Here is a 56,299-nt window from a genome sequence, read left to right on the forward strand (position 1 = left end):
TGATCGTGGCGGGGGCGGTGTCGGCGTACGGGATCGTCAAGATGAACAGGTCGGTGCGCGGCGACACCTCGGCCAGGGGCGCGATGTACGGCTACGCCTGGCTTGCGGGCATGGTGCTGGCCTCGCTCATCGCGGTCAGGCTCGGCCCGATGCTGCCCGACGCCGAGCGCGGCCTGCTGTGGGCGGGCGGACCGCTGCTCGTCGTCGCGCTGCTCTACATGCTGGGCGGCGCCATCTGGCTCAACTGGCCGATGTTCTTCATCGGCGCCTGGACCGCCGGTGTGAACGCGCTGGGCGTGCTGCTCGGCCCCGGCCCGCACGCCCTGCTGACGGCGGTCCTGCTGGGCGGCGGGTTCATCGCGGCCGGGCTGTGGCTGTGGCGGAGGCAGCGCGGGTGAGCGAGGAGAGCAAGCCGGGCGGCGCGCTGCCCGAGCTGGACCCGGTGATCCACGCCCAGGCGAGGCTGCGCGTGGTGGCCGCGCTCAACGTGCTGGCCGACGGCGACGAGATGGCGTTCGGCTCGCTGAAGGAGCTGCTCGGCATGACGGCGGGGAACCTGTCGGTCCACCTCACCAAGCTGGAGGACGCCGGATACGTCCGCATCACCAAAACGCACAGAGGCCGCACGCCCGTCACGTACGTGGCGCTGACCAAGCGCGGGCGGCTGGCCTTCGAGGAGTACACCGCGGCGATCCGCGCCCTGCTGGACAACGCTGGAGGAGTCCGATGACGGTTCTGGCCCGCGCCTTGGACGTCACCCGCCGCTACGGCGACGTGGTGGCGCTCGACCGCGTCTCGCTCGACATCCGGGCGGGCGAGCTGGTCGGCCTGCTGGGCCCCAACGGGGCCGGAAAGTCCACGCTGCTCAGCCTCTTCGCCGGGCTGCGCAGGCCGACGTCGGGGACGATCGAGCTGCTCGGCGGCTCGCCGCTCGACCCGGTGACGCGGCGCGGCATCGGCGTGACCCCGCAGGAGACGGGGCTGCCGGAGTCGCTGCGGGTCGGCGAGGTGGCCGACTTCGTCTCCTCCCACTACCCCGACCCGGTCGGCAGAGACGAGCTGCTGGGCAGGTTCGGGCTCGGCGATCTGGCCGGGCGGCAGGTGGGCGGCCTGTCGGGCGGCCAGCGGCGGCGCCTGGCGGTGGCGCTCGCGTTCGCCGGGAACCCGCGGCTGGTCTTCCTCGACGAGCCGACCACCGGTCTCGACGTCGAGGCCAGGCACGCCCTGTGGGCGGGCGTCAAGGCCTTCCACGACAGCGGCGGCACGGTGGTGCTGACCAGCCACTACCTGGAGGAGATCGAGGCGCTGGCCGAACGGGTCGTGGTGCTGGGCCACGGCCGGGTGCTGGCCGACGACACGGTGAACGCGATCCGCGGCCTGGTGGGCGTGCGGCGTGTCTCGCTGCTGGCCGAGCGCCTGCCCGAGCTGCCCGGCGTGCTCGGCAGCGAGCGGGAGGGCGACCGGATCAGCCTGGTCACCACCGACCCCGACCGGCTGGTGGTCGAGCTGGTACGCAGCGGCGCACCGTTCTCCGGCCTGGAGATCAGGCCCACCACCCTGGAAGAGGCGTTCCTCACGATCACCGGCAAGGAGGCGGCCCATGTCTAGCCTGGTCACCGCGCACACCCGCGTCCTGCTGCTCGAACAGCTCAGGGTGCCCATCGGCCTCGCGGCGGGCGCGCTGTTCCCCGCGGTCGCGCTGCTGGCGTTCGTGGTGCCGTTCGCGGGCGACGATCCGCGGGCGGCCACGATGGCGACGGCGTCGCTGATGCTGTTCGGCGCCATGTCGCAGGCGATCATCGGGCTGGCCGTCACGGTGTCGCAGGATCGCGAGCAGCCCTGGAGCCCCTACGTCCGCACGCTGCCCGCCGGGCCGTTCCCCCGCTTGGCCGGGCGGATACTCGCCGCGATCGTGCAGATCCTGCTCGGGGTGGTGCCGGTGCTGCTGGTCGCGGCGCTGTTCACCGAGGCCGCCACCACGCCGGTGCGGCTGCTCGCGGCGCTGGCAACGCTGGTCGCGGGCTCGGTGCCGTTCATGCTGATGGGGCTGTTCCTCGGGTTCCTGCTGAGCGCGAAGGCGGCGATCGCGGTCTCGCAGCTGCTGTTCTTCCCGCTGGGCGTGCTGGGCGGGCTGCTGCTGCCGCCGCAGATCCTGCCGGGGGTCGTGGAGGCGGTCTCGCCGTTCACGCCTGCGCGCGGCGTGGCCGAGCTGCTGTGGGCGGTGACGGCGGGCACGACGCCCGACGGGGTGTCGCTGGCCGCGCTGGCCGGCTGGACGGTGCTGGCCGCCGCGGGGGCCGTGTGGGCGTACCGCCGCGACGAGGGCCGGCGCTTCACCTGAGGTTTGTTCGGGGGGGGTGTGCCGCCGAGTCCGCAGCGATCTCGACGACACACCCGTCCATGAGGGGGTCCCGTGTGTTACGCGTTCTCCGCGAGGATGACGTTCACCTCGTGGCTCTCGCCATCCCTCATATATGTGATCTTGACCTCTTGGCCCGGTTTGAAACCTCTGACCTGCCCAACAACGGTATCGCCTCCGTCAACCATCTTGTCGTCGATCTTTGTGATGAGGTCGCCTTGCTGCAGTCCGGCCTTGTCCGCCGGGCTTCCGGGGGTGACCTCTCTGATCAACGCGCCCGCCACGTCTCCGGTGGCGTCGGTGACGCTCACGCCGAGCCAGGCGTGCGTGACCTTGCCGCTGGAGATGAGCTGCTCGGAGACCTGCTTGGCGGTGTTGACCGGGATGGCGAAGCCGACGCCGCCGCCCGCGGCCTCGGAGGCGATCGCGGTGTTGATGCCGACGAGCTCGCCGGCCGCGTTCACGAGGGCGCCGCCGGAGTTGCCGGGGTTGATCGAGGCGTCGGTCTGGATGGCGCCGCCGATCGTGGTGGGCATGCTCTCGGTGTCCTGCGGCCAGCCGGGCGGGAGCTGCCTGCGCTCGCTGCCGAGGTTCAGCGTACGGTCGAGCGCGCTGACGATGCCCGCCGTGACGGACCCGTCGAGGCCGAGCGGGCTGCCGATGGCCAGCACCGGGTCGCCGACCCTGAGCTTGTCGCTGTCGCCGAGCGTGGCCTTGGCCAGGCCCGACACGCCCTCGGCCTTGATGACGGCGAGGTCCGTGGCCGGGTCGGTGCCGACGATGCTCGCCCGCGCGGTCTTGCCGTCGCTGAACTTGACCGTCATCTGGCCGCCCTGGCCCGCCCCCACGACCACGTGGTTGTTGGTGAGGATCATGCCGTCCTCCGACAGCACCACGCCGGAGCCCTCACCGCTCCGCCCCTTGATCATCACGACCGTGGGCTGCACCTTGGCCGCCACCTCGGCCACCGTGAGCTGGTCGGAGGCCGACTTGAACACCGGGCCCGGCGTCACGGGCGCGCTGCTCGCGACCGGCTCGGGCTGGAACGAGGTGGCGACAGCGGCCCCCACGACACCACCCGCGACGGCCATGGCCGCCATGGCGAGACCCGCGATGACCTTCTGGCCGACGGTGAAGCGCGCCTGCTTGGGCTGCGCCGGCGGTGGCGGAGGCACCTCCATCACGATCGTCTCCCGTCGGGGAAAGCCCCCGGCTATCGGCGGGGTGGCGCCGAACTGGCTCCATCCACCGGAGTCCCGCCGCTCGGGACCCTGCTCGCGAGGCTCGTTCGCGTTCATCCTGTCATCTCCCTCGAATCCCTCTGCTTCAAGGGTGTCAAGACTCTCGTAAGAGCGGGCTAAGAGCGGAATTCCGCCGGCGCCGCACGCCCCGGCACGGCGCTCGTCGGACGAGGTCGCGGCGGGCGTGCGGAGTGCGGAGCCTCCGTTCGATCTTTCTTAACGTCCGGCGGGCCAGTACTCGTCCCTCAGCAGCCGCTTGTAAAGCTTGCCGGTCGGGTGGCGGGGCAGCTCGGCGCGGAAGTCCACCGACTTGGGGCACTTGTAGTGGGCCAGGTGCTCACGGCAGTACGCGATCAGCTCCGCCTCCAGCTCCGGCCCCGCCTCGTCCATGGTCACCGGCTCGACCACGGCCTTGACCTGCTCGCCCATCTCCTCGTCCGGCACGCCGAACACCGCGACGTCGGCCACCTTCGGATGCACCGACAGCACGTTCTCGGCCTCCTGCGGGTAGATGTTCACCCCACCCGAGATGATCATGTACGAGCGGCGGTCGGTCAGGTAGAGGAAGCCCTCCTCGTCGAGGTAGCCGATGTCGCCCAGCGTCGTCCAGCCCCTGCCCTTCGGGTCCTGGACCGAGCGGGTCTTGTCGGGGTCGCCGTGGTACTCGAAGCGGCCGCCGTTCTCGAAGTAGATCGTGCCGTGCTCGCCCGGCGGCAGGTCGTCGCCGTTCTCGTCGCAGACGTGCACGATGCCGAGCAGGGAGCGGCCGACCGTGCCCTTGTGCGCCAGCCAGTCCTGAGGGCCGGCGTAAAGGAAGCCGTTGCCCTCGGTGCCAGCGTAGTACTCGTGGATGATCGGGCCCCACCACTCCATCATCTGCTCCTTGACCGGGATGGGGCAGGGCGCGGCGGCGTGGATGGCGTACCTGAGCGAGGAGACGTCGTACTTGTCGCGGACCTCCTGCGGCAGCTTCAGCATCTTGATGAACATCGTCGGCACGAGCTGCGTGTGCGTCACCGCGTACCGCTCGACCGCCGCCAGGTACTGCTCGGGGTCGAAGCGCTCCATCACCACCACCGTGGCGCCGAGGCGCTGGAACGACATGCAGTAGCGCAGCGGCGCGGCGTGGTAGAGCGGGGCGGGCGAGAGGTAGACGCTGTCGGCCGACGGCGCGAACAGCGCCTGGATGAGCTTGAGCAGCATGCCGGGCTCCTCCAGCGGGCCGTGCGACGCGGGCACCTTGACGCCCTTGGGCCGGCCGGTGGTGCCGGAGGAGTAGAGCATGTCGGCGCCGGTGCACTCGTCCGCGATGGGCGTGGCCGGGTGCGCGGCGACGGCCCGCTCGTACGAGGTGAAGCCCTCGGCCTCGCCGTCGAGCATGAGCCGCAGCTCGACCTTCGGGGTGGCGGCGGTGATGGAGGCCGCGACGGCGGCCAGGCCGGCGCTGGAGATGAAGACCCGGGCGCCGCAGTTTCCGACGATGTAGGCCAGCTCGTCGGTCTGCAGCCGGGAGCTGATGGGCGTGTAGTACAGGCCGGCGCGGTGCGCGGCCCAGGCGACGGCCAGGAAGAGCGGGTGGTTGGGCAGCATGAAGGCGACGTGGTCGCCGGGGCGCAGGCCCGCCGAGCGGAACAGGTGGGCCAGCCGGTTCGACTCCTCGTCCAGCTCGCGGTAGGTGATGACGCGTCCGGAGCCCGCCATGATCACAGCGGGCTTGTCGGGGGTGACTGCTGCGATGGCTCCCGGATACATGAACAGAACAGTATTCGGTTACCTGGCCCCCCGCCAGAACCGCGACGGCCTCCGCGCGAGCCGGAACTCACGCGGAGGCCGCGGCGAACACCGGGCCGGACGCCCGGGCCCACTCCCCCTCTCCGGTCGGAATCCCTCCGGGCGGAAAGCCCCGCCCGGACCCATGGCGCCGGGCCGGGGCCTGGGCCCGCGCTTCAGAGCGGGCGGGCCGCCGGGCACATCGCGCCGGAGCCCGTGCGGGTGCTCTGGCGCGGGCGGAGGCTCACACCGGCACCGGTGGGGACGACCCGGGTCACTGGGCCGGGATGACCGAGCCCTGGTACTTCTGCTGGATGAAGTCCTTGACCTTCTGGTCCTGCAGCAGCTTGCCGAGGGTGACGATGTTGGCGTCCTTCTCGTGGCCGCTCGGCACGACCAGGCCGTTGACGTACGGGTTGCCCTCGGTCTTCTCCAGCACCAGCGCCTCCGACGCGGGCTTGAGCCCGGCCTCGATGGCGTAGTTGCCGTTGATGACCGCGGCGTCCACGTCCTCGAGCGAGCGCGGGAGCTGCGCCGCCTCCAGCGGCTTGAACTGCAGGTTCTTCGGGTTCTGCGCCACGTCGCGCTCGGTGGCGGCGGTGCCGACGCCGTCCTTGAGCGTGATCAGGCCGTTGTCGGCGAGCAGCTTGAGCGCGCGGCCCAGGTTGGTGGCGTCGTTGGGCAGCGCCACGGTGGCCCCGCCGGGCAGCGCCGACACGTCGGTGACCTTCTTGGAGTACAGGCCGAGCGGCTCCAGGTGGACGCCCGCGACGAAGGTCAGGTGCGTGCCCTTGCTCTTGTTGAAGTCGTCGAGGTACGGCCGGTGCTGGAAGTAGTTGGCCGTCAGCTTGCCCTCTTCGAGCTGCACGTTGGGCTGCACGTAGTCGGTGAACTCGACGACTTCGAGCTTGAGCCCGGCGGCCGGGGCGAGGTTGTCCTTGACGAAGTTGAGGATCTCCGCGTGCGGCACCGGGTTGACGCCCACCTTGATCACGTCGTCGGCGGACTCGGCCTGAGTGGAGCCGGTCGCGGACTGCGACGCGCCGCATGCGGCGAGCGACAGAGCCAGCGCGACAGCACCCACAATGCGGTGGATTTTCATGATTTTCCTTACTTGTGTGAAAGGCGCCGAGCGACCCAGTCGCCCAGGCTCTGCAGGACTTGCACGATGACGAGCAGCAGTACGACCGTCACGATCATCAGGAGCGTCTCGAACCGCTGGTAGCCGTACCGGACGGCCAGGTCGCCGAGCCCGCCGCCGCCGAGCGTGCCGGCCATGGCGGAGTAACCGATGAGCGCCACCACGGTCACGGTCAGGCCCGCGACCAGGCCGGGCAGCGCCTCGGGCAGCAGGACCTTGCGCACGATCGCGGTCCTGCTCGCGCCCATCGCCTGGGCCGCCTGGACGACGTCCCTGCCGACCTCGCGCAGCGCGGTCTCGACCAGCCGGGCGTAGAACGGCACCGCGCCGACGGTCAGCGGCACCACGAACGCGGCCGTCCCGATGGTGGTCCCGACGACCAGCCGGGTGAACGGGATGATCGCGATCATCAGCACGATGAACGGCAGCGAGCGCCCCACGTTCACGATGAACCCGAGCGCGGACTTCAGCGCGGGCAGCGGGCGCAGTCCGTCGCGGTCGAACACCACCAGCGCGACGCCGAGCGGCAGCCCGAGCAGCAGCGTGAACAGCGTGGACCAGCCGACCATCGCGGCCGTCTCCAGCGTCGCCGGGCCCAGCAGCGGCAGCATCTCTTCCCAGGTCACGCGGCCTCCCCCGCTTCCTCCACGATCAGCCCGCAGTCACGCAGGTACGCAAGCGCCGCCTGCCGGTCGGAGCCGTCGAGCACGACGCGCAGCCGGCCGACCGAGCCGCCCGCCAGGTCCTCGATGGAGCCGCCGAGGATGCTGAGGTCCACGTCGAACTTGCGCACCACCTCCGACACCACGGGCTGGCGCGGGTCGCCGGTGAACGTCAGCGTCACCGACCCGGCCGGCGCGGGCTCGGGCAGCGGGAAGATCTCCCTGGTCAGCCGGGATCCCGGGGTCCTGATGAGGTCGGCGATGGAGCCGGACTCCTCGATGCGGCCGCGCGACATGATGGCGACCGAGTCGCAGACGCTCTTGACCACGTTCATCTCGTGGGTGATGAGCAGGATCGTCAGGCCCAGCTCGGCGTTGAGCCGCTTGAGCAGGGCGAGGATCGACTGCGTGGTGCCCGGGTCGAGCGCCGAGGTGGCCTCGTCCGACAGCAGCACCGACGGGTTGCCCGCCAGGGCCCTGGCGATGCCGACGCGCTGCTTCTGGCCTCCGGAGAGCTGGTGCGGGCGGTCCTTGCCGCGCCCCTCCAGGCCGACCAGCTCCAGCAGCTCGGCCACCCTGCGTTCCCGCTCCGCCCTGGGCACGCCCATGATCTCCAGCGGAAAGGCCACGTTCCCCGCGACCGTGCGCGAGGAGAGCAGCGCGAAGTGCTGGTGGATCATGCCGATGCGCTGCCTGGCGCGGTTGAGCTCGCGGTCGCCGAGCGCGGTGAGGTCCTGTCCCGCGACGGTGACGGTGCCCGCGGTGGGGCGTTCGAGCAGGTTGACGCAGCGCAGCAACGTGCTCTTGCCGGCGCCGCTCTGGCCGAGCACGCCGTAGATCTCGCCTTCGCGCACATGCAGGTCGACGCCGTCGAGCGCGACGGTGTCGCCGTACTGCTTGCGCAGGCCGGAAGCCTGGATCACAGAGAATCCCCACGACTGAGGGCGGCCACGTGGCGGGCCGCGGGAACGGACATCACCGGAAGGGCGGGCGCGCGCCTAGAGGCGCGCGGAAGTCAGTGCATGCCGGGGTGGAAGGGCAGGTGACTCAGCCTGCGCAGCACGTGACCTGGTCTGATCATGACGGCCTTCGACGTCGAGGAACGGGCGGGTGGGTCTGCTTCTCAGCGGGCCGGCATTCGCCCCATACGCAGGCGGCGACACGCGGCGCCCAGGGGGACGCAGCGATCGGTCGCGTGTGCCTCGTTCACGCCCGGGTCAACGACGGTGATCTTTCCCGCTATTCCCGGTCTCTTCAGTGATATACGTCACGTCCATCGCGGTGGACCGCCCCACCGCGACCGACCGGCCGGCCGGGTGAGCGCGCACAGCCTCCTTTTCGGAAGGCGCCTCAGCCGCCCAGCAGCCCGGAAGCGGCAGAGCAAGCACCCCGACGAGACGCCCGTCCAGCCCCGTGCCCAGCAGCCCAGAGGCGGCGGACCAGCGGGAAGGGCCGCGCGCGGCGCCCCTCCGAAGCGACGCCCGCCCACCCGCCGGCCAGCGAGCAGCGCGGACGCCGCAGGGCGCGAAGGCCGGGGACCGGCCCGGAAGCGGGCGGAGGCGGAAGCACGGAGGACGCCGGTCCGCGGCGGCTCGGGGGCGCGGAGGCGCCGGCTCCCGCGGGAGGGTGGGGCGCCGGTGCGGGGGCACGAGCGAGTGAGGCACAGGCGTGCGCGGATCGAGCAGGCAGGGCACGGGCGAGCCGGCGACGAGAGCGGGGCCCAAAAACGGGCCACGAGCGTGCGGGGGCGCGGGTCCTCCGTCACCGGCGGCACGCGTGACCGCCCCGCCGTACCCCAGGAGGCCGGGCGCGGCGGGGCGGTGGCTCGTGGCGCGGCACGGACCGGGCGGCGGTCAGGCCGCGACGGTGGGGGCGGCGACCTCGGCCGGGCTGAGCGCGATGTCGAGGACCTCGCGCACGTCGCTCACCGTGTGGATGGTGAGCTCCTTGCGGACCTCCTCGGGCACGTCGTCGAGGTCGGGCTCGTTGCGCGCCGGGATGAGGACGGTCGTGATGCCGGCCCGGTGTGCGGCGAGCAGCTTCTGCTTGACGCCGCCGATCGGCAGCACGCGCCCGGTCAGCGAGATCTCGCCGGTCATGGCGACATCGCTGCGGACCAGCCGCCCGGACAGCAGCGAGGCCAGCGCCGTCGTCAGCGTCACGCCCGCGGACGGCCCGTCCTTCGGCACCGCGCCCGCGGGGAAGTGGATGTGGACCGAGCGGTCCTTCAGCGCGGTGACCGGCAGCTCCAGCTCGGCGCCGTGGGAGCGCAGGTAGGACAGCGCGATGCGGGCCGACTCCTTCATCACGTCGCCGAGCTGGCCGGTCAGCGTGAGGCCGGTCTCGCCGGTCTCGGGGTCGGCCAGCGACGCCTCGACGTACAGGACGTCTCCGCCGGCCCCCGTGACGGCCAGGCCGGTGGCGACGCCGGGAACGGAGGTGCGCTGCTTGTTCTCCGGCAGCGACGACTCGGGCACGAACCGCGGCCGTCCGAGGTAGCCGACCAGGTCCTCCTCGCGTACGGTGACGGGCAGCTCGTCCTTGGCCGCGATCTTGCGCAGGATGCGCGCCACGGAGCGTTCGAGCGAGCGGACGCCCGCCTCGCGGGTGTACTCGGCGGCCAGCTTGCGCAGCGCGGGCTCCTCGACCGTGACCTCCTCGGCCGCGAGCCCGGCCAGCTCGAGCTGCCTCGGGACCAGGTGGTCGCGGGCGATGGCGACCTTCTCGTCCTCGGTGTAGCCGTCGAGCGTGACGACCTCCATGCGGTCGAGCAGCGGCCCGGGGATGGCCTCCAGCACGTTGGCGGTGGCCAGGAACAGCACGTCGGACAGGTCGAGCTCGACCTCGAGGTAGTGGTCGCGGAACGTGTGGTTCTGTGCCGGGTCGAGCACCTCGAGCAGGGCGGCCGTGGGGTCGCCGCGGTAGTCGGCGCCGACCTTGTCGACCTCGTCGAGCAGCACCACCGGGTTCATCGAGCCGGCCTCGCGGATGGCGCGGACGATGCGGCCGGGCAGCGCGCCGACGTAGGTGCGGCGGTGACCGCGGATCTCGGCCTCGTCGCGTACGCCGCCGAGCGCGACGCGGACGAACTTGCGGCCCATCGCGCGCGCAACGGACTCGCCGAGCGAGGTCTTGCCGACTCCGGGAGGGCCGGCGAGCGCCAGCACGGCGCCGCTGCGGCGGCCGCCCACCACACCGAGCCCCTTCTCCTGGCGGCGCTTGCGCACGGCCAGGTGCTCGATGATGCGGTCCTTGACGTCGGCGAGGCCGGTGTGGTCGGCGTCGAGGACGGCCCGCGCGTTGGCGAGGTCGTAGTTGTCCTCGGTGCGGACGTTCCACGGCATGTCGAGGACGGTGTCGAGCCAGGTGCGGATCCAGCCGGTCTCGGGCGACTGGTCGGAGGTCCGCTCCAGCTTGTCGACCTCCTTGAGCGCGGCCTCGCGCACCTTGTCGGGCAGGTCGGCGGCCTCGACGCGGGCGCGGTAGTCCTCCTCCTCGCTCTCGGCGGAGTCGCCGTTGAGCTCCTTCAGCTCCTTGCGGATGGCGTTGAGCTGCTGGCGCAGCAGGAACTCGCGCTGCTGCTTCTCCATGCCCTCCTGGACGTCCTTGCGGATCGTCTCGGCGACGTCGAGCTCGGCCAGGTGCTCGCGGGACCACTCGATGAGCTTGGCCAGCCGTTCCGCCGGGTCGGGCTGCTCGAGCAGCTCGACCTTCTGCGCGGTGCTGAGCCACGGGGTGTAGCCGGAGCTGTCGGCGAGCACCGAGGGGTCGTCGATCTGGTTGACCTGGTCGACCACCTGCCAGGCGCCGCGCTTCTGCAAGATCGTGGTGGCCAGGGCCTTGTACTCCTTGGCCAGTTCGTGGGCGCGGTCGCCGACGGGGACGGGGTCGATGGTGTCGGCCTCCACCCACAGCGCGGCGCCGGGGCCGGTCGTGCCGGTGCCCACGCGTACGCGGTCGACGCCGCGCACGACGGCGGCGGGCTCGCCGCCCGGCAGCCTCCCGACCTGCTCCACCACGGCACGGACGCCGATGGCGCCGTAGCGGCCGTCTATGCGGGGAACGAGGAGGACCCGTGGCTTGTTGCCACCGGATGCACGGGCCGCCTCGATCGCAGCGCGCACCTCGGAGTCGGACAGGTCCAGCGGGACCACCATGCCCGGCAGGACGACGGCGTCGTCAAGCGGCAGGACCGGCAGGGTCAAGCTCTCACTCATACGAACTCCAAAGGGTTGAGTTATACCGACTCAATTCATTGGAGCCTCGCATTGTTCCCTTCCTTGCCGGTGTTCGCTCACGGCGATCGTAATGATGTAAGCCATCCATCCCTAGGGTTAAGGCAGGATCAAACCTCGGTGTGACGACTCCCGCGAAGGTCGCGTTTTATTGTTGAACAGGCGTTTTCTCTGCTCCTCCCCGCTCGCCGGAGGAGCCGGACGACCGAACGGGGGTGTCGTGAAGAAGGGGGCGGTGCGGCGTACGACGAGTGCCGTGGTGCAGCCGTTCCTGCTCGCCCTCTACCGAGGCGAGGCCGACCCGATGCCGCAGGGGCGCCGGCTGACGTTCCGGGTGCCGCGGCCGGTGCGGCGGGTGCTGCCGCTGCGGACCATCAACCTCGTCCAGGTCGCGGACGGCCTGCTGACGCTCATCCTCTACAACATCACGCTCGGCTGGCTGGAGCAGGTGCGAGCCGAGGCCTCGATGATGGCGCGCGACGGGCTCCCGTTGCCACTCTCCGAGGGCTATCCCATGTTGGCCGCGATCGGCGTGGCGCTCCCCGTGGCCCTGCGCCATCGCTGGCCGCTGGCCGCCTGGCGGGTGGCCTTCGCCGCGGTTCCTCTCAGCGTCTGGATCGAGCTCACCCGTGCCCCCGACCTCGCCCCTTATCCGGATTCGATGGTCATCGGCTACCCGCTGGTGCTCTACTCCGTCGCCGTGCGCTGCGAGCGGCGCATCACCGTGGGCGTGTGGGTGCTCACGTTCCTGGCCGCGTGGATCATCCATCCCAACTCCATGCCGCTGGTCGTCGTGTTCACGACGATCGCGCTGCTGTTCGGCTACAACGTGCGGGTGCGGCGCAGCGCCACCGCCAAGCTCGTCGAGGAGGAGCGGCGCACCAGGCAGGCCGAGAGCGCGCAGGCCGTGCTGGAAGAGCGCGCCCGCATCGCGCGCGAGCTGCACGACGTGGTCGCACACCACATGTCGGTGATCGCCATCCAGGCCGAGGCGGTGCCGCTCAAGGCGGCGGGCGACCCCGCGCAGTTAGAGGCGGGCCTCGCCGAGATCAGAACGCTGTCCCTCGAGGCCATCGCGCAGCTTCGCCAGGTGCTCGGCGTGCTGCGCGACCCCACCGGGCAGGCCGACACCGCGCCGCAGCCTGGGCTCGACCGCATCGACGAGCTGGCCGCCAACGCGCGCGCCGCCGGGCTTGCGGTGCTGGTCAAGCGGAGCGGGGAGCTGAGCGGGCTGCCGTCGGCGGTGGAGCTGTCGGCGTACCGGATCGTGCAGGAGTCGCTGTCGAACGTGATGCGGCACGCGCCCGGCGCGGCCGTCGCCGTCGACATCGCCCGCGTGGGCGGCGAACTCCATCTCACCATCGTCAACGGCCCCAGCCCCGCCCTGCCGCAGGGCTCTGATCGTGACCCTTCGGGCACCGCCCTGACATCCGGCCGCCCGACCGGCGAGCTCGGGTCCGGGTACGGCGGCCAGGGGGCCATCGGCCGGCCTGGGAAGGCCGGCGAGCCTGGGCCGGACGTCCAGCCCGCGCAAGACCGCGGTCGCCGGCGCGGCGGAGCCCCCGGGGACGATGCGCTGGAGGGCAGAGCCTCGTGGGACGGCGCCACGGACGACAGCGGCACGCAGGACGGTGCGCGAAGCAGTGCGGCTGCGCGGGACAGCGCGGAGAGCGGCGGCGCTACGCGGAAGGGCGCCACGGGCGGCGGGGCTGCGCCGGACGGTGCCACGGGCAGCGGGGCTGTACGGGACAGCACGGCGAGCGGCGGCGCTACGCGGAAGGGCGCCACGGGCGGCGGGACTGCGCGGGACGGTGCCAGGGGCAGCGGGCACGGGCTCATCGGGATGCGGGAGCGGGTGGCGCTGCTCGACGGCACGCTACAGGCAGGTCCCGTGCCCGGTGGCGGGTTCGAGGTGCGGGCCACGTTACCGATCGCGGGAAGGGAGAGCACGTGATCAGGGTGCTGATCGCGGACGACCAGGGCATGGTGCGCACCGGGTTCACGGTGTTCCTGAGCGGCCAGCCGGACATCGAGGTGGTGGGCGAGGCGGCCGACGGGCGCGAGGCCGTCGAGCGGGCCGCCGAGCTCAAGCCCGACGTGGTGCTGATGGACGTGCGGATGCCGGTCATGAACGGCCTCGAGGCCACCCGGCAGCTCATGGCCCGCGACATCGGGGCGAAAGTGCTCATCCTGACGACGTTCGACCTCGACGACTACGTCTACGAGGCGCTGCGGGCGGGGGCGAGCGGGTTCCTGCTGAAGGACGCCTCGGCGGCGCAGCTCGTGGAGGCCGTACGCGTGGTCGCCGCCGGGGAGGCGCTCCTCGCGCCGGCCATCACCAAGCGGCTGATCACCGAGTTCGCCCGGCTCGGCTCGCCCCGCCCGGTGCCGGGGCGGCGGCTCGACGAGCTGACCGAGCGGGAGACCGAGGTGCTCCTCCTGGTCGCCCAGGCGCTGTCCAACCAGGAGATCGCCGAGAAGCTGTTCGTGGCCGAGCAGACGGTGAAGACGCACGTGGGGCGGGTGCTGATGAAGTTGGGCCTGCGCGACCGCGCTCAGGCGATCGTCTACGCCTACGAGTCCGGCCTCGTCCGCCCCGGCGAATGACCGTCCGCCCGCCATGCGGCCCGGCGCCGGTCCCGCGGCCGGCCCGTGGCACAGGGCCAGGGACACGACGGTCCCGGGCACCCGGGCGCGGATCGCACTCCGCCCTCGTCACCGCGCAACTCCCACCACCACACGGCCAGCGCAAACCGAGCCGGTGACACAACCGACCCAGGTGCCGAGTGCCCCTCACCCCTGCCCTCGCGACCACACGACCCCCACCACCACACGACCCCCACCACCACACGACCAGCGCAAACCGAGCCGGTGACACAACCGACCCAGGAGGTGCCGAGTACCCATCACTCCCGCCCTCGTGCAAGAGGGATTCCCGCCACTGCGCGGCCGCGGCGGGCTTGAAGCCGGGGCGGGTGACGCGGCCCGGCCCCAGGCACGGGGCCGATGCACCTGAGGCCGGGCATCCCGCAGGGCCGAGGACCGTGCACGCAGGGCCGAGGACCGAGCGCACAGAGCCGGGAACCGAGCACGCAGAGGCGGGATTCGCGTGCGAGGCCGAGGACCGTGCGCGTGAGGCCGAGGGTCCCCGCGGCCGGAGGTGGGCGGCGCAGCCCCGAGGAGCGTGCGCGACACCAGAGACCGTGCGTGCGATGCCGGGAACCATCAACACGACCACCAGAGACCACGCGCGTGACACCGGACAACCATCAACACGACCACCAGAGACCACGCGCGTGACACCGGGAACCGTCAACGCGATGCCGGGGACAGTGCGTGTGGGGCGGGGATTGTGGTTGGCGTGAGCACGGGTCCGGTTGGGGCCTGGTCTCGTGCGTGTTGGGGCCGGGCTTGGTGTCACGGTCGGGAGCGTCGGAGCGAGCCGCATCCCCTCGTGCACGTGGGGACGGCTGGCCCATGTGGCGGCGGCTGACGTGCGGCATCGCTCATGCGCGTGGAGCCGCGCTGGCTGCGTAAGGCGGCGGTGTGCTGGTGTCGCCTGGGATGTCCTCGTGGGCAGTGGCCTGGAGAGGAGGTGCCGGTCCGGTGGCCGGGGTGGTTTTCCTGGGGGCGGTGGGGTCGTACAGTCGGCGGGTGGATCCCGTTGAGCTCTTTCACGAGGTGGCGGCCACCGTGCCGGCTTACGGCAGGTTCCTGGCCGAGCATCGGGTGGATCCGGCCAAGGTGCGGACGCTCGCGGACTTCGCGGCGCTGCCGATGACGACCAAGCAGAACTACACCCGCCGCCACCCCCTGCCCGACCTGTGCAGGAACGGCGTGATCGGGGACATGATCGCCGTGTCGTCGGGATCGACGGGCGAGCCGTCGTTCTGGCCGCGTTCGGTGTCGGACGAGCGGGTGATCACGGACCGGTTCGCGGAGGTGTTCGGCGACGCGTTCGGGGCCCGCGGGCGGCGCACGCTGGCGGTGGTGTGCTTCGCGCTCGGCACGTGGGTGGGCGGGCTGTTCACGGTGAGCTGCTGCCGTCACCTGGCCGGGCGCGGGTTTCCGATCACGGTGGTGGCGCCGGGCACCGACCGGCGGGAGATCCGGCGGGTGCTGCCCGAGCTGGCCCCGTACTTCGACCAGGTGGTGCTGCTGGGCTACCCGCCGTTTCTGAAGAACGTGATCGACACCGAGGACCTGCCGTGGCACGAGTGGGACCTCAAGCTGGTGACGGCGGGCGAGGTGTTCAGCGAGGAGTGGCGGGCGCTGGTGGCCGAGCGGGCGGGCATCGCCGATCCGCTGCGCGGCATCGCCTCCCTGTACGGCACGGCCGACGCGGGCGTGCTGGGCAACGAGACGCCGCTGTCGGCGGAGATCCGGCGTTTCCTGTCGGGCAGGCCGGACCTGGCGAGGGAGATCTTCGGCGAGTCGCGGCTGCCGACGCTCGTCCAGTACGACCCGCAGGTCCGCTACTTCGAGGAGCACGCGGGCACGCTGCTGTTCTCCGGCGGCAACGGTGTCCCGCTGATCCGCTACCACATCGCCGACGAGGGCGGCGTGCTGCCGTACGACCGGCTGCTGTCCTTCGTCGCCGCGCACGGTTTCAAGCCGTCGGCGAGCGGTCCTGAGCGGCCGTTCGTGTACGTGTTCGGCCGCGGCCACTTCACGGTCTCCTTCTACGGCGCGAACGTCTACCCGGAGAACATCGCGGTCGGCCTGGAGCAGCCGGAGGTGAGCGGGGCGGTGACCGGCAAGTTCGTGCTGGAGGTGGCCGAGGACGAGCGGCGCGACCGGACCCTGACGGTCACGGTGGAGCTGATGCCGGGCGTGCGGCCGTCGGATGAGGTGGCGGCCGCCGCCGGCGAGGCGATCCTGGGCCAGTTGCTCCGGCTGAACAGCGAGTTCGCCGCCTACGTGCCGCCCGAGCGGCGGCGGCCGGTGATCCGGCTCCGCGAGGCCGGCGACCCGGAGTACTTCCCACCGGGTGCCAAACACCGCTACACCCGCTAGCCGGCCGACCGGCCCGGTCCGGTGGAGCCGATGCCGGGCGTGCGGCCGTCGGCTCGGCCCCCTTCGTGCTCCGGCGGCTGCTCCGATGGCGGCCTCTTTGCGCCTGCCGACGCCGCTGCTCGTGATGAGGCGCCGCACCGGGTGTGCCGGGGCTGGGGCCGGGCAGCCCGCCAAGGCCCCGCCGATCGTGGCAGGGCGCCGCCTGGGCGGCCGTGCCGGGCCGGACCCCCGGCGACCGTCCCGGGCTGGCGGCTCAGCGGCCCGTGCCGGGTCTTGGTCAGGTTTTCAGGGCCGCGGCGATTCTGCTTTCCGCCCACGGCACCATGAGGAAGCCGCGCTTGACGGTCAGCACCTGCACGCCGGCCGTCCACGACTGGATGCCGGGGATGGAGGCCAGCGTGCGCGAGGTGAAGTGGTGCAGGTCGGCGGTGGTGGGGACGATGACCTCGCAGATGAGCGAGGCCTGCCCGAGCACCGACGCGATCATGCGGACGCCGCGCTCGCCGGAGAGCCGCTCGGCGACGCTGTCCTGCATGCTCGGCTCGATCGACAGCCAGAAGAGGATCTCGGCCTCGTAGCCGAGCGCGGCGGCGGGGATGAACGTGGTGACGCTGGCGCAGCCGCGTTCGAGCATGGCTTCGAGCCGCCGCCTGGCGGTGCTCTCGCTGATGCCGACGCGGCGGCCGACGGACTGGAAGCTGGCCCGGCCGTCGTCGCGGAGCGCGGCGAGCACTTCGCGGTCGACGTCGTCGAGGTGGCCGGGTTCGCAGGTGTGACCGGGCATGGGCGTGGCGAAGGCGCCCTTGCCCGGCCCGAGCAGCGGCGCGCTCCAGTCGTAGCTCACCTTGTACGTGTGGAGCACGAGGTCGGCGTTGCTCTGCTGCGCCCCGGGGATGGACTGGACGAAGTCGACCAGCATCGAGTACAGGTCGCGGTGTTTGGGGGCGACCAGCTCGAACACGATGTCGTAGCCGCCGGTGACGATGGTGACGTACCGGATGTCGGGGTTGGCGGCCAGCAGGCCCGCCACCCTGAGCTGGCTGCCGGGCGCGCAGGTGAGCCGGACGAGGAACACGTGGACGGGTCCTTCGTGCTCCAGGTGCGGCAGCACCGCGACCCGGGCCAGCCCGGCGCCGAACAGGTGCTGGGCCCGCCGCGCCACCGTCGTGGTGGAGGTGCCGATGAGCTGGGCGATGTCGGTCCAGCTCGCCCGGCCGTTCACGTGGAGCGCGGCGAGGATCTTGCGGTCGAGGTCGTCGAGATCTTCCATCGGGGGCATCATCGCGCGATCAGGGCCGTTCTCGCACCTGCCCCGCGCCGCCCGGCTCCTCGCCAGAGGAGCCGGAAGCCCCGGAGCCTGCGGCCTCGGAACCGGACGGGCCGGAGCCGGTAGCGCCGGAGAGTGCTCTGGCGAGGAAGTCGCGGACGGTGGCCTCCCACAGCTCGGCCTCCTCGATCTGCGGCGAGTGCCCGGACTTCTCGAAGATCCGCAGCTCGGCCCTCGGGATGAGGCGGGCGATGGTCTCGCTGCACTCGGGCGGCGTGATCCAGTCGTGGCGGCCGACGGTGACGAGGGTCGGCGCGGTGATGCCGGGCAGCAGGTGCTTGATGTCGTAGCCGGGCTGGTTGTGGGCGAAGGCGTAATTGTGCGTCTCGTAGTGGTACGGGGTGGCGGCCACGCGCTGCTCGACCTTGGCGGGGTCGTAGTCGTGGTCGTACAGGGGGAGGATCTCGCGCCAGCAGTCGCGCAGGTCGTCGTCGTCGCGGACGGTGCCCGACATGATGCGGTCGAGCTTGTCGCGGTCGATGCTCACCCGGGAGGAGGCGGCGGCGTTGCGGATGGCGAGGTCCTGGTTGGCGTTGTCGGCGGAGGTGTCGCGCAGCACGAGGGCGCTGACGCGGTCGGGGTGGCGGGCGGCGTACTCCATGGCGATGAAGCCGCCGTACGAGCCGCCGGCCATGATGATCTGCTCGGCGCCGATCCACCGGCGCAGGGCCTCGACGTCGGCCACCCACTGCTCGTGGGTGAAGGGCCCGTTGAGCCCGCTGGCCCCGGAGCCCCGGGCGTCGAAGACGAGCACCCGGTAGGTGTCGGCGAGGCGGCCGAAGCCGGCCTTGGGCTCGGCGAGCGAGCCGAGTCCCGGCGCGCCGTGGTGGGCGATGACGACGTGCTCGCCGTCGCCGAGTATCTCGACGTTGAGGGGGTTGCCGTTGATGTCGACGTACACAGGTGTCCTCTCAGATGACGACGTCGGTGAGCTCGCGGGGGTAGGCGGTGAGCCGGCGCGGACCCGACTCGGTGACGAGCACGGTGTCGGAGATGCGGTAGCCGGCGTGGCCGGGCACGTAGACGCCGGGCTCGCTGGACAGGATCATGCCGGGGGCGAGTTCGGTGGCGTCGCCGTCGGACAGCCACGGCGGCTCGTGGAAGCCGAGCCCGATGCCGTGCCCCTGGCGGTGGCGCAGGTATGCGCCGTAGCCGGCCTCCTTGATGACGGCCAGGCAGCGGCGGTTGGCCTCCTCGCAGGTGATGCCGGGGACGAGGGCCTCGGTGCCGATCTCCTGCGCCTCGCGTACGGCCTCGTAGTAGCGGGCCTGCTGGGGCGTGGGCTCGCCGATGACGAACGTGCGCTCGCTCTCGACGAACCGGCCGCCGACGGCGCAGCCGAGCGAGAGCATGAACGTCTCCCCCGCCTTGAGCCGGTCGCCGCCGGGCAGGCGGTGCGGCTGGGCGGAGTTGGGCCCGCCGTAGACGAGGCCGCCGGTCAGCATGGGGACGACCACGACGTCCTCGTGGGAGGCGTACATGAGGCGGGAGCCGTAGGAGATGACGTGGCCGGCCAGCTCGGTCTCGGTGGGCAGCTCGCCGCCCGCTTCGAGGGCCTGCCTGACCAGCTCGACACCGGCCTCGATCATCCGGTCGGCGATGCGGGCGGCCTCCTCGTGCAGCGCGATCTCCTCGGGCTGTTTGCGCAGCCGCACCTGGCCGACGGCGTCGGAGACGCACCAGCGGGTGCCGGGGAAGGCCTCGGCCAGCGCCGCCGTACGCCCGATCGAGGTGGACGGCGCGTAGCCGGCCGTGGCGGGGGCGGGGACGTGCGCGGCGAGCACCGCGAACGGCGAGCGCTCGCCGGGGAACTCGGGGTAGGCGAGGATCTCGGCCCTGGCGCCCTGGTCCTCGGCGTATTCGCGTTCGAGGTCGGGTACGAGCAGCACGGGGTCGCCGTCGAGCGGCAGCCAGCAGGCGACCGGGCGCTCGTTCGGGAAGTGGTGGAACCCGGTGAGGTAGGCGACGTCCAGCGGGTCGTCGAGCAGCAGCGCCGCCAGCCCGTCGGCGGACATGCGGGCGCGCACCCGGTCGAGGGCGCCCGCGTAGAAGGTGCCGGGCAGCCGCTGGGAGAAGGTCATGTGTCGCTCCTGTGGTTGCGGGCGTCGTTGTAGGCGACGGACAGCAGCGTCGTGGAGAGCACGAGCAGCAGGATCGCCAGCGACGGGAACAGCGTGGTCCACCAGGCGGAGGCGAGGGCCCCCGACTGCTGCGCCTTGTGCAGGATGGTCCCCCAGGACCAGGATTCGGGGTCGCCCAGGCCGAGGAAGGACAGGCCGGCCTCCGACAGCACGGCGCGCGAGGTGGTGAGCACGACGGACACGCCGACGACGGGGACGACGCCGGGCAGCAGGTGCTTGCGGACGATCCACCACGACGAGCCGCCGACGACCTTGGCCGCCGACACGAACGGCATGGGCACGATGGCCAGCGCCTGCGAGCGCACCACGCGGGCCACCTCGGGCCAGCTGAACAGCGCGATCACCACGGCGAGCGTGCGCACGCTGGGCCCGGCCAGCGCCGCCACGAGGATCATCAGCGGCAGCACGGGCAGCGACAGCGACAGGTCCACCAGCACGCCGAGCGGGGCGTCCAGGCGGCGGAAGTACGCGGCGCTGACGCCGATGAGCAGGCCGATGCCGATGGCCAGCACGGAGGCGCTGGCGCCGACCGCCATGCTGACCCTGGTGCCCCAGATGACCTGGGCGAAGACGTCCTGGCCGATGTCGTCGGTGCCGAACCAGTGCTCGGCCGACGGCGGCTGCGAGGTGTCGGGCCCGTACCCCTCGGGGAAGGGCGCGATGAGCGGCGCGAAGAGCGCGACGAGCAGCATGAGCAGCAGCACGGCCGCGCTGGCCATGCCGAGCGGGTTGCGGCGGAAGGAGCTCCAGGTCCGCCTGCGCGGGGTGAGCTCCGCTGCGATGGCGGTCATGAGGTGCGCACTCTCGGGTCGAGGATGCCGTAGGCCACGTCCGTGATCAGGTTGGCCACCACCACGGCGGCGGCGAGCAGCACGAACGCGCCCTGCAGGACGGGGAAGTCGAGCTGGCCGACCGCCTCGTAGATGGCGCGGCCGATGCCCGGGTAGGCGTAGATGGTCTCGGTGAGCACGGCGCCGCCGACCAGGGTGCCGAGCTGCAGGCCGGCGATGGTGGTGGTGGGCAGCAGCGCGTTGCGCAGCGCGTGCTTCCACACGACCGCGCCGGGCCGTACGCCCTTGGCCTTGGCCAGGGAGACGTAGTCCTCGCCGAGCGCCTCGATGAGCGTGGTCCGCATGGTCAGCACGTAGCCGCCGAGCTGGATGAGCACCAGCGACAGGCAGGGCAGCACCAGGTGGTGCACCATGCTGGCGGTGGCGGCGAGGCCGGTGGCGTCGAGGTCCACCGCGCCGCCGATGGGGAACCAGCCGAGCCAGACGCCCATCACGTACATGAGGAAGATGCCGACGCTGGGCACGAACAGCGACTGCGCGGTGACGCCGGTGAGCTGGATGACCCGGTCGAGCCAGCCCTTGGCCCTGGTGGCGGCGAGCACGCCGAGCGGGATGCCCAGCACGATCGTCACCGCCATGGCCGAGCCGGTGAGGATCAGCGTCCACGGCAGCCGTTCCATCAGCACGGTCGTGACGGGGACCGACTGGCGGAACGACATGCCGAGGTTGCCGTGGAGGAGCTGACCGAGGTAGTCGACGTACTGTGCGGCCAGGGGCTTGTCCAGGCCGAAGTCCGCGAGCAGTTTCCGGCGCAGCTCCTCGGTCATGTTCGGGTCGGCCACGGCCAGCACCGGGTCGCCCGGCAGCAGGCGGACCAGGAAGAACGTCACCGTGACCGCGAACCACAGGGTGAGCAGGCCGCGGGCCAGCCGTAGGCCGATGAACCGCATATCAGCCCGCCGGCTTCGCCGAGGCGAGGGAGAGCGGGTTCAGGATGGACAGCAGCTCGCTCGGCATCGGCTTGAAGCCGGTCCACTTCGCGGAGTACGCGATGTTGAACGTCTCCACGTACAGGACGTTGTCGTAGACCTGGTCGTGGATGATGCGAGCGGCCTCCTGGATCGGGCCCCTGGCCTCGTCGACGGTGAGCGCGCGCTGCGCCTTGTCGATGAGGGCGTCCAGCTTGGGGTCCTCGACCTGGGCGTAGTTGATGAACCCGCCGGTCTTGAACGCCAGCCCCAGGTTCGCGGGCGGGTTGTCCATGATCGCCCACGATCCTGCGTAGATGTCGAAGTCGCGCTTGGCCGTCTTGTCCAGGTACGTGTTGCGCTCCAGGCCCTGCAGCTCGATCGTGATCCCGGCCTTCTTCGCCGAGTCGCGCACCATGGGCGCCCAGCGGGCGATGTTCGGGTCGGCCTGGTCGTAGATCATGCCGAGCTTCAGGCCGGTCTGCCCGGCCTCGGCGAGCAGCTTCTTGGACTGCTCGGGGTCGAAGGCGTACTCCTTCGAGGTGGGGTCGGTCCAGTCGGGCAGGGTGGGGGTGAGCACGCTGGAGTTGGAGGACTTGGCGAAGCCCTTCAGCGCGATGTTCCTGATGGCCTCGTAGTCGACGGCGTGGGCGAGGGCCTGGCGCACGCGCACGTCGTCCAGCGGCTTGCGCTTGGTGTTGTACTGCAGGTGGGCCCAGCCGAGCGAGGGGATCTGCTGGAGCTTGACCTTGGGGTCGTTCTGCAGCTCGGCGGCGGTGGCGGGCGGCAGCACGTTGCCGATGAGGTCGATCTCCCCGTTGCGCAGCGCCAGCACCTCGGTGTTGACGTCGGGGAAGACGCGGAAGACGACCTCCTTGACGGTGGGCGTGCCGGGCCCGAAGTCGTCGACGCGCTCCATGATGTAGCGCTGGCCGCGCTCGACCTTGGTCAGCTTGAACGGCCCCGCGCTCACCCAGTCCTTGTCGTTGGCGAACTTCTGCACGCTCGGGGCCTTCTCGAAGACGTGCTTGGGCACGATCGGCAGCCAGAAGCCCACGTTGTCGAGGAACGTGCCGTCGGGGCGGCTCAGCTTGAAGCGCACCTCGGTCGGCGAGACCGCCTCGGCCTTGTCGAGCGCGGTGATGAGCCCGGCCACGACGCCGAACTGCTCCTTCTGCACCGCCGTGATCGCGAACACCACGTCGTCGGCGGTGACCGGCTTGCCGTCGGACCAGGTCATGTCGTCGCGCAGCTTGACGGTGGCGCTCTTGCCGTCCTCCGCGTACGACCACTCGGTGGCGAGGTACGGGGTGCGCTTGCCGGCCTCGTCCATCTGCATGAGGTGGGGGTACATGAGGCTGGTGACCCACGAGTCGGTACGGCTGTTGCCGACCAGCGGGTTGTAGTTGACCACGTCGGCGGTGGTGCCGATGGTCAGCCGGTCGGCCGAGGCCGGGGCGGCCTGCTGTGCGGACGGCGAGCCCGACTGGCCGGGCACGCCGGGGGCGCAGGCTGCGACAGCGGTAAGTGCGGCGGCCAGCGCCGCGGCGAGCGTGACACGTTTCATCAGATCCAGACCTCTTCCAGCACCCGCATGACGTTGCCCCCGACGACCTTGGTGATCTCGTCGTCCGAGTAGTCGTGGGCGACGAGCCAGGAGATGATGTTCCAGAAGCATTCGGCCGGGTTCTCCAGGCCGTCCACGTACTCGACCTTCTCGTAGTCGATCCCGGCGTGCGCCTCCCTGATCGACAGGTGGTCGGCGAACGTGTCGTGCAGCCCGACGTGGTCGCCGAAGAGCGTGTCGGGGCCGAAGGCCACGTGGTCGATGCCGACCAGGTCCACACAGTACGTGAAATGGTCCATGACCGACTCCAGGCTGTGCCTGGGGTGGTTCGGCGACAGCGTGGTGTGCGGGGCCGCCTCCAGGCCGATGACGCCGCCGCGTTCGGCCGCCGCCTTGATGACCTCGTCAGGCTTCATGCGGTTGGTGGGCCAGACCGCGCGGGCGCCGGCGTGGGTGATGAGGATCGGCTTGGTGGAGTGCCTGATCGTGTCGAGCGAGGTCTGGTCGCCGGAGTGCGAGACGTCGATGGCGATGCCGAGCTTGTTCATGCGGCGCACGGCCTTCTCGCCGAACAGGGTCAGGCCGCCGTCGCGGCGCTCCTTCAGGCCGCTGCCGAGCGTGTTGGCCTCGCTGTAGGCGATGCCCATCTGCCGTACGCCGAAGCCGTACAGCATGTCGATCCTGTCGACCTCGTTCTCGATCATCGTGGCCGCCTCCAGGGCGAGCACGAGGCCCATGCGGCCGCTGTTGTGCGCCTCGTACACGTCGGCGAGGCGTTCGACCTTGATGAGGTAGTCCTGGTGGGCGATGTCCGACAGACGCATGCCGATGTCGGCGATCACATCGGTCCACTTCCAGCCGGCCTGGCTGGTGACGCAGCAGGTGCCGTCCATGAGGTTGTCGAAGACGACGGTCATGCCGGAGCGGGCCAGGCCCTCGTAGCCGGTGCGGTGGCGGGCGGTGCGGTTGTAGTCGACGGTCTGGCTGATGTCGTCGGGAAAGACCGACGGGTGGTCGTGCAGGGAGACGACGAGGCTCTCGGTGAGGAGACGGCGTACGCGCTCGGTCTGCTCGGTGGTGAGCTCGGGCCCCTGGTAGGCGGGGACGCGGCCGATCTCGGGGGCCAGATCGAAGTGCCGGTAGTCGACACCCTCTTCGAGGTATTCGTACGAACGGTAACCCTTGTAGCTCTTTGCGGCTTCCAGCATCTGGTATCCCCTCTTGTCCGATTGCCGGAAGTTTGCCAGGATCAGGCGCGAAAGACAATATCCAAGTTGTTTTCCGGCAGCAGACCACCTATCAGCGCCAGCATTCGTCACAATCGAGGAGGGGGTGCGGTGAGCGAACCACCGGCCCTGGAGATCCGCGGCCTGCACGTCACCTTCACCGCCCAGGGACGCGAGATCCCGGCGGTCCGCGGCGTGGACCTGACCATCGAGCGCGGCCAGACACTGGCGCTGCTCGGCGAGTCGGGCTCGGGCAAATCCGTCACCGCGAAGGCCGTCATGGGGCTGCTCGACCAGCCGAACGCCCGCGTACGCTTCGAGACGGCCAGGCTCGGCGGGCGCGACCTGCTCGCCATGGACGCCGAGCAGCTGCGGGCCCTGCGCGGCAGCGAGATGACGCTCGTCTTCCAGGACGCGCTGTCGGCGCTCAACCCCGTGCTCAGCGTCGGCGACCAGATCGGCGAGCTGTTCCGCGTGCACCGCGGCCTGTCGCGCAAGGAGGCGCGGGCCCGCTCGATCGAGATGCTCGACCTCGTCGGCATCCCCGCCGCCGCCAAGCGCATCGACGACTACCCGCACCAGTTCTCCGGCGGCATGCGGCAGCGCATCCTCGTCGCCATGGCGGTGGCGCTGGAGCCCGACCTGATCATCGCCGACGAGCCGACGACCGCGCTCGACGTGACCGTCCAGGCGCAGATCCTGGAGCTCATCGACCGGCTGCGGCGCGACCTCGGCACCGCGGTGCTGCTCATCACGCACGATCTCGGCGTCGCGGCCGAGGTCAGCGACCGCATCGCGGTCATGTACGCCGGGCGCATCGTCGAGGGCGGCGAGGTCGGCGAGCTGTACGAGCGGCCCGCGCACCCGTACACGGAGGCGCTGCTCGCCGCCATCCCCGACCTGGACAGCCCGGCCTCGGAGCTGCGCGCCATCCCCGGCGCGCCGCCCAGCCCCGCCGAGGTGCCGCCCGGGTGCTCGTTCGCGCCCCGCTGCGCGCGGGCGAGCGAGATATGCGGCCGCAGCCGGCCGCCGCTCACGGCCCTGCGTGCCGGATCCGGCCGTTACGTCGCCTGCCACCACGCGGAGGAGATGCTCGATGGCGCTCTCACCTGAGCACCGGGAGGAGCCCGTGCTGCGGGCCACCGGCCTGCACAAGACCTACCGGGGCGGCCTGCTGTCCAGGGGCGGCGCCGTACGCGCCGTCTCCGGCGTGGACCTCGACCTCTACCCCGGCGAGACGCTCGGCATCGTCGGCGAGTCCGGCTGCGGCAAGTCCACCCTGGCCCGCATGCTCGTCGGCCTCGAACGCCCCGACGAGGGCGAGGTCACCTTCCGCGGCCGGCCCTTCTTCACCAGGGGCGGCGTGCCGCGCGACATCCGGCGGCGGGTCCAGATGGTCTTCCAGGACCCGCTCACCTCGCTCAACCCGCGCATGACCGTGCACGACATCGTGGCCGAGCCGCTGCGCGTGCACCGCCTCGCGCCGAACGCCCGCGCCCTGCGCGAGCGCGTCGCCGAGCTGCTGACCCTGGTCGGCCTGTCGCCCGACCGGATAAGCCGCTTCCCGCACGAGTTCTCCGGCGGGCAGCGGCAGCGGATCGGCATCGCCCGTGCGCTGGCCACCGAGCCCGACGTGATCGTCTGCGACGAGCCGGTGTCGGCGCTCGACATGTCGGTGCAGGCGCAGGTGGTCAACCTCTTCGCCGAGCTGCAGCGCACGCTCGGGGTGGCGCTGGTGTTCATCGCGCACGACCTGGCCGTCGTCCGGCACGTCTCCCATCGGGTGGGCGTGATGTACCTCGGGCGGATGGCGGAGCTGGGCACGGCGGCCCAGGTGTACTCGGCGCCGGCGCATCCGTACACGATGGCGCTGCTGTCGGCCGCGCCCGTGCCGAAGCCCGCCCTGCGCGGCCGCACGCGCATCATGCTGGCCGGCGACCCGCCGAGCCCGGTGGCGCCGCCGCCCGGCTGCCGCTTCCACACCCGCTGCTGGAAGGCCACCGACCGGTGCGGGCAGGTCGAGCCGGCGTTCGAGGAGGTGGACGGCCACTTCGCGGCCTGCCATTACCCCGAGCGCCCGTCCTGACCTCGCCTTTCCCGAGCATCGGGAGACTTTGCTGACAGACTGTCGTCATCTTCTTGACGCGGCCTGCCGCCGTTTGTGACACTTCGTCATGAAACGTCAGCACGAGCAGAGGTGCGCCGTGACCTTCTCCGAAACCCTGCGGAACGCCACGTGGTCCGACCACGAGTCCGCCGAGTCCGACGGATACCTCGCCGCGCTGATGGCCGGCCGCCTGACCGAGCAGGAATACGGCGAGATGGTGGCCCAGCACTACTTCGCCTACGCCGCGCTCGACGGCGTCTCCCGCGACCTGGCCGAGCATCCGGTCGCGGGCCGCTTCGTCTTCCCCGAGCTGTACCGGGAGGCGGCGCTGGAACGCGACCTCGCCACCGTCTACGGCCCCGGCTGGCGCGACCGGATCGCGCCGTCGGAGCCCACCCGCGCCCTCGTGGCCCGCATCCGCGAGGTCGCCGGCTGGCCCGGCGGTTACGTCGCCCACCACTACACCCGCTACCTCGGCGACCTGTCCGGCGGCCAGTTCATCCGGATGGAGCTGCAGAAGATCTACGGCTACGGCAAGGGCGGGGGCGTCGACTTCTACGTCTTCGACGAGCTGGGCAGCCTGCCCCGCTTCAAGACCGAGTACCGCGCCCGCCTCGACGCCCTGGGCGAGGAGCTGGACGAGGCCGAGCGGCAGCGGATGATCGCCGAGGTGCGCCTGGCGTACCGCCTCAACACCGACGTCCTCACCGACCTGCACCGCGTCATCCGAAAGGCCGCCTGACGCCGGTCGGGTGATCTGGTCGCGCCCCAGGACGAGAGTCTGGAGGGCGCGTGACATGCGGCCGTTCCCGTCCCGCCACGGGTGAATGTTGACCAGGTCGCGGTGCGCCATCGCGGCCCGCACGTGGCTCGGCGCCTCCTGGTCGCCCTCGTTCGGCCAGGCGACCAGCTCGTCGAGAAGCGCGGGCACGAGCTCGGCGTCCGGCCCTTCGTACACGACCTGGCCCGACGCCGTAGAGCATGGCGCCGTGAAAGCGTGAACGAATCATTCGGTCAAAGGAGTGAATGATTCATCCATTCATGCGGTGCCTGCGCGTCACGGGCGCCCGCATCAGACGGAAACGGGATGGCGGGGCGGCCTACGATGGTGGGTATGCCCCGTATCTCGGCCGCCACCATCGGTGAGCATCGTGCGCAGACGCGCGACCGCATCCTGCAGGCCGTCTCCCGGCTGTCGCGGGTGCAGGGCATCGATGAGATCTCGATGACGGACGTGGCCAACGAGGCCGGGATCACGCGGACCGTTCTCTACAACTATTTTCCCGACAAGGCGGCGCTGCTGCTGGCGTTCACCGAGCGGGTGACGCAGTACTTCATCGAGAGTTACGAGCGTGAGCTGCCCGAGGAGGCGTCGCCGGCCGAGCGGCTGCGGGCGTTCGTCAGGCTGCAGCTCGCCGGGCTGCTCGCCCACCCCCATCCCGGGGCCGCCGATCTGAGCGCCGCGCTGGGGCCCGACGCGTACCAGCGGCTGGCCGAGCACGTCGCGCCGATGCAGCAGGTCCTGGTGGACATCCTGGAGAGCGGCATCGAGACGGGCGACTTCCGGGTGCTGGACGTGGCGGCCACCGCGCGCATGGTGCTCGCGGTCATCGGGGCCGAGCGGGTGCCGCTCATCAGCGGTGACGTCACGGTGGAGACGGCCGGGGAGCTGGTGTCGGAGTTCGTGCTGCGGGCGATCGAGCGTCGCTGAGCCCGAGCCGCGCACCCCCGCGTACCGGTGGATCGGGGCGGGGCTGGATGATGTCCGCATGAGCACACCGTCTCCGCAGGTCGATGGGCATGTCGCGGTCACGTCGGCGCGCGGCCGGTGGATCCTGGCGGCGACGGTGCTCGGGTCCGGGCTCGCGCTGCTCGACGGCACCGTGGTGAACGTGGCGCTGCCGTTCCTCGGCCGCGACCTCGACGCCCGCATGGACGGCCTGCAGTGGACGATCAACGCGTACACGCTCACCCTGGCCGGGCTCATCCTGCTGGGCGGCTCGCTCGGCGACCGCTACGGCCGCCGCCGGATCTTCCTCATCGGGGTGGCCTGGTTCGCGGTCGCGTCGGCGCTGTGCGGGCTGTCGCGCGGCATCGAGATGCTCATCGCGGCGCGCGCCCTGCAGGGCGTCGGCGGGGCGCTGCTCACGCCGGGCTCCCTGGCGATCATCCAGGCGAGCTTCCTGCGGCACGACCGGCCGCGCGCGGTGGGCGTGTGGTCCGGGCTCGGCGGCGTGGCCAGCGCGGTCGGGCCGCTGCTCGGCGGCTGGGTGGTGCAGTCGGCCGGCTGGCGGTGGGCGTTCCTGATCAACCTGCCGTTCGCGGCGCTCATCATCGCCATCACGCTGCGGCACGTACCGGAGAGCCGGGACGAGCAGGCGGCGGGGCGCTTCGACGTGCTCGGCTCGGTGCTCGCGGCGCTGGCGCTGGCCGGGCTCACGTACGGGCTGATCGCGCGGGGCGCGGTGGCGCCGCTGGCGGCCGGGGTGGCGCTGGGCGCGGCGTTCGTGGTCGTGCAGGTGCGCAGGTCGCCGGACGCGCTGGTGCCGGTGGGCATCTTCCGCGACCGGGTGTTCACGGCCGTCAACATCGTCACGCTCATCATGTACGCGGCCATGGGCGTGGTGTTCTTCTTGCTGGTGGTGCAGCTCCAGGTGGTGTCCGGGTTCTCGCCCATCGCGGCGGGCATGGCGATGCTGCCCGCGACGATCCTGATGTTGCTGCTGTCGGCCAGGGCCGGCGAGCTCGCCAAGCGGTACGGGCCGCGCACGCTCATGACGCTCGGGATGCTGGCGGCGGGCGGCGGGTTCCTGGCGATGAGCACGATCGGGTTCGGGGCCTCCTACCCGTTCCAGGTGCTGCCCGCGGTGTTCCTGTTCGGGCTGGGGCTGTCGGCGACGGTCGCGCCGCTGACCGCGACCGTTCTCGCCTCGGCCGACGAGCGGCACGCGGGCATGGCCAGCGGCGTCAACAACGCGGTCGCGCGCACCGGCGGGCTGCTGGCGGTGGCCGCGGTGCCGCCGCTGGTCGGGCTGGTGGGCGACGCCTTTCAGAACCCGCCGGTGTTCGACGCCGGGTTCAGGACGGCGATGCTGATCTCGGCGGCGATGATGGCCGTCGCGGCGGCGATCACGTGGGTGACGATCAGGTCGAACGTGCTCGCCGCCGGCGACTGACCGCCGCCCCGCCCGCGAGCGCCCCAGTGCTGTCGCCTAGAACGTGAAGCGCTGGCTGCGGACGCTGTTGTCGAAGTTCGACAGCAGCAGCTCAGGCTCCCCCACCGTGCGGATGCCGGGCAGCCGGGTGAACAGCTCGCGGAACATCGTCCGCAGCTCCTGCCGCGCCAGGTTGGCGCCCAGGCAGAAGTGGGGGCCGGGCCCGCCGAAGCCGACGTGGGGCTTGGTGTCGCGGGTGATGTCGAACTTGTCGGGGTCGGGGAAGACCGACTCGTCGCGGTTGGCCGAGCCGTAGAACAGCACGACCTTGTCGCCCTTCTTCAGCTCCAGCCCGCGCAGCGAGTAGTCCTGGGTGACCGTGCGCCGGAACTGCATGATGGGCGAGACGTACCGGACGATCTCCTCGATCGTGTTGTTGATGTGGGCGTCGAAGTCGCTCAGCAGCAGCTCGCGCTGGGCGGGGTTCTCGGTGAGCAGCCGGATGCCGTGAGCCATCGCGTTGCGGGTCGTCTCGTTGCCGGCGACCAGCAGCAGCGAGAAGAACGAGCCGAGCTCCTTGTCGGTGAGCTTCTCGCCGTCGACGTTGGCGGTGACCAGCAGGGAGACCAGGTCGCCCTTGGGGTTCGCGGCGCGCTCGTGGCCGAGCTTGATGACCATGCGCTGCAGGGCGAGCAGGGCCATCATGTTCTGGCCGGCCATCTGGACGCTGCGCGCCAGGCTGGGGCGCACGCCGGTGTAGGCGGTGGAGATGTCGACGTGCTTGTGCACGCGTTCGCGCAGCTCCTGCGGGATGTCCAGCATGTCGCATATGACGTGGATGGGGAGCCGGGCGGCGACCTGGGAGACGAAGTCGCGCGGCCCCTCCTCGATGACGTCGTCGACGATGCGCTTGCAGGCGGCCTCGATGTCGCTCTGCAGGCCGGCCAGCATCTTCGGGCTGAACGAGCGGGTCACGATGCGGCGCAGGCGGGCGTGGCGCGGGTCGTCCATGTTGACCATCGACTCACCGAATACCTGCTTGATCCACCCGGGCGGCTCGGGGTTGGTGACGGCCGGTTCGCTGGAGAAGATCTTCGGATTGCGGCTGGCCTCCACGACGTCGGCATGGCGTACGAGGGCGTAGAAACCCTTGCCCGAGCGGAGGAACGGCACCTTCTTCTCGGGGAAGAACACCGGGTGCTCCAGTTGCCGGAGCCGGGCGAAAGCCTCGTTCCGCTCCTTCAGCGGCTTGCGCCAGAAATCCAGATCAGCGAGGTCGATGTCCACCCGCCTATCCTGGCACGTTCCCATGCCGGTCCCGCCACCGAGCCGGGCGGAAACCCCGGCGAATACGGGCCTGCGGGACCCGGCACGGATGCGCATCCTGCCCTTCTGCCCCGTTCTCGTAGCGTTCGGCCCTTATGCGCGCGCCCTGGTCTGGCTGGCGGGTCTCGCCGCTCTTCCGGCACCCCCCGCGCCGAGAGCACCGGCCTGTACGGCTGCACCTTCGGCTGACGCCCCGGGACGGCGGCGCACCTTGGCCGGCCCCGGTTGTTGTTCGGCCGAAGCACGAAGTGGCGCACCGTCGATCCGACTCCCGTGCAGGCGGGCTTCTCCTCCCGCCCCGCCCCACCTCCCGCCGCGAAGACAGAACCCGCCGTTCGGGTTCTCCCCCGCAGGAGGGGGAGAAAGCGGACAGCGGCGGGTCAGGGGTCGGGGGTGGGGTGCGGAGGGGTGGAGGGCGGGGAGACGGGGTCGGCCGCGGGTTGTCCGGGGGCCGTCGGGAGGATGACGCGGAACAGGGCGCCCTGGCCGGGTTCCGATTCTGCCATGATGACGCCGCCGTGCGCCTCGACCAGGGTGGCCGCGATCGACAGCCCCAGCCCGGAGCCGCCGGTGCTGCGGGCCGGGTCGGCGCGGTAGAAGCGTTCGAAGACGCGCTCGGCCACCTCGGGCGCGAAGCCGGGCCCCTCGTCGGCGACCTCGACCACGGCGCGGTCGCCGTCGACGCCCACGCGGACCTGGAAGGGGGTGCCGGGCGGGGTGTGGGTGAGCGCGTTGGTGACGAGGTTGTTGAGCACCTGCCCGAGCCGGGCCTCGTCGCCGGTGACGATGACCTCGCCCTCGCCGTCGAAGAGCCGTACCAGCTCGATCCGCCGGTCGGGGGCGAGCGTCTGGGCGTCGATGACGGCGGTGGCGCACAGGCTCAGCAGGTCCACGGGCCGCATCGCGAGCTCGCGCCGCTGGTCGAGCCGGGCGAGCAGCAGCATGTCCTCGACCAGCAGCCCCATTCTGGCGGCCTGGCCCTCGATGCGGCCGAGCAGCCGTACGGCCTCGTCCAGGTCCTTGTTCTCCCCCAGCCGGTACAGCTCGGCGAACCCCCTGATGGAGGTGAGCGGCGTGCGCAGCTCGTGCGAGGCGTCGGCCATGAAGCGGCGCATCAGCTCCTCGGAGCGGCGGGCGGCGGTGGCGGATTCGCGGGCCGCCTCGGCGGCCTCCTCGCGTTCGCGGACCGCGTTCTCGATGCGGGCGAGCATGGTGTTGAGTGAGCGGCCGAGCCTGCCGACCTCGGTGGTGCCGGCCCAGAGCGGCACGCGGCGCGACAGGTCGCCGCCGGCGATGTCGTTCGCGGTGCGGGCGATCTCGCCCAGCGGGCGCAGGCTCCTGCGTACCAGCCAATAACACAGGAAGCCGAGGACGGCGAGCGTGCCGCCGCCGGCCACCGCCACGATGAGGGCGAGCTGGGAGACGGTGGCGTCCACCTCGCCGAGGCTGATGGCCAGCATCCTGCTGTGGCCGTCGCGGGCGGGCACGGCGACGACCCGCCAGGTCGGCCCGCCGGCGGGGGAGGATTCGACGGTGAACGGGCGTCCCGCGCGGGCCCGCACCTCGGAGGCGGTCATGCGGGGCAGGGCGGGCCGGTACTCCTCGGTGGACTCGCTGATGGTCCGGACGACGTCGCCCTCCGGGCTCAGCACGACGCCATGGAACAGGCCGAAGAAGCGCTGCGGAGGACGCCCGTCGGAGCGGGGCTCGACGACCGGCGGGGCCTCGCGCGGCACGGTGGCCACGTGGAGCTGGCGATCGACGCGTTCGACGAGGTAGCTGCGCAGCAGCCGTACGGCGAACAGGCCGGTCAGCGTGATCGCGAGGGTGACCAGCAGCAGGGTGGCCGAGACGAGCCGCAGCCAGAGCGGTGTCCTGGACAGGTGCTTCCTGATCTTCTTCATAGGCGGGGCGGGCGCAGGATGTAGCCGACGCCGCGCAGGGTGTGCAGGTACTTCTCCTCGCCGGTGTCGATTTTGCGGCGCAGGTAGGAGACGTACGACTCGACGAGCCCGACGTCGGTGCGCCAGTCGCCGTTCCAGACGTGGTCGAGGATCTGCTTCTTCGACAGCACGCGGCCGGCGTTCAGCATGAAGTAGCGCAGCAGCCGGAACTCGGTGGGCGACAGCTTCACGGGGACGCCGTCGCGCCAGACCTCGTGGCTCTCCTCGTCCAGCTCCACGTCGGCGACCCGCAGCCGGTTGGGCGGCGGGGTGCCGCGGCGGGTCCTGCGCAGGATGGCCCTGATGCGGGCGATGACCTCCTCGAGGCTGAACGGCTTGGTCACGTAGTCCTCGCCGAGCCCCAGCCCGGCGATGCGGTCCTCCGGCGTGTCCTTGGCGGTGACGAAGAGGACGGGCACCCGGCGGCCGCGGGACCGCAGCCTACCCGCGACCGCCAGGCCGTCCAGATCGGGCAGCATCACGTCGAGCATCACCAGGTCAGGCGAGCTCTCCTCGGCCACCCGCAGGGCCTGCCTGCCGTCGGCCGCCGTCAGCACCTCGAACCCGGCCATGCGCAGGCTCGCCGAGAACAGCTCCCTGATGTTGGGTTCGTCGTCGACCACCAGCAGCCTGGCCTCGGGTTCGCTCATCGCGGGCCCCCTCCTCTCATCGCGGGAGCGCCCTGGGTGATGGAGGTCGCGGTCACCGCGCCGCCGGCGCCGGGCGTGCCGCGTACCACGATCGTGTCGCCCGCCTTGAGGTCGGCGACCTTGCCCGGCTTGGCGATCTGCACGGTGGTCTCGCCGGTGGTGGCGACGGTGACGGTCTCGCCGGTCGCGGTCTTCAGGTGGATCGTGCCGTTCTCGACCTTCTCGATCGTGCCGGCCGTACCGCCGCCCATGCCTCTGGCCTGGCCGCCGAAGCCGTCCATGCCGCGCGGCAGCCGGGCGCGAAGGCCGGCGCCGTCCTGCTCGGCGGCCGCCTGCCGCGCGGCGCCCGCCGGAGGGCCCGCCTGGGGCGCCGAGCCGAACGCGCTGTGCGCCTGGATGCCGATGAGGATCCCGGCCACCAGCACGACCCCGGCGCCGAGGGCGAGCGTGACCTTCGAAACGCCTCTCTCCGGCCGGACGGCGAGCTCCTCACGCAGGTCGCCGGGGAACGGCGAGGAGTCCAGCTTGTCCATCTCCATCTCCTTACTCGTGGCGCAGGGCCTCGATCGGCCTGAGCTTGGCCGCCCTGTTGGCGGGGTAGCCGCCGAAGAACAGCCCGATCCCCACCGAGACGCCCAGCGCCAGCACGACCGACGACGGCACGAGGACCGGTTGGATGCCGGCGATGCTGAACCGGGTCCCCACGAACGCCACCAGCACCCCCGACAGCCCGCCGACCAGGCTCAGCAGCGTGGCCTCCATGAGGAACTGGCCCAGGATGGCGCTCCTGGGGGCGCCCAGCGCCTTGCGGATGCCGATCTCGCGGGTGCGCTCGGTCACCGTCACCAGCATGATGTTGGTGATGCCGATGCCGCCCACGAGCAGCGAGATCGCGGCGACCGCGGCGAGCAGCACGGTGAAGGTGCCGGTGGCCTCGCTGACGGTCTCCTGCAACGCCGCCTGGTTCAGGAGGCGATAGTCGGGGTTGTTGGGGTTCGTGATGCCGTGTCGTTGGTTGAGGATAGCGGTGACCTCGGCCTGGGCCGTCGAGGTGGTCTCCGCTCCGGTCGCCTGCACCACGATCTGGTTCAGCGAGCCGAACCCGCTCAGGCTCTGCTGTACGGCGGGCAGCGGCGCGACGGCCACGTCGTCGGCGTCCTGCGCGCCGCTCGACCCGGCCGCCTTGAGCACCCCGACCACCGTGAACGGCACCCCCGACACGCTGACCTGCTTGCCGATCGGGTCGGCGGTGCCGAACAGCTCGTCCGCCACCGTCTGGCCGATGACCATGACCTTCCTGGCGGCGATCACGTCGTCGTTGTAGAAGTAGGCGCCTTTCGCGACCGGCTTGTTGACGGCCTCGAAGTAGCTCGGGTAGGTGCCGACGAGCTGCGCGATCGGGTGGCTCGCGGGGCCGTACGCCGCCGGGGCGGCCGAGACCGTCACCACCGGCGAGACGCTCTTCACCGACGGGGCGAGCGTCTTGTCGGTCAGCGCCCTGGCGTCGGCGAGGCTGAGCTGCCTGGCCTGCGTGCGCGGGCCGGCGTTGCCGCGGGAGGGGCCGCGCTGGGCCCCGCCTCCCCCGGAGAACGAGGGTGAGATCGTCAGTGTGTTCGCGCCCAGCCGCTGGATGTTCTGCTGGATGCTGCGCGACGAGCCCTCGCCCACGGCCACCAGCATGATCACGGCGGCCACGCCGATGAGGATGCCGAGCGTGGTCAGCGCGCTGCGCAGCTTGTTCGCCAGCAGGCCGCGCAGGGCGAAGCGGAGGATCTCGATCTGGTTCACCGGGCGGCCTCCACCAGGCGGGGCGGCGGGCCGTCCACCGGCGCCTGGCGGCGGTCGTCCACGATCTCGCCGTCCACCAGCCGGATCACCCGCTTGGCGTGCGCGGCCACGTCGTCCTCGTGCGTGATCAGCACGATCGTGCGGCCGGACGCGCTGAGCCCGTCCAGGATCTCCAGGATGTCGGCCGTCGACGCGGTGTCCAGGTTGCCCGTCGGCTCGTCCGCGAGCAGCAGCGCGGGGGCGGTCACCAGGGCCCTGGCCACGGCCACCCGCTGCTGCTGGCCGCCGGAGAGCTGGTTCGGCTCGTGGTGCACCCGGTCGGACAGGCCGACGCGTTCCAGCGCGGCCAGCGCGCGGGCGCGCCGCTCGGACGGGGCGACGCCGCCGTAGACGAGCGGCAGCTCCACGTTGGCCAGCGCGCTCATGCGCGGGATCAGGTTGAACGCCTGGAAGACGAAGCCGACGCGGCGGTTGCGCAGCACGGCGAGCTGGTGCTCGTCCAGGCGGCCCACGTCGGCTCCGTCGATCTCGTACGTGCCCGATGTGGGGACGTCGAGGCAGCCGAGGATGTTCATCAGCGTGGACTTGCCGGAGCCGGAGGCGCCCATGATGGCCACGTAGTCGCCCTGCTCGACGTCCAGGCTGATGCCGCGCAGCGCCCGTACCTTGGCCTCGCCCTCGCCGTACTCCTTGACCAGGTCGCGCACCCGCAGGACCGGGACCGTCTCCGTCATCGCCGGCCTCCGCCGGGGAAGCCGCCGCCGAACCGCCGGCCGTCCAGGCCGTTCCCGGTGCCGCCGGTCGGGGTGGAGGGAGGCACGATCTGGTCGCCCTCCGACACGCCGGAGACGATCTCGGTGAGCGTGGTGCCCTGGACGCCGACCTCGACCGGGGTCCTGACCTGGCGGCCGTCCCTGAGCACGGTGACCGTGGTCTGGCCGCCGCTGGTGGAGATCGCCGTGGAGGGGACGGTGACGACGTTCTCCGCCCTGCCGACCACGACCTCGACCGTGGCGGTCTGTCCCAGCCTGACCTGCTTCGGAATCTTCGTGAACGTGATCGTCACCGGGTAGCGCACGACGTTGTCGCTGGTCGCGGCGACCGGCTCGATCTGCGTCACCTTGCCGGTCGCGGTCACGCCCGGCAGCGCGTCGAACGTGATCGTGGCCTGCTGGCCCTTCTTCAGGCGGCCGGCGTCCGACTCGGTGAACGTGCCGACCACGCGGAGCCTGGTCGGGTCGGCCAGCTCGATGAAGCCGCCCGCCGCCTGGCCGCCGTCTTCCGCGCCCGCCTTCCCCGAGCCCGTGCTCTGGCCTCCCACGGAGCCGTTCACCGCCGTGACCGTGCCCTGGAACGGGGCCTTGAGCACCGTGGCCGCCACCGTGCGCTGCGCCTCGCGGTAGGCGTTGCGGGCCTTGATGTAGGCGGCGTAGAGCTGCGCCGTGTCCGTGCCGTCCGACACGGCGCTGTCGTACGCGGCCTTGGCCGCCGCCAGGCTCTCCTGCGCCGCCGTGTCGTCCAGCCTGGCCAGGATGTCACCCTTGGCCACCTTGTCGCCGGGCTTGACGTAGATCTTCTCGACGATCCCGCTCGTACCGAACGACAGAGCGCGGGAGCGGGCGCTCTCGACCGCGCCCGACGCCGACACCGACGTGGTCACCGAGCCGCGGCTCGCGGTCACCGTGCGCACGGTCGTCTCGCCCTCGGCCCGGTCCGTGCCGAGCTGCGCGTACACGAGGCCGGCACCGCCCAGCAGGAGCACCGTGAGCACCCCGTTGGTCAACAGCGCCCTGCGCCTGATCGACACCTTCACGAGCGGTGACCCTCGCACACCAGGCTGCGACGCAGCCGCGAGCAAGCTGAACGTTCGCTGGACGGCCGCGGCGTCACGGCGGCGTCCAGGAAACTCTGAGGGTGCGCGCAGGCTGCGGCCAACCTGCTCGGCCAGGATGTCCCGTCATGAGACCGACATTCGCGCTGGGCGGGCTCGCCCTCGCCGTGCTCGTGGCCGGATCCGGCCTGGCGCTGGTGCTGCGCGACGACCCCGTGCCCGCCGCCCAGGTGCGCCTGGCCGCCGCGCAGCGGGGGCAGGTCACCGCCTCGGTCAGCGCGGCCGGCCGCACCATCGACGGCTCCCGCCGCGACCTGGCGTTCGGCTCGCCGGGGACCGTGACCAAGGTGTACGTCAAGGTCGGGGCCAAGGTGAAGAAGGGCCAGGTGCTGGCCAGGATCGACGGGCGGGCGGCGCGGGAGGCGTACGAGGCGGCCAAGGCGGATCTCGCCGCCGCTCAGGAGGCGCTGGACAAGGCGTCGAGCCCGACGCCGGAGTGCGTGCCCGCCGCCGGTGGCGTGGCGGGGCCGGAGATGCCGCACACGCCGCGTCCGACGCGTACGGAGGGCCCGTGGGAGCCCGAGCCGGAACCCACGGTCACCGTGACCGCGACGGCCACGGTGACGGTGACCGCGACCGCCACGGTCACCGCGACCGTCACCGCCCCTCCCCCGCCCGCCGCCGAACCGGCCCCGGCTCCCACCGCGCCCGCACCCCGCCCGTCCGGCGACCTGCAGGGCATCCCCGAGGAGACGCCGGGAGCCCTTCCAGGCGGAAGGACGCCCGCGCCGGACGCCTCGCCCAGGCCCTCGGACAGGCCCGCGGACAGGCCCGCGACCAGCGCCAGGCCGTCCGCGAGCGGGCGCCCGACGGCGAACGGGCACCCGAGCGGGCGGCCCACGGCGGCGGGGAAGCCGAAGGCGTCCAGGTCGCGGGAGGACTCCTGCGGGCAGGCCAGGACGGGCGGTGCCACCGGCAAGGGCGGGATCAGCGCCGAACAGGCCACCGCGAACGTCGGACGCGCCGAAGCCGCCGTCGAGGAGGCCGCGGACGCCGTACGGGGGACCAGGATCGTCGCCCCGGTGGCGGGCACGGTGCTCTCGATCGCCGGCGCGGCCGGTGACAAGGCCGGGACCGGCGCCTTCATCACCCTGGGCGACCTGGACGAGCTGCAGGTCCAGGCGATGGTCACCGAGTCCGACGTGAACCGGCTGAAAGTCGGCCAGAAGGCCGCGATCACACTGGCGACCCGGCCCGGGGAGCGGTACACGGGCAAGGTGACGGCCATCGCGCCCGCCGCGACCGTGTCGGGGCGGCTCGTCCAGTACGCGGTGACGCTGGCCTTCGACAAGCCGCCGTCCGGGCTGATGCTCGGCCAGACCGCCTCGGCGACGATCACCACGGACGAGGTCAAGGACGCGCTGTACGTCCCGGCGTCCGCGGTCCGCAGCCGTCCCGACGGGACCCAGGTCGTCACCGTACGCGCCGGGGGGCGGGACGCGGCCAAGGTGGTGCGCACCGGGGTGCGCGGCGACCAGTACGTCCAGGTCGTCTCGGGGCTGAACGAGCAGGACCAGGTGGTCATGCCGGGCGGCGCGTCGGGCGAGTTCCCCGACGCGAGCTGGCCCGGCACCTGAGCCGGCCGGGCCGGGCGGTCACCACCCGCCCGCCCGGCCCGGTCACCCGGCCGGCCCCGGCACACCTGCCACAGCCGGGGCCCGGCCGCCCCACCCGCCTTTGAGCGAACCCACAGCCCCCTTTCAGCAACCTTCCAGCCTCGGCGACTCGGCAGCAGGCGACGGCGAGCCTGTGGGGGTGACGGGATGAGGTCCACCCGGAGAGCCCTCACAACGCGCGCACGTCCGACGGGCGGCTCAGGCGCGGCGGACACCTACAAGGGCAAGGCGGCGCGGAGGGCGGTGGCGTCGGTGAAGTGGACGGCGCGCATGCCGGCCCGCCGGGCGCCTTCGACGTTCTCCTCGCGGTCGTCGATGAAGACGATTTCGGACGGCTCGGCGCCGATGCCGCGCGCCAGCTCGTCGTAGATCGCCCGGTCCGGCTTCACCAGGCCCATTCTGCCGCTGTAGAAGCGGTGGCCGATGGCGGAGATCCAGGGGAGCTGGTCGAGGCCGTCGCCGAGGCAGATCGGCGCGTTCGACAGCAGCGCCACGTCACGTCCGGCGTCGAGCAGCTCGCCGAGCAGCGCGACCGTGCCCGGGTCGGGGTTGGCCCAGCTCGCGACGTCCATGGCGACCAGCCGGGCGACCTCGGATGCGGTGGCGGTACGGCCGAGCACGGCGCTCCAGTACGCCTGCGGGCTCAGGTCGGCACGGTCGAAGGCGAGGCGGTACTCCCAGTAGCCGCGCTGGAACTCGCCCGGGTCGGCGCCCACCGCCCGCGCCATCGCCTCGGCGTCGGCCGCCGATTGGGGCAGGGAGAGCACGCCGCCGTAGTCGAACACGATCCACGTCATGCGAGGAATGGTCGCAGATGCGCGCCGAGCGCCGGGCAGCCCAGGTACTTCTCGGCGGTGTGGAAGTCGATCCAGTCGAGGTTGACGAGCTCTTCGGCGTCCACGCCGGTGAAGCAGCCGGCCAGTTCGGGCGGGATGGCGGCGATGTCGTCCTTGTCGGCGATGTTCACCCAGCGGCGCACGCCCGGCGGGCGCTCGCCGCGGCCGTTGACGGGGGCGGGCAGGAGGCGTTCGAAGACGACGTTGCGCATGCCGAGCGGGCTGCCGAGGGTGACGAGCAGGTCCGCGCCGATGTCGGGGCAGGCCCACAGCGCCTCGTACGTGACGACGCTGCCGAGGGAGTGCGCGATGACCACGCGGGGCCGGTGCCGCCTGATGACGTCGGCCACGAGGTTCCGGCACTTCTCGCGCCTGCCCTGGTCGGTGAGGTACGTGGCCACCTCGGGCGCGAAGAGCTTGACGAACGCCGCCGACCGCTCGTCGAGCCTGTCGAGCAGCCGGCTCGTGAACGACTTGAGCGCGCCCGTGATGTGCTCGCCGAGCCCCAGGTTCTTGGCCCACTCGACGAGGACCTGGTGGGTCTGCGCCTCCATGGCCTCCTTGGGGGCCGCGTCGAGGTCGCCGCCGTCGTTCAGGAGGTGGGAGTAGTACGCGATCTCCGCGAAGTAGGGCTTCGCCTCGCCGCCGAGCGAGGCGTGCAGGTAGCGGTCCCACTTGCGGCGCATGGCCGCCTCCGCGCCGGGCGCCGAACGTCCGGCTCTGAGGTAGTAGTCGTACTTGCCGATTCCGTGCACGCCGACGATGCCGGGCATCGCGCCTCCCCCATCCCCGTGTCCTCTCGCGCGATAGTGGCATACGCCGCCGCCCGCCGGGGCGTCAACGGAAGGATGAAGCGGAAAATGCCGTTGCAACCGGTATATGCCGCCCGTATACGGTGACATGTCGTCCGTAGCAGCCCGTCGCGAACAGGAGTCTCCCGCCATGCCCGGCCCGCTGGTCGTCAACGACTCGGTCGTCATCCCCGACGCCGAGCTCGTCTGGCGTTTCTCGCGTTCCTCGGGGCCCGGCGGCCAGGGCGTCAACACCACCGACAGCCGGGTGGAGCTGATCTTCGACCTGTCCGCGACCACGGCGCTGCCGCCCGCGCTCAAGGCGCGCGCACTCAGCCGGCTCGGCAGCGGCACGATCACGATCGCCGCCTCCGAGCACCGCTCCCAGCTCCGCAACCGCGAGGCCGCCGCCAACCGGCTCGCGCAGCGGCTGCGCGAGGCCATCGCCCCGCCGCCCAAGCGCCGGCGGCCGACCAAGCCCAGCCGGGGCGCGATCGAACGCCGGATCGCCGCCAAGAAGCACCGCTCCGACCTCAAGCGCCTCCGCCGCGACCCCTGACCGCTCACTCGCCGCTCTCCAGCGGCCGCCGCACACCCTCGCCGCCCCGCCCGGGGCCGCCATCCGACGCGAACGGCCCGCTCCTCGCCACCGCACATCGGAGCCACTGTTCGGACCGTGAGCGGCCCACCGCACGGGGACCTGTCCCCTGCCGCGGACAGCCACCGCATCGGGACCCATGCCCCGCCGCGAACGGCCCGCTCCTCGCCGCCGTGCCGGCGTCACCTCACGTCACCGGACCGACGGAGCCGCATTCCGCCGTCTCGGCCCGCCGGGCGGGCGGCTTGAGGCGTGGAGATCCCTTCCGGCGCGTCAGGGGACGATGAGGCGGGGAAGGGCGGTGATGGTGGCCGAGAGGTAACCGGCCACCGCCTGCGGGATGAGATTCCGCGCGAAGAGCTCAGACCGCTTCAGCGGTACGCGTTCCACCTCGTACACCCCGCGGGCCGGATCGGAGAACTCGGGTCCGGTGCACAGTGCGGGGTCCATGGTCGCAAGACGGCACCCGTACACGTGCTGGGTCTTCACCTCGCCCATCCACGGGTAGGACACGGTCACGAGGTGGCGCACCGCGAAGACCGTGGCGCCCAGCTCTTCCAGCAGCTCGCGATGGAGGGCGTCCACGAGCGTGCCGTCCTCCGGCTCGACGTGCCCGCCCGGGACCGTCCAGTAGCGCGCGCGTCCCGGCACCGTACGGCGGAACAGAACGAGCCGTTCGTCGTGGTCGAGGAGGACACCACGGACACTGGGTCGCATATATCCACCCTATTTGACCGGTATGTCCTTCCGGTAGCCTAACCTACGGTACCGTAACCTGAAGGAGAAGATCTTTTATGGCGATGACTCAGACGGAGCTGCTGCACGAGCTCGAGCCCGTCGTGGCCCGAGAACTCGACCGCCACGAGAAGATGGCGAAGGAGTGGTTCCCGCACGAGTACATCCCGTGGAGCGAAGGCCGCGACTTCGACGGCATCTACGGGGGTGAGGCGTGGCAGGAGAGCGACTCCAAGCTCCCCGAGGCCGCCAGGGTTTCGCTCATCGTCAACCTCCTGACCGAGGACAACCTGCCGAGCTACCACCACGAGATCGCCACGACGTTCGGCCGTGACGGCGCGTGGGGCACGTGGGTGCATCGCTGGACCGCCGAGGAGGACCGCCACGGCACCGCCATCCGCGACTACCTCACCGTCACCCGCGCCGTGGACCCCGTGGCCCTCGAGCGCGCCCGCATGCGCCACATGGAGCAGGGCTTCAAGACCGAGTACGCCACGATGCTGCAGCAGATCGCGTACGTCTCCTTCCAGGAACTGGCCACCCGCATCGCGCACCGCAACACCGGCAAGGCCTCCGGCGACGAGGGCTGCGAGCGCCTGCTCGCCAGGATCGCCGCCGACGAGAACCTGCACATGCTCTTCTACCGCAACCTGCTCAAGGCGGCCTTCGAGCTCGACCCCAACCAGACCATGCGGGCGGTCACCGACGTCGTGACCACCTTCCAGATGCCCGGCCAGGGCATGGAGGGCTTCGCGCGCAAGTCTCTGATCATCGCCAACGAGGGCATCTACGACCTGCGGCTGCACCTGGACGACGTGCTCATGCCGGTGCTGCGCCAGTGGTCGGTGTTCGACAAGACCGGGCTGGACGACGACGGCGAGAAGGCGCGGGAGGAGCTGGCCGCGTTCCTCGCCAAGACCGACGCGACCGCCACCCGCTTCGTCGAGCGCCGCGAGGAACGCCGCGCCCGCATGGCCGCCCGCCGGTGACCCGCCCGGCGACGATGTGACCCCGCCGGGGACAAGGCGGTATCCCCCGCCTGCACCCGGCCCGCCCGTGCGGGCGGTGACCAGGACTTACCGCCCGCACGCGATGGCCGGCACTCCCCGGCCGCCCGTTCGTGCGCCGGGGACGTCCGGCAGGCCGGCTGGGCGTCCCCGGCGAGGATCGAGATGTGGCGATCTGCGGTGACGTGGAAGGATCCTGCCCCATGGACTTCCCCTCATCGGTCGTCGTCGGGATCGCCACGCTGCTGACGATCATGCTCCTCGCGGTCGTCACGCAGCGGCTGCTGGGCGTCAGGTTCGGCGCGCTGCGCACGTTCCTTGCGGCGCTGCTCGCGCTCGGGCTGGGCCAGTCGGTGCTGCGGCCGATCGTCGCCACCGTGGTCCCGGCGGACGGCGGCCGGCCGCCCGACGCGGCCGCGCTGGGCGTGCTGCTGCTGGTCCTCATGGCCATGGTGCTCATCCCCATGGCGCTGCTGGTGCTGGCCGAGGCGCTGGTGCCGCCCGGGTCGGTGCCGGGGCCGCTGGAGCTGGTCAAGTCCGTACACGGGCGGCTGTCGCGGGCCAGGCGCTACTCGCAGATCACCAGGATCGCCGTCAGGCACGGCCTCGGCCCGTACCTGCGCGGCCGGGGCGAGCGCCTGGACGACCGGCCGGGCAAGCGCCGCCTGGCCGCGTCGCTGCGCGCGGCGCTCGACGACGGCGGGGTGACGTTCATCAAGCTCGGGCAGGTGCTGTCCACCCGCCGCGACCTGCTGCCCGCCGAGTTCGTCGAGGAGCTGGGACGGCTGCAGGACCAGGTCGCCCCGGCCCCGTGGGAGCAGGTCGAGCCGGTGCTGCGCGAGGAGCTGGGCGGGCCGGTGGACGAGGTGTTCGCCGCATTCGACCGTACGCCGCTGGCCGCCGCCTCCATCGGCCAGGTGCACGCCGCCCGCCTCCACTCCGGCCGCGAGGTCGTGGTGAAGGTACGGCGGCCGGGCATCGAGACGGTCGTCGGCCGGGATCTGGAGATCGTCCGGCGGCTGGCCGCCACCCTGGAGAGCAGGACCCGCTGGGGCCGCACGCTCGGCCTGCGCGACCTGGCCGAGGGGTTCGCCAAAGCGATCATGGAGGAGCTGGACTTCGGCGTCGAGGCCGCCAACATGGCCGCCGTCTCGGCCGCCCGCACGCCCCGCTCCTCAGGCGGCACGGACACCACGGGCGCGAGCGTCTCGGGCGGATCAGGTAGCACAGGCGGCCCCGGCGACCCCGGCGGCACCGGAGCGGGCGCTTCCGAGGGCGCGGTGCCGGTCACCTACCCCGCGCCGATCAGCGCGATGTGCTCCGAGCGGGTGCTGGTCATGGAGCGCCTGTCGGGACGCCCGGTCACCGCCGCCGACCCGGGCGAGGGGACGCGCCTGGCCCGCGGCCTGCTCGACTGCCTGCTCAGGCAGATTCTGATCGAGGGCGTCTTCCACGCCGACCCGCACCCCGGCAACCTCATGCTGCTGGACGACGGCACGCTCGGCCTGCTCGACTTCGGCTCGGTGGGCCGGCTCGACGGCTCCGTGCGCGCGGCGCTGCAGCGTTTCCTGCTGGCGATGAACCGCCAGGACCCCCTCGGCGTCACGGACGCGCTCCTCGATGTGGTGCCGCGCCCCGAGGAGATCGACGAGCCCGCGCTGGAGCGGGCCATCGGGCAGTTCATGGCCCGGCATCTCGGGCCCGGCCTGGACAGCGCGCAGCTCTTCACCGACCTGTTCAAGATCGTCTCAGCGTACGGGCTGTCGATCCCGCCCGAGGTGGCCGCCGTCTTCCGCGCGCTCGCCACGCTGGAGGGCACGCTGGTGCGCCTGTCGCCCGGCTTCAACCTGATCGGTGAGGCCCGCGCGTTCGCCGGGCGCTACCTGGCGGAGCAGATCACGCCCGAGACCGTCCGCGAGTCGCTCACCCAGGAGCTGGCCGCGCTCGTGCCGATGCTGCGCCGCCTGCCGCGCCGGGTCGAGCGCATCGCCAGCGCCGCCGAGCACGGCCGGTTCACGATGAACGTGCGGCTGCTCGCCGACGAGCGCGACCGCCGCTACCTGACGGGCCTGCTGCACCAGGTGCTGCTCACGGTGCTGGGCGCGACGGCGGGACTGATGGCGGTCATCCTGCTGACCACCGACGGCGGGCCCGTGGTGACGGGCTCGACGACGCTGCTCCATCTCATCGGCTACAACCTGCTGATGATCGCCGCGATCCTGGGCCTGCGCGTGCTCGCGCTCATCTTCCGCCGCCCGCGGGACTCCGACGCCCGCGAAGGCGCACGCTGATCCGGCGCTCCTTCGGGTACGCGCGCACGCCGAGCCGACCCACCTCCCGGCACGCGCGCACGCCGAGCCGGCGCTCCTTCGGGTATGCGCGCACGCCGAGCCGACCCGCCTCCCAGCACGCGCGCACGCCGAGCCGGCGCTTCTCCGGGTACGCGCGCCCGTCCGCGATCACGCCGGGCAGGGGCTGAACACGCCTCCGGCGAACCACCCGTACACCCCGAGCCGGCGTCCCAAAGGTGGCGGTTCGGGGAAGACTGTGCACCTCTTGACTTCTGCATGGTCTTGGACATCAGCGGCATCGGGCAGGTTCCCGGCAACACCGGAACCCCTTGGGAGCAGTGGGTGAAAATCATCGGGATCGCCGCCAGTCTCCACGCGGGGTCATTCATCACCAGATTGCTGGACGCTGCAGGCGGCGAATTGCCGGAGAGCGTACGTTTCGAGGTGTGGCGGGGGCTGCGCGACATCCCGCCGTACCGGCCGGGGCCCGTTCCCGCACCGGCGCGGGAGCTGGTCTCGCTGGTGGCCGGGAGCGACGCGATCCTGCTCACGGCTCCTGAGCACAGCCTGCTGCCGATGGAGCTGAGCCACGCACTGGACTGGATGGCCGCGCGGGACGGGCTGGCGGGCAAGCATGTGGCGGTGATGAGCGCGAGCGCGCGGGCCTGCGGGGCCATGTGGGCACAGGCGGAGCTGTACAAGCATCTGCTCGCGGCGGGCGCCGTGGTGTCGGGCGCCGAGCTGGTCATCTCGCCGGCCTGGCCGCACTTCGACAAGAACGGCCACCTGACCTCCGCCGACCTGCGCGATCAGGTGCGGCGGGTGATCCGGCAGCTCTGCCCTGCCGAGGTCATGGAGCCGGCGCTCTCAGTGCTGTGACCCGGGCTGTGACCCGGGCTGTGACCCGGGCTGTGACCCGGGCTGCGACCCGGGCCCGCCCGGCCTCCCCCCACGCACGCCCGGCCTTCTTGGGCACGCGCCCGCGACCACCGTGCGAGCAGGCGCCCTCCCCGCGCGAGCAGGCGGCGAGGGCCGCCCTGCCCGCGCCCGACAAAGCGGTATCCGCACCTTATGCGGCGGTGTCCGCGCCTGACAATGCGGTACCCGCGCCTGATGCGGCGGTGTCCGCGCCTCAGGAGGCCGCATCAGCGCCTCAGCTCGCGGTGCCGGCACCTCAGCAAGCGGTGTCAGTGCCTCAGCGCGCGGTGGCGGCGCCTCGGCTTCTCGCGGTGGCGGCGCCTCGGCTTCTCGCGATGCCGGCACCTCGGCTTGTGGGGCCGGCGCCCCAGGACGCGGTCGCACATGCCCAAGCCGCGCGGGAGAAAAACGCGGGTGCGGTTTCTTCCACCCGCGTCGATCGCGTCGTGCGAGGTGCCAGGCGAGCCGCCGCCGCGCGGGTGGAGAATCCTCCCCCGGTACGCCGCACCCCGGCAGGACGTGCGCGGGTGGAGAATCCTCCCCCGGCAGCCCGCACCCCGGCAGGGCCGCGCTCAGATCAGGTCGATGAGGTCGGCGACCGACTCGACGACCAGCGACGGCCGGTACGGGAACCGCTCGATCTCCCGTCGCTGGGTGACCCCGGTGAGCACGAGGATCGTGTAGAGCCCGGCCTCCATGCCCGCGACGACGTCGGTGTCCATGCGGTCGCCGATCATCGCCGTGGTCTCGCTGTGCGCCTCGATCTCGTTGAGCGCGCTGCGCATCATGCGCGGGTTGGGCTTGCCGACGAAGTACGGCTCCACGCCCGTGGCCTTGGTGATCATGGCGGCGACGGCGCCGCAGGCCGGCAGCGAGCCCTCGGTGGAGGGCCCGATGGGGTCGGGGTTGGTGGCGATGAAGCGGGCGCCGCCCTCGATGAGCCGGATGGCCCGGGTGATCTGCGTGAAGCTGTAGGTGCGGGTCTCGCCGAGCACGACGTAGTCGGGGTCGAGGTCGGTGAGCACGTAGCCGACCTCGTGCAGTGCCGTGGTCAGCCCGGCCTCGCCGATGACGTACGCCGACCCGCCGGGCCGCTGGTCGTCGAGGAACTGCGCGGTGGCCTGGGCGGAGGTCCAGATGGACTCGGCCGGCACGTCGAGGCCGGCGTTCGCGAGGCGGACGGACAGGTCGCGCGGGGTGTAGATCGAATTGTTGGTCAGGACCCGGAACTTGCGCCCCGACTCGCTGAGCTTCTTGATGAATTCGTCCGCACCGGGGATGGGCCGCCCTTCATGAACGAGCACGCCGTCCATGTCGGACAACCAGGCGTCAATCCGCTTACGCTGAGTCACGCGCCCATCGTACCGATAGGGCCTTATCGACTTCCCGTCCCGCGGATGAAGAATGTTCCTCATGTCGTTCACTGAAGCCGCCCATGACATGCGGGACGAGATCGTCCAGCTCAGGCGTTCCCTGCACACCACCCCCGAGATCGGCCTGCACCTGCCGCGCACCCAGGAGAAGGTGCTGGCGGCTCTGGAGGGGCTGCCGCTGGAGATCACGACCGGGTCCAAGCTCAGCTCGGTGACGGCCGTGCTGCGCGGCGGACGGTCCCATGGCGGACGGGTCCCGGCGGTGCTGCTGCGGGGCGACATGGACGCGCTGCCCGTGACGGAGAAGAACGACCTGCCGTTCATCTCTCAGGAGCCGGGCAGGATGCACGCCTGCGGCCACGACCTGCACACGGCGATGCTGGTGGGCGCGGCGCGGCTGCTGAGCGCGCGGCGCGACGAGCTGCCCGGGGATGTGATCTTCATGTTCCAGCCGGGCGAGGAGGGTCACGACGGCGCCAAGCACATGATCGAGGAGGGCGTGCTGGACGCGGCGGGCACCCGCCCGGTGGCCGCGTACGGCATGCACGTGGTGTCGTCGGTGCTGCCGCCGAAGGTGTTCGCGTCGCGGCCGGGGCCGCTGATGGCGGCGGCCGACACGTTCCTCGTGACGGTGAAGGGGCGTGGCGGTCACGGCTCGACCCCGCACCTGTCGCTGGACCCGATCCAGGCCGCCTGCGAGATGGTGACCTCGATCCAGGCCATGGTGACGAGGACGTTCAACGTCTTCGACCCGGTCGTGGTGACGGTCGGCAAATTCCAGGCGGGCTCGGCCGACAACATCATCCCGGACGACGCGCACTTCGAGGCGACGGTGCGGACCTTCAGCAAGGAGAACCGGGCGCTGGCCAAGCGGCGGCTGGTCGAGGTCGTGGAGGGCATCGCGGCCGCGTACGGGATGACGGCGCAGACGTCGTTCGGCATGGGCTACCCGGTGACGGTGAACGACCCGACGGAGGCGGAGTTCGCGGGCGCGACGGCCGACGAGCTGTTCGGCCCCGGCCGCTACGCCGTCTCCCCGAACCCGATCATGGGCTCCGAGGACTTCTCGTACGTGCTGGAGAACGTCCCCGGCGCGTTCATCTTCCTGGGCGCCTGCCCGCCGGACCGCGACCCGGCGACGGCCCCCTACAACCACTCCCCCGACGCGATCTTCGACGATTCGGTACTGCCCGACGGCACCGCCCTGTACGCCGCCCTGGCCCACGCCAGGCTCGCGCGGGCGGCCGCCGCCGGCGAGGAGGATGAAGGGAGCTGACGACATGCGTGCCTGGGTGGTGGAGCGTCCGGGACCCATCGCGTCGGGGCCGCTGCGGCTGATCGAGCGGGAGACGCCCGTTCCGGGGCCCGGCGAGGTCCTGGTGCGGGTGGAGGCGTGCGGCGTGTGCCGTACGGACCTGCACCTGGCGGAGGGCGACCTGCGGCCGCGCCGGCCGCGCACCACCCCCGGGCACCAGGTGGTCGGCAGGATCGAGGGCAGCGGCCGGCGGGTGGGCGTGGCGTGGCTGCGCTCCACCTGCGGCCGGTGCCGCTACTGCCGCAGGGGCATGGAGAACCTGTGCCCGGACTCGACGTACACGGGGTGGGACGCCGACGGCGGCTACGCCGAGTACGTCGTGGCCCGCGAGGACTACGTCTACCCGCTGCCCGACGACCGGCCGGCGGAGTGGCTGGCGCCGCTGCTGTGCGCGGGCATCATCGGCTACCGGGCGCTGGCCCGGTGCGACCTGCCGCCTGAGGGGCGGCTGGGCATCTACGGCTTCGGCGCGTCGGCGCACCTGACCGCGCAGGCGGCGATCGCGCAAGGCGCCACCCTTCATGTGGTCACGCGGTCGGAACAAGCACGTAGGCTGGCGCTTGAGCTGGGCGCGGCCTCGGCGAACGAGCACCGGCCGCCCGAGCCGCTGGACGCGGCCATCCTGTTCGCGCCGGTGGGCACGCTGGTGCCGCCCGCGCTGGAGGCGCTCGACCGGGGCGGGACGCTCGCCGTGGCGGGCATCCATCTGACCGACGTCCCGCCGCTGAACTACGAGCGGCATCTGTTCCAGGAGCGCACGCTGCGCAGCGTGACGGCCAACACGAGGGCCGACGGGCGGGCGTACCTGGAGCTGGCGCTCGCGCATCCGCCGCGGGTGTCGGCGGTCCCCTACGCCTTCGAGGAGGCGGACCGGGCGCTGGCGGATCTGGCCGCCGATCGGGTCAACGGGGCGGCCGTCTTGACCCTGACCTGAGGTTTTACTTGATGGCGCTGAGCGCCACTTCCTACACTCATGAAGGAAAGTTACATTAGCCTCACAACCGCTGGAGATTATTGACGCCGATCTGGCGCGATCGTAATGTCCGGTCAATCCCTAGAGACATCCCCCGGAGCGGCAAATGAAGCGACTGGCAGCGGTAGTGGCGTTGCTGGGCCTTGCCACCGCGACTGCGGCGTGCAGCGGTGGCACCACCGACAAGTCCGGCTCGGGCGGCGGAGGCGGCGGGCTCTTCACCACGATCGACGTGAACAGGCCCGGCCTCGACGCGTCGGCGCCCGCGAACCCCTGGAACCCGAAGGGCAACTCCTTCTCCGGCTACAACGCCATGAAGCTCGGCTGGGTCAAGAACCACCTCACCGACCCGAACCAGTTCTACCCGGGCATCGCGGCCAGCTGGGAGATCGCGCCTGACAACTCCTCGATCACCATCCACCTGCAGCCGAACGGCAAGTGGTCCGACGGCAAGCCGATCACCGCCGAGGACGTGAAGACCTCGATCGGCCTGGCCTACACCACCGGCAGCACCGCGTTCGCGATCACGCCCGGCGCCGCCGGCCTCGCGGCCGACATCGAGGTCGTGGACGACAAGACCGTCAAGGTCACCCAGGACATGAGCAACCCGAGCTCGAAGTTCGCCCGGGGCGTCATGGACAACTGGGTCGTCCCCGCGCACATCTGGGGCAGCCTGCTGCCGGCCGACTTCTGGGACAAGCTCAAGACGGCCCGGGGCGACGGCCCGGACGCCGAGAAGGCGCGCGAGGAGATCACCGGCCTGGGCCAGAAGGTGCTGTCCTTCGCGCCGCCCAAGGACGTCTCCGGCGGCCCGTTCACGCTCGAGCGGGTCAACCCCGGCGAAGCGCTGCTGGTGAAGAACAAGAACTTCTACAACGCCGCGAACGTCGCCCCCGATCAGGTCAAGTTCCTCAACTACAGCGGCAACGAGCAGATCTGGAACTACCTGTCGGCCGGCAAGCTCGACCACTCCGGCTTCGTCGCGGCCCCGCCGGACGTGATGAACCGGATCAAGCAGGCTCCGGGCTCGCAGACCATCACCGGCTTCTCGCCGGTGGCCGTCGGCATGGCGTTCAACCAGTCCAAGAAGCCGTACGACAACGTGCACGTGCGCCGCGGCCTGGCCTACCTCATCGACCGCCAGCAGGTCACAAAGGTCGCCTCGCCCGACGGCGGCACCCCGGCCGTGACGACCTCCGGCATCCACCAGGAGCCCGCCAAGGAGTGGATCGGCGACGAGCTGAGCAAGCTCGAGCCGTACGACCACGACGTGGCCAAGGCCGAGGCGGAGTTCAAGGAGGCCGGTCTGCAGAAGAAGAACGGCAAGTGGACGCTGGCCGACGGCACGCCGTGGAAGGTCACGATGAACGCGCCGTCCGGCTTCTCCGACTGGATCTCCGCCCAGGAGAACATCAAGAGCCAGCTCGTCGAGAACGGCGTGGACGCCGAGGTCGTCACCGTCGCCGACTACCCCGTCTACCTGGAGGAGCTGGCGGCCGGCAAGTACGACGTCGGCTTCTGGCTGATGGCGCTCGGCCCCGCGCCGTACGACATCTTCCAGCGCCTCTACGGCGCCTCCAACGGCTGGACCAACGTCGCGGGCAAGGTCAAGCACAGCGCCCCCGGCAAGGGCGGCAACTGGATGGGCGGCGCCGAGGAGATCGAGGTCGACGGCGTCGGGAAGGTCAACCCCGGCGAGGTGACCGCGAAGCTGGACTCCGTCACCGAGGAGGAGGCCAAGCCGCTCATGGTGGAGCTCGCCAAGACGGCCAACCAGGACCTTCCGGTCATCCAGCTCTGGGACTACGTCAACACGCAGTTCGTCAACACCACCCGCTTCACCGGGTGGCCCGAGCAGGACAGCGACCTGCTCCGCCTGCCGGCCGGTGTCTGGATCCAGCTCGGCATGATCAAGGCCAAGCAGTAGAAGAGAGCCTATGACGGTCATCGCACGGCGACTCGCGGGCCACGTGGCCCGCGGGGTCGTCATGATCCTCGTGGTCGCCACGATCAGTTTCTTCATCGTCAGGAGCATCCCGGGCGATCCCGTGGCGGCGAACGTGCAGAAACTGGTCGAGCAGGGCATGTCTCCCGAGGCAGCCGAGCAGGCCACCCGCGTCCTCTACGGCTTCCAGCCGAAGGGCTCGCTCTGGGAGCAGTACACCGACTACATCGGCGGGCTGTTCACCTTCGACCTCGGCCAGTCGGTCACGCACGCCGGAGCCCCGGTGACGGACGTGCTGGCCGAGGCGGCCAAGTGGACCGTTCTACCGGTGCTGGCGGGCACGCTGCTGAGCTTCCTCGTCGGCGTCATCATGGGCGTCTACGCGGCCATCAAGCGGTCGGGCAAGCTCGGCGACGTGCTGGCGATCTCCGGGTCGCTGCTGCACGGCGTGCCGCAGTACGTGCTGGGCCTGCTGCTCAGCGCGATCTTCGCCACGCTGATCCCGATCCTGCCGGCCGACGGCCCGGTGGACATCCTGTACGAGCCCGGGTTCAACGCCGGCTACATCGGCTCGCTCATCGAGCACGCGATCCTGCCGGTGGCGACGTACGCGCTGGCCGCCTACGGCGGCTGGATCCTGGCGATGAAGTCGAGCGTCGTGACCGTCCTCGGTGACGACTTCATCCTGGCCGCCGAGCTGCGCGGCATGAAGCGTTCGATCATCTTCAGGTACATCGCGCGCAACGCGATCCTGCCGCTGTTCACGATCCTCGCGCTCTCGCTCGGCCTGCTGCTGGGCGGCGCGGTGTTCATCGAGCGGATCTTCAACTACCCGGGTCTCGGGCTGCTGCTCATCGAGAGCATCACCATGCGCGACTACGCGCTGATGGGCGGCGCGTTCCTGCTGATCACGGTGTCGATCATCGTGGCGAACATCCTCGCGGACCTGTTCTACAGCGTCATCGACCCGCGGGTCCGCAGCGGGGAGGAGGTGTCGGCATGACCGTCCTGCTGGAGAGCTCGTCCACCAGCGCGGCGATGCGCCGCAACTTCTGGTCGGGCGTGTGGCGGGTGATGCGGCGCAAGCCCAGCCGCCTGGTGGGCGTGGTGCTCATGGCGGGGTTCGTGTTCATGGGCGCGTTCGGCCCGATGTTCTACCCCGACCCGCTGCCCCGCGACCCGGACCAGATCACCAGGCCGCCGAGCTGGGAGCACTGGCTGGGCACCGACGACCAGGGCCGCGACGTGATCGCGCTGGTCGTCACCGGCTCCCGCTACGTGCTGCTGGCCGCCCTGGTGACGGCCGTCATCACGGTCGTGCTCGGCACCGCGATCGGCCTGTTCTCCGGCTTCAAGCGGGGCCGCTGGGACACGTTCCTGATGCGGCTGACCGACATGAAGCTGACCATCCCCGGCCTGCCGCTGCTGCTGGTGCTGTCCACCGTGTGGAAGTTCAGCAGCGCGGTGCAGATGGGTCTGGTGCTGGGCCTGCTGAGCTGGGGCGGCGTGGCCAGGGCCGTGCGGTCGCAGACGCTGTCGCTGCGTGAGCGCGGCTTCATCGAGGCGGCGCGCGGGCTGGGCCTGTCCACCACCCACATCGTGGGCAAGGAGCTGCTGCCGAGCATGGCGCCGTACATCGCGATGAACATGCTGATCGCGATCACCGGTGGCGTGTACTCGCAGGTGGGCCTGTTCTTCCTGGGCGTGCTGCCGTACGAGTCGAACAACTGGGGCCAGATGCTCAACACGGCCGTGTTCCGCTCGGGCGCGCTGACCGTGCCGAGCGCGCTCGGCTTCCTGCTGGGCCCGCTGCTGGCGATCCTGCTGCTGACGCTGGCCATCGTGCTCGTGGTGGACGCCATGGACGAGATCTTCAACCCCCGGCTGCGCGAGGAGTAGAGGGTGAGCAACAAGGCGCCCGGAGTGCGCATCGGCGGCCTGACGGTCGTCTACAAGACCCCCGCGGGCGAGCTGCCCGCCGTCAGGGACGTCAGCCTGACCCTGGAGCCGGGTTCCATCACCGGCATCGTCGGCGAGTCCGGCTCGGGCAAGTCCACGCTCGCGCTGTCGCTGCTCAACGCCGTGCAGCCGCCCGGCAGGATCGCGGCGGGCAGCGTCGAGATCGACGGGCTCGGCGACGTGGTCGCGCTGTCGGGCGAGCAGCTGCGCAAGGCGCGCGGCAAGCACATCGGCTACGTCTTCCAGGCCGCCCAGAACTCCCTCAACCCGCTCAAGACGGTCGGCAAGCAGCTGCTCGACCTGGGCCGCTCGCACGGCGTGGACGACCTGCGCGGGCTGGTGCGCGAGGCCAAGGAGCTGCTGGCCAGGATGGGCCTGGACGGCGCGCGCGTGCTCGACTCGCACCAGCACGAGCTGTCCGGCGGCATGCGCCAGCGGGTCGGCATCATGCTGGCGCTGGTGCTCAACGCCCACCTGGTGGTCCTGGACGAGCCGACGACCGCGCTCGACATGATCACCCAGGCGAACATCCTGAAGATCGTCCGCGAGGTGCACGCCGAGCGCGGCCTGACCACGCTGGTCATCACGCACGACATCGGCGTGGTCGCCGAGGTGGCCGACCGGCTCGCCGTCATGTACGGCGGCCGCATCGTCGAGGAGGGGCCCACCAGGGAGGTGCTGGGCGCGCCCCGCCACCCGTACACGCGCGGCCTGATCAAGGCGATCCCGCGGCTCGTCGGCGACATCTCCGAGGCCCAGGCGCTGCCGGGACGGCCGCCCACGCTGGCGACCGTGCCCAAGCAGGGCTGCGTCTTCAGGGAGCGCTGCGCGCTGCGCATGGACGTGTGCGAGACCGAGGACCCGGCGGCCGTCGCCGACGGCGCGCGCACCGTGGCCTGCCACGCCGTGACCGTGAAGGAGCACGCATGATCACCGGAACCGGCGTCGTCAAGACGTTCAAGCAGCGGGGCAAGGTGCTCGGCGCCCGCGAGGTGCACGCGCTGCGGGGCGTGGACTTCGCGATCCCGAAGGGCGGCGCGGCCTCGTTCATCGGCGAGTCCGGGTGCGGCAAGACCACGCTGGGGCGGATCATCGCGGGGCTGGAGTCGTACGACGCGGGTGAGATCGAGATCGACGGCGTGCCGATGTCGGGCCTGAAGCCCAGGCAGCGCCAGCCGCACTTCCGCAAGATCCAGATGATCCATCAGGACCCGTACTCGGCCCTGAACCCCACGAGGACCATCCACCAGACGCTCTACGCGCCGCTCAGCCTGCGGGCCAGGCAGACCGGCAGGCCACGGTCGTGGATCGAGGAGCGGGCCGCCGAGGTGCTGTCGCTGGTCGGCCTCGACCCGGGCACGGTGCTCGCGCGCTACCCGCACCAGCTCTCCGGCGGCATGCGCCAGCGCGTGGTCATCGCCCGCGCGCTGACCGTGGACCCGGAGATGCTGGTCGCCGACGAGGCCGTCTCGATGATCGACGTCTCGCTGCGGCTGGGCATCCTGGCGCTGCTGAAGGACCTGCGCGAGCGGCTCGGCGTGAGCGTGCTGTTCATCACGCACGACGTGGCCACCGCCCGCTACATCGGCGACGACGGCGAGCTGTACGTCATCTACCGGGGCCAGGTCGTCGAGCGCGGCCCGGTGGACACGGTCATCGCCGACCCCGTGCACCCGTACACGCAGTCGCTGCTGTCGGCCATCCCGGTGCTGCACGGTCTCGAGCAGCCGGGCGAGCAGCCCGTGGTGCCGCTGGAGTCGCTGGACGAGAGCCAGGCCGACGAGGGCTGCCTGTTCGCGCGGCGCTGCCCGTTCCACACCGAGCGCTGCATGTCGGAGCGGCCGGTGCTGGGGCGCACGGAGGGCATCCCGCAGGAGCACGCCTGCTTCTTCCCCGAGCGCCGCAGCGTGATCGCCCGCCCGATGAGCGAGGTGTGATGACGCACTCCGTGCGGGAATTCGATCCGGACGAGGCCGCCCGGGTGGCTCAGGCCGCGCTGACGCTCGACGCCGGCGAGGCCGCCGCCCTGGTGAGCGGCCTGTCGCGGCCCCCCGCCGAGCGGCGCTGGACGGCGCTGGCCGTGGACGGCGGTGTCGTGATGGCCTCGATCGGCACCGCGGACCCCGCGGTCGGGCACGTCGACCTGCTGGCCGTGCACCCCTCGGCGCAGGGCGCGGGGCGGGGGCGCGCGCTGGTGCGCGCGGCCGAGGAGTGGCTGCGCGGCCAGGGCGCCCGTGAGGCCCGCTTCGCCGGCAACCCGCCGTGCTACGCCTGGCCGGGCATCGACGTGCGCTACACCGCCGCCGCCTGCCTGGCCGAGAGCCTCGGCTACGAGCGCTACCAGGTGGCCTGGAACATGACCGCCGACCTGCGCCGCGCCGACCTGAGCGTCGAGGACGACGTCGCGCGGCTCAAGCGCGCGGGGGTCTCCGTGCACGGGCTCGGCGGGCCGGATGACGCGCCGTCCGACCGCGCGCGGGTCGCGGCCTTCGTCGAGGAGCAGTGGAACGATCGATGGGCCTGGGAGGCGGTCAACGCGGCCGGGCTGCACTACGCCGAACGCGACGGCAAGGTGCTCGGCTTCGCCGCGTGGGGTGCGCGGCCGTCCTGGTTCGGCCCCATGGGCACCGCGCCCGAC

Annotated in this window: 49 protein-coding genes and 1 pseudogene (2 of these 50 cut by a window edge); 25 read left to right on the forward strand and 25 right to left on the reverse strand. The window is 71.6% G+C overall.

Going from position 1 to position 56,299, the window contains the following annotated elements; genetic code table 11:
• The 4 genes in view from ACGFIM_RS07705 to ACGFIM_RS07720 are tightly spaced (each overlapping or abutting the next) and all read left to right on the forward strand, a layout consistent with a single transcriptional unit that may run on beyond the window.
• On the forward strand, positions 1–398 hold the 3' portion of the coding sequence (locus tag ACGFIM_RS07705; RefSeq protein WP_393196290.1) for a hypothetical protein. Its footprint begins 232 nt before the window's first position; only the last 398 of its 630 coding nucleotides appear in the window; the start codon falls outside the window, past its left edge; it ends in the stop codon at positions 396–398.
• A complete protein-coding gene (locus ACGFIM_RS07710) occupies positions 395–730 on the forward strand; it encodes a transcriptional regulator (RefSeq protein WP_393196293.1) in 336 nt (111 codons plus the stop codon). The genes ACGFIM_RS07705 and ACGFIM_RS07710 overlap by 4 nt, the downstream gene beginning before the upstream one ends.
• A complete protein-coding gene (locus tag ACGFIM_RS07715; RefSeq protein ID WP_393196296.1) occupies positions 727–1,608 on the forward strand; it encodes an ABC transporter ATP-binding protein in 882 nt (293 codons plus the stop codon). The genes ACGFIM_RS07710 and ACGFIM_RS07715 overlap by 4 nt, the downstream gene beginning before the upstream one ends.
• Positions 1,601–2,341 carry an ABC transporter permease gene (locus tag ACGFIM_RS07720; RefSeq protein ID WP_393196299.1) on the forward strand — a complete coding sequence of 247 codons (741 nt, stop codon included), beginning with the start codon at positions 1,601–1,603 and terminating at the stop codon, positions 2,339–2,341. The genes ACGFIM_RS07715 and ACGFIM_RS07720 overlap by 8 nt, the downstream gene beginning before the upstream one ends.
• Before the next feature lie 77 nt (positions 2,342–2,418).
• On the opposite strand, the gene ACGFIM_RS07725 is transcribed toward ACGFIM_RS07720, so the two are convergent.
• The 6 genes from ACGFIM_RS07725 to lon form a co-directional block, all read right to left on the reverse strand.
• Positions 2,419–3,657: a S1C family serine protease gene (locus ACGFIM_RS07725; protein ID WP_393196302.1), complete on the reverse strand. Its 1,239-nt coding sequence runs from the start codon at positions 3,655–3,657 to the stop codon at positions 2,419–2,421.
• 159 nt (positions 3,658–3,816) lie between these two features.
• The gene (locus ACGFIM_RS07730) at positions 3,817–5,352 is read right to left on the reverse strand and encodes an acyl-CoA synthetase (protein ID WP_393196305.1); all 1,536 of its coding nucleotides are present in this window, start codon (positions 5,350–5,352) and stop codon (positions 3,817–3,819) included.
• Positions 5,353–5,644: 292 nt separating this feature from the next.
• Positions 5,645–6,472 carry a MetQ/NlpA family ABC transporter substrate-binding protein gene (locus tag ACGFIM_RS07735; protein ID WP_393196308.1) on the reverse strand — a complete coding sequence of 276 codons (828 nt, stop codon included), beginning with the start codon at positions 6,470–6,472 and terminating at the stop codon, positions 5,645–5,647.
• An 8-nt stretch (positions 6,473–6,480) separates the two neighbouring features.
• Positions 6,481–7,137 carry a methionine ABC transporter permease gene (locus ACGFIM_RS07740; RefSeq protein WP_393196311.1) on the reverse strand — a complete coding sequence of 219 codons (657 nt, stop codon included), beginning with the start codon at positions 7,135–7,137 and terminating at the stop codon, positions 6,481–6,483.
• The gene (locus ACGFIM_RS07745) at positions 7,134–8,096 is read right to left on the reverse strand and encodes a methionine ABC transporter ATP-binding protein (protein ID WP_393196314.1); all 963 of its coding nucleotides are present in this window, start codon (positions 8,094–8,096) and stop codon (positions 7,134–7,136) included. The genes ACGFIM_RS07740 and ACGFIM_RS07745 overlap by 4 nt, the downstream gene beginning before the upstream one ends.
• Before the next feature lie 930 nt (positions 8,097–9,026).
• Complete coding sequence (gene lon, locus ACGFIM_RS07750; RefSeq protein WP_393196317.1) at positions 9,027–11,390, reverse strand: endopeptidase La; 2,364 nt, start codon at positions 11,388–11,390, stop codon at positions 9,027–9,029.
• A gap of 253 nt (positions 11,391–11,643) precedes the next feature.
• On the opposite strand from lon, the gene ACGFIM_RS07755 reads away from it, so the two are divergent.
• From ACGFIM_RS07755 to ACGFIM_RS07765, 3 genes are all read left to right on the forward strand, one after another.
• Positions 11,644–13,362 (forward strand): histidine kinase, encoded by a 1,719-nt coding sequence (locus tag ACGFIM_RS07755; RefSeq protein WP_393196320.1) that lies wholly within the window; start codon positions 11,644–11,646, stop codon positions 13,360–13,362.
• Positions 13,359–14,015 (forward strand): response regulator transcription factor, encoded by a 657-nt coding sequence (locus tag ACGFIM_RS07760; protein ID WP_364054105.1) that lies wholly within the window; start codon positions 13,359–13,361, stop codon positions 14,013–14,015. Before ACGFIM_RS07755 ends, ACGFIM_RS07760 begins: the two co-directional genes overlap by 4 nt.
• 1,047 nt (positions 14,016–15,062) lie before the next feature.
• A complete protein-coding gene (locus tag ACGFIM_RS07765; RefSeq protein ID WP_393196323.1) occupies positions 15,063–16,424 on the forward strand; it encodes a phenylacetate--CoA ligase family protein in 1,362 nt (453 codons plus the stop codon).
• A 277-nt stretch (positions 16,425–16,701) separates the two neighbouring features.
• Here ACGFIM_RS07765 and ACGFIM_RS07770 read toward each other — a convergent pair whose 3' ends face one another.
• From ACGFIM_RS07770 to ACGFIM_RS07800, 7 genes are read right to left on the reverse strand one after another with little or no spacing between them, the layout of a single operon-like run.
• Positions 16,702–17,694, reverse strand: a complete 993-nt coding sequence (locus ACGFIM_RS07770) for an Lrp/AsnC family transcriptional regulator (RefSeq protein ID WP_393196326.1) — start codon at positions 17,692–17,694, stop codon at positions 16,702–16,704.
• A 19-nt stretch (positions 17,695–17,713) separates the two neighbouring features.
• On the reverse strand, positions 17,714–18,652 hold the full coding sequence (locus tag ACGFIM_RS07775) for an alpha/beta fold hydrolase (protein ID WP_393196329.1): 939 nt from the start codon (positions 18,650–18,652) through the stop codon (positions 17,714–17,716).
• A gap of 10 nt (positions 18,653–18,662) precedes the next feature.
• Complete coding sequence (locus ACGFIM_RS07780; protein ID WP_393196332.1) at positions 18,663–19,832, reverse strand: M24 family metallopeptidase; 1,170 nt, start codon at positions 19,830–19,832, stop codon at positions 18,663–18,665.
• Positions 19,829–20,683: an ABC transporter permease gene (locus ACGFIM_RS07785; RefSeq protein ID WP_393196335.1), complete on the reverse strand. Its 855-nt coding sequence runs from the start codon at positions 20,681–20,683 to the stop codon at positions 19,829–19,831. Before ACGFIM_RS07785 ends, ACGFIM_RS07780 begins: the two co-directional genes overlap by 4 nt.
• The gene (locus tag ACGFIM_RS07790) at positions 20,680–21,633 is read right to left on the reverse strand and encodes an ABC transporter permease (protein WP_393196338.1); all 954 of its coding nucleotides are present in this window, start codon (positions 21,631–21,633) and stop codon (positions 20,680–20,682) included. Before ACGFIM_RS07790 ends, ACGFIM_RS07785 begins: the two co-directional genes overlap by 4 nt.
• 1 nt (position 21,634) lies before the next feature.
• A complete protein-coding gene (locus ACGFIM_RS07795) occupies positions 21,635–23,218 on the reverse strand; it encodes an ABC transporter substrate-binding protein (RefSeq protein ID WP_393196340.1) in 1,584 nt (527 codons plus the stop codon).
• Positions 23,218–24,426, reverse strand: a complete 1,209-nt coding sequence (locus tag ACGFIM_RS07800) for a dipeptidase (RefSeq protein ID WP_393196343.1) — start codon at positions 24,424–24,426, stop codon at positions 23,218–23,220. Before ACGFIM_RS07800 ends, ACGFIM_RS07795 begins: the two co-directional genes overlap by 1 nt.
• 129 nt (positions 24,427–24,555) lie before the next feature.
• Between ACGFIM_RS07800 and ACGFIM_RS07805 the strand changes: the two genes are divergently transcribed.
• The 3 genes from ACGFIM_RS07805 (at position 24,556) to ACGFIM_RS07815 (ending at position 27,293) form a co-directional block, all read left to right on the forward strand.
• On the forward strand, positions 24,556–25,557 hold the full coding sequence (locus ACGFIM_RS07805) for an ABC transporter ATP-binding protein (RefSeq protein ID WP_393196346.1): 1,002 nt from the start codon (positions 24,556–24,558) through the stop codon (positions 25,555–25,557).
• Entirely contained in the window at positions 25,541–26,530 is a 990-nt protein-coding gene (locus tag ACGFIM_RS07810; RefSeq protein WP_393196349.1) for an ABC transporter ATP-binding protein, read from the forward strand. The genes ACGFIM_RS07805 and ACGFIM_RS07810 overlap by 17 nt, the downstream gene beginning before the upstream one ends.
• Before the next feature lie 88 nt (positions 26,531–26,618).
• Complete coding sequence (locus tag ACGFIM_RS07815) at positions 26,619–27,293, forward strand: heme oxygenase (biliverdin-producing) (RefSeq protein WP_393196352.1); 675 nt, start codon at positions 26,619–26,621, stop codon at positions 27,291–27,293.
• Between the two features lie 39 nt (positions 27,294–27,332).
• On the opposite strand, the pseudogene ACGFIM_RS07820 reads toward ACGFIM_RS07815, so the two are convergent.
• A pseudogene (locus ACGFIM_RS07820) lies at positions 27,333–27,509 on the reverse strand (Fic family protein); the annotation flags it as partial.
• A gap of 156 nt (positions 27,510–27,665) precedes the next feature.
• Between ACGFIM_RS07820 and ACGFIM_RS07825 the strand changes: the two are divergent.
• Both ACGFIM_RS07825 and ACGFIM_RS07830 read left to right on the forward strand, forming a co-directional pair.
• On the forward strand, positions 27,666–28,262 hold the full coding sequence (locus ACGFIM_RS07825) for a TetR/AcrR family transcriptional regulator (RefSeq protein ID WP_393196355.1): 597 nt from the start codon (positions 27,666–27,668) through the stop codon (positions 28,260–28,262).
• 58 nt (positions 28,263–28,320) lie between these two features.
• Positions 28,321–29,727 carry an MFS transporter gene (locus tag ACGFIM_RS07830; protein WP_393196358.1) on the forward strand — a complete coding sequence of 469 codons (1,407 nt, stop codon included), beginning with the start codon at positions 28,321–28,323 and terminating at the stop codon, positions 29,725–29,727.
• Positions 29,728–29,763: 36 nt separating this feature from the next.
• Here ACGFIM_RS07830 and ACGFIM_RS07835 read toward each other — a convergent pair whose 3' ends face one another.
• The 7 genes from ACGFIM_RS07835 to ACGFIM_RS07865 all read right to left on the reverse strand — a co-directional run bounded on the left by ACGFIM_RS07835 (position 29,764) and on the right by ACGFIM_RS07865 (position 37,226).
• Positions 29,764–30,993, reverse strand: a complete 1,230-nt coding sequence (locus ACGFIM_RS07835) for a cytochrome P450 (RefSeq protein ID WP_393196361.1) — start codon at positions 30,991–30,993, stop codon at positions 29,764–29,766.
• Between the two features lie 419 nt (positions 30,994–31,412).
• Positions 31,413–32,936 carry a sensor histidine kinase gene (locus ACGFIM_RS07840; RefSeq protein WP_393196364.1) on the reverse strand — a complete coding sequence of 508 codons (1,524 nt, stop codon included), beginning with the start codon at positions 32,934–32,936 and terminating at the stop codon, positions 31,413–31,415.
• Entirely contained in the window at positions 32,933–33,625 is a 693-nt protein-coding gene (locus tag ACGFIM_RS07845) for a response regulator transcription factor (RefSeq protein WP_393196367.1), read from the reverse strand. Before ACGFIM_RS07845 ends, ACGFIM_RS07840 begins: the two co-directional genes overlap by 4 nt.
• The gene (locus ACGFIM_RS07850; protein WP_393196370.1) at positions 33,622–34,158 is read right to left on the reverse strand and encodes a hypothetical protein; all 537 of its coding nucleotides are present in this window, start codon (positions 34,156–34,158) and stop codon (positions 33,622–33,624) included. Before ACGFIM_RS07850 ends, ACGFIM_RS07845 begins: the two co-directional genes overlap by 4 nt.
• A 10-nt stretch (positions 34,159–34,168) precedes the next feature.
• Positions 34,169–35,413, reverse strand: a complete 1,245-nt coding sequence (locus ACGFIM_RS07855; protein WP_393196373.1) for an ABC transporter permease — start codon at positions 35,411–35,413, stop codon at positions 34,169–34,171.
• Positions 35,410–36,147, reverse strand: a complete 738-nt coding sequence (locus tag ACGFIM_RS07860) for an ABC transporter ATP-binding protein (protein ID WP_393196376.1) — start codon at positions 36,145–36,147, stop codon at positions 35,410–35,412. Before ACGFIM_RS07860 ends, ACGFIM_RS07855 begins: the two co-directional genes overlap by 4 nt.
• Complete coding sequence (locus tag ACGFIM_RS07865; protein WP_393196379.1) at positions 36,144–37,226, reverse strand: efflux RND transporter periplasmic adaptor subunit; 1,083 nt, start codon at positions 37,224–37,226, stop codon at positions 36,144–36,146. The genes ACGFIM_RS07860 and ACGFIM_RS07865 overlap by 4 nt, the downstream gene beginning before the upstream one ends.
• 146 nt (positions 37,227–37,372) lie before the next feature.
• Between ACGFIM_RS07865 and ACGFIM_RS07870 the strand changes: the two genes are divergently transcribed.
• Positions 37,373–38,881 carry an efflux RND transporter periplasmic adaptor subunit gene (locus ACGFIM_RS07870; RefSeq protein ID WP_393196382.1) on the forward strand — a complete coding sequence of 503 codons (1,509 nt, stop codon included), beginning with the start codon at positions 37,373–37,375 and terminating at the stop codon, positions 38,879–38,881.
• Positions 38,882–39,135: 254 nt separating this feature from the next.
• Here the strand turns inward: ACGFIM_RS07870 and ACGFIM_RS07875 are convergent, their stop codons facing one another.
• On the reverse strand, positions 39,136–39,717 hold the full coding sequence (locus ACGFIM_RS07875; protein ID WP_393196385.1) for an HAD family hydrolase: 582 nt from the start codon (positions 39,715–39,717) through the stop codon (positions 39,136–39,138).
• Positions 39,714–40,529, reverse strand: coding sequence for a hypothetical protein (locus ACGFIM_RS07880; protein ID WP_393196388.1), 816 nt, complete (start codon positions 40,527–40,529; stop codon positions 39,714–39,716). The genes ACGFIM_RS07875 and ACGFIM_RS07880 overlap by 4 nt, the downstream gene beginning before the upstream one ends.
• Positions 40,530–40,698: 169 nt before the next feature.
• Between ACGFIM_RS07880 and arfB the strand changes: the two genes are divergently transcribed.
• On the forward strand, positions 40,699–41,106 hold the full coding sequence (arfB, locus tag ACGFIM_RS07885; protein WP_393199657.1) for an alternative ribosome rescue aminoacyl-tRNA hydrolase ArfB: 408 nt from the start codon (positions 40,699–40,701) through the stop codon (positions 41,104–41,106).
• 312 nt (positions 41,107–41,418) lie between these two features.
• Here arfB and ACGFIM_RS07890 read toward each other — a convergent pair whose 3' ends face one another.
• Complete coding sequence (locus tag ACGFIM_RS07890; RefSeq protein ID WP_393196391.1) at positions 41,419–41,862, reverse strand: NUDIX domain-containing protein; 444 nt, start codon at positions 41,860–41,862, stop codon at positions 41,419–41,421.
• 77 nt (positions 41,863–41,939) lie between these two features.
• Here ACGFIM_RS07890 and ACGFIM_RS07895 point away from each other — a divergent pair, with 77 nt between their 5' ends.
• From ACGFIM_RS07895 to ACGFIM_RS07905, 3 genes are all read left to right on the forward strand, one after another.
• Positions 41,940–42,869 (forward strand): acyl-ACP desaturase, encoded by a 930-nt coding sequence (locus tag ACGFIM_RS07895; RefSeq protein WP_393196394.1) that lies wholly within the window; start codon positions 41,940–41,942, stop codon positions 42,867–42,869.
• A gap of 221 nt (positions 42,870–43,090) precedes the next feature.
• On the forward strand, positions 43,091–45,178 hold the full coding sequence (locus ACGFIM_RS07900) for an ABC1 kinase family protein (RefSeq protein WP_393196397.1): 2,088 nt from the start codon (positions 43,091–43,093) through the stop codon (positions 45,176–45,178).
• Positions 45,179–45,454: 276 nt separating this feature from the next.
• Positions 45,455–46,057: an NADPH-dependent FMN reductase gene (locus tag ACGFIM_RS07905; RefSeq protein WP_393196400.1), complete on the forward strand. Its 603-nt coding sequence runs from the start codon at positions 45,455–45,457 to the stop codon at positions 46,055–46,057.
• 611 nt (positions 46,058–46,668) lie between these two features.
• On the opposite strand, the gene ACGFIM_RS07910 is transcribed toward ACGFIM_RS07905, so the two are convergent.
• On the reverse strand, positions 46,669–47,448 hold the full coding sequence (locus ACGFIM_RS07910; protein WP_393196403.1) for an HAD-IIA family hydrolase: 780 nt from the start codon (positions 47,446–47,448) through the stop codon (positions 46,669–46,671).
• Between the two features lie 61 nt (positions 47,449–47,509).
• Here ACGFIM_RS07910 and ACGFIM_RS07915 point away from each other — a divergent pair, with 61 nt between their 5' ends.
• From ACGFIM_RS07915 to ACGFIM_RS07950, 8 genes are all read left to right on the forward strand, one after another.
• Positions 47,510–48,745 (forward strand): M20 family metallopeptidase, encoded by a 1,236-nt coding sequence (locus ACGFIM_RS07915; RefSeq protein WP_393196406.1) that lies wholly within the window; start codon positions 47,510–47,512, stop codon positions 48,743–48,745.
• A 4-nt stretch (positions 48,746–48,749) separates the two neighbouring features.
• Positions 48,750–49,718 (forward strand): zinc-dependent alcohol dehydrogenase family protein, encoded by a 969-nt coding sequence (locus ACGFIM_RS07920; RefSeq protein WP_393196409.1) that lies wholly within the window; start codon positions 48,750–48,752, stop codon positions 49,716–49,718.
• Between the two features lie 145 nt (positions 49,719–49,863).
• Positions 49,864–51,684 carry an ABC transporter substrate-binding protein gene (locus ACGFIM_RS07925; RefSeq protein WP_393196412.1) on the forward strand — a complete coding sequence of 607 codons (1,821 nt, stop codon included), beginning with the start codon at positions 49,864–49,866 and terminating at the stop codon, positions 51,682–51,684.
• Positions 51,685–51,694: 10 nt separating this feature from the next.
• Entirely contained in the window at positions 51,695–52,705 is a 1,011-nt protein-coding gene (locus ACGFIM_RS07930) for an ABC transporter permease (protein WP_393196415.1), read from the forward strand.
• On the forward strand, positions 52,702–53,601 hold the full coding sequence (locus ACGFIM_RS07935; protein WP_393196418.1) for an ABC transporter permease: 900 nt from the start codon (positions 52,702–52,704) through the stop codon (positions 53,599–53,601). The genes ACGFIM_RS07930 and ACGFIM_RS07935 overlap by 4 nt, the downstream gene beginning before the upstream one ends.
• Before the next feature lie 3 nt (positions 53,602–53,604).
• Positions 53,605–54,591 carry an ABC transporter ATP-binding protein gene (locus tag ACGFIM_RS07940; protein ID WP_393196421.1) on the forward strand — a complete coding sequence of 329 codons (987 nt, stop codon included), beginning with the start codon at positions 53,605–53,607 and terminating at the stop codon, positions 54,589–54,591.
• Positions 54,588–55,598, forward strand: coding sequence for an ABC transporter ATP-binding protein (locus tag ACGFIM_RS07945; protein ID WP_393196424.1), 1,011 nt, complete (start codon positions 54,588–54,590; stop codon positions 55,596–55,598). The genes ACGFIM_RS07940 and ACGFIM_RS07945 overlap by 4 nt, the downstream gene beginning before the upstream one ends.
• A gap of 11 nt (positions 55,599–55,609) precedes the next feature.
• Positions 55,610–56,299 carry the 5' portion of a GNAT family N-acetyltransferase gene (locus tag ACGFIM_RS07950; RefSeq protein ID WP_393196427.1) on the forward strand. It continues 177 nt past the right edge of the window, so only the first 690 of its 867 coding nucleotides appear in the window; the start codon lies at positions 55,610–55,612; its stop codon lies beyond the right edge, outside the window.

This window comes from Nonomuraea sp. NPDC049309 (assembly GCF_043196965.1).
Lineage (GTDB): Bacteria > Actinomycetota > Actinomycetes > Streptosporangiales > Streptosporangiaceae > Nonomuraea > Nonomuraea fastidiosa.

Excerpts from the sequence above, each read along its gene's own strand:
- ACGFIM_RS07725 (WP_393196302.1), bottom strand. The coding sequence starts at position 3,657 with ATGAACGCGAACGAGCCTCGCGAGCAGGGTCCCGAGCGGCGGGACTCC.
- ACGFIM_RS07880 (WP_393196388.1), bottom strand. The coding sequence starts at position 40,529 with ATGCCCGGCATCGTCGGCGTGCACGGAATCGGCAAGTACGACTACTAC.
- ACGFIM_RS07890 (WP_393196391.1), bottom strand. The coding sequence starts at position 41,862 with ATGCGACCCAGTGTCCGTGGTGTCCTCCTCGACCACGACGAACGGCTC.
- ACGFIM_RS07935 (WP_393196418.1), top strand. The coding sequence starts at position 52,702 with ATGACCGTCCTGCTGGAGAGCTCGTCCACCAGCGCGGCGATGCGCCGC.
- ACGFIM_RS07905 (WP_393196400.1), top strand. The coding sequence starts at position 45,455 with ATGGTCTTGGACATCAGCGGCATCGGGCAGGTTCCCGGCAACACCGGA.
- ACGFIM_RS07830 (WP_393196358.1), top strand. The coding sequence starts at position 28,321 with ATGAGCACACCGTCTCCGCAGGTCGATGGGCATGTCGCGGTCACGTCG.
- ACGFIM_RS07715 (WP_393196296.1), top strand. The coding sequence starts at position 727 with ATGACGGTTCTGGCCCGCGCCTTGGACGTCACCCGCCGCTACGGCGAC.
- ACGFIM_RS07930 (WP_393196415.1), top strand. The coding sequence starts at position 51,695 with ATGACGGTCATCGCACGGCGACTCGCGGGCCACGTGGCCCGCGGGGTC.
- ACGFIM_RS07875 (WP_393196385.1), bottom strand. The coding sequence starts at position 39,717 with ATGACGTGGATCGTGTTCGACTACGGCGGCGTGCTCTCCCTGCCCCAA.
- ACGFIM_RS07840 (WP_393196364.1), bottom strand. The coding sequence starts at position 32,936 with ATGAAGAAGATCAGGAAGCACCTGTCCAGGACACCGCTCTGGCTGCGG.
- ACGFIM_RS07795 (WP_393196340.1), bottom strand. The coding sequence starts at position 23,218 with ATGAAACGTGTCACGCTCGCCGCGGCGCTGGCCGCCGCACTTACCGCT.
- ACGFIM_RS07845 (WP_393196367.1), bottom strand. The coding sequence starts at position 33,625 with ATGAGCGAACCCGAGGCCAGGCTGCTGGTGGTCGACGACGAACCCAAC.
- ACGFIM_RS07800 (WP_393196343.1), bottom strand. The coding sequence starts at position 24,426 with ATGCTGGAAGCCGCAAAGAGCTACAAGGGTTACCGTTCGTACGAATAC.
- ACGFIM_RS07810 (WP_393196349.1), top strand. The coding sequence starts at position 25,541 with ATGGCGCTCTCACCTGAGCACCGGGAGGAGCCCGTGCTGCGGGCCACC.
- ACGFIM_RS07825 (WP_393196355.1), top strand. The coding sequence starts at position 27,666 with ATGCCCCGTATCTCGGCCGCCACCATCGGTGAGCATCGTGCGCAGACG.
- ACGFIM_RS07860 (WP_393196376.1), bottom strand. The coding sequence starts at position 36,147 with ATGACGGAGACGGTCCCGGTCCTGCGGGTGCGCGACCTGGTCAAGGAG.
- ACGFIM_RS07720 (WP_393196299.1), top strand. The coding sequence starts at position 1,601 with ATGTCTAGCCTGGTCACCGCGCACACCCGCGTCCTGCTGCTCGAACAG.
- ACGFIM_RS07900 (WP_393196397.1), top strand. The coding sequence starts at position 43,091 with ATGGACTTCCCCTCATCGGTCGTCGTCGGGATCGCCACGCTGCTGACG.
- arfB (WP_393199657.1), top strand. The coding sequence starts at position 40,699 with ATGCCCGGCCCGCTGGTCGTCAACGACTCGGTCGTCATCCCCGACGCC.
- ACGFIM_RS07915 (WP_393196406.1), top strand. The coding sequence starts at position 47,510 with ATGTCGTTCACTGAAGCCGCCCATGACATGCGGGACGAGATCGTCCAG.
- ACGFIM_RS07815 (WP_393196352.1), top strand. The coding sequence starts at position 26,619 with ATGAAACGTCAGCACGAGCAGAGGTGCGCCGTGACCTTCTCCGAAACC.
- ACGFIM_RS07925 (WP_393196412.1), top strand. The coding sequence starts at position 49,864 with ATGAAGCGACTGGCAGCGGTAGTGGCGTTGCTGGGCCTTGCCACCGCG.
- lon (WP_393196317.1), bottom strand. The coding sequence starts at position 11,390 with ATGAGTGAGAGCTTGACCCTGCCGGTCCTGCCGCTTGACGACGCCGTC.
- ACGFIM_RS07770 (WP_393196326.1), bottom strand. The coding sequence starts at position 17,694 with ATGGAAGATCTCGACGACCTCGACCGCAAGATCCTCGCCGCGCTCCAC.
- ACGFIM_RS07850 (WP_393196370.1), bottom strand. The coding sequence starts at position 34,158 with ATGGACAAGCTGGACTCCTCGCCGTTCCCCGGCGACCTGCGTGAGGAG.
- ACGFIM_RS07920 (WP_393196409.1), top strand. The coding sequence starts at position 48,750 with ATGCGTGCCTGGGTGGTGGAGCGTCCGGGACCCATCGCGTCGGGGCCG.
- ACGFIM_RS07895 (WP_393196394.1), top strand. The coding sequence starts at position 41,940 with ATGGCGATGACTCAGACGGAGCTGCTGCACGAGCTCGAGCCCGTCGTG.
- ACGFIM_RS07870 (WP_393196382.1), top strand. The coding sequence starts at position 37,373 with ATGAGACCGACATTCGCGCTGGGCGGGCTCGCCCTCGCCGTGCTCGTG.
- ACGFIM_RS07790 (WP_393196338.1), bottom strand. The coding sequence starts at position 21,633 with ATGCGGTTCATCGGCCTACGGCTGGCCCGCGGCCTGCTCACCCTGTGG.
- ACGFIM_RS07730 (WP_393196305.1), bottom strand. The coding sequence starts at position 5,352 with ATGTATCCGGGAGCCATCGCAGCAGTCACCCCCGACAAGCCCGCTGTG.
- ACGFIM_RS07780 (WP_393196332.1), bottom strand. The coding sequence starts at position 19,832 with ATGACCTTCTCCCAGCGGCTGCCCGGCACCTTCTACGCGGGCGCCCTC.
- ACGFIM_RS07785 (WP_393196335.1), bottom strand. The coding sequence starts at position 20,683 with ATGACCGCCATCGCAGCGGAGCTCACCCCGCGCAGGCGGACCTGGAGC.
- ACGFIM_RS07735 (WP_393196308.1), bottom strand. The coding sequence starts at position 6,472 with ATGAAAATCCACCGCATTGTGGGTGCTGTCGCGCTGGCTCTGTCGCTC.
- ACGFIM_RS07945 (WP_393196424.1), top strand. The coding sequence starts at position 54,588 with ATGATCACCGGAACCGGCGTCGTCAAGACGTTCAAGCAGCGGGGCAAG.